The sequence below is a fragment of the Bifidobacterium callitrichidarum genome, from assembly GCF_003129905.1.
In the GTDB taxonomy this organism is placed as follows: Bacteria; Actinomycetota; Actinomycetes; order Actinomycetales; family Bifidobacteriaceae; genus Bifidobacterium; species Bifidobacterium callitrichidarum.
Genome location: NZ_QFFM01000008.1, coordinates 1 through 57671, shown reverse-complemented (window position 1 = coordinate 57671; position 57671 = coordinate 1). Strand labels below are relative to the sequence as shown.

Annotated in this window: 38 protein-coding genes (1 of these 38 running past the window's edge); 15 read left to right on the top strand and 23 right to left on the bottom strand. The window is 62.8% G+C overall.

Translation table 11 applies throughout. The features are described 5' to 3' along the window. A protein-coding gene (locus tag DF196_RS04900) for an IclR family transcriptional regulator (RefSeq protein WP_109056770.1) crosses the window boundary here: on the top strand, positions 1–461 show its 3' portion. The gene continues 340 nt to the left of window position 1, outside the view; 461 of the gene's 801 nt are visible here — the last part of the coding sequence; its start codon lies off the left edge, out of view; it ends in the stop codon at positions 459–461. Between the two features lie 297 nt (positions 462–758). Here DF196_RS04900 and DF196_RS04895 read toward each other — a convergent pair whose 3' ends face one another. Next, positions 759–2231: a metallophosphoesterase gene (locus DF196_RS04895; protein ID WP_109056769.1), complete on the bottom strand. Its 1473-nt coding sequence runs from the start codon at positions 2229–2231 to the stop codon at positions 759–761. A 496-nt stretch (positions 2232–2727) separates the two neighbouring features. Between DF196_RS04895 and DF196_RS04890 the strand changes: the two genes are divergently transcribed. The 3 genes from DF196_RS04890 (at position 2728) to DF196_RS04880 (ending at position 7169) form a co-directional block, all read left to right on the top strand. Further along, positions 2728–4965, top strand: coding sequence for an RNA degradosome polyphosphate kinase (locus DF196_RS04890; protein ID WP_109056768.1), 2238 nt, complete (start codon positions 2728–2730; stop codon positions 4963–4965). Between the two features lie 160 nt (positions 4966–5125). Then, the gene (locus tag DF196_RS04885; protein WP_421728445.1) at positions 5126–6367 is read left to right on the top strand and encodes an NUDIX hydrolase; all 1242 of its coding nucleotides are present in this window, start codon (positions 5126–5128) and stop codon (positions 6365–6367) included. Next, complete coding sequence (locus DF196_RS04880; RefSeq protein WP_109056766.1) at positions 6357–7169, top strand: hypothetical protein; 813 nt, start codon at positions 6357–6359, stop codon at positions 7167–7169. The genes DF196_RS04885 and DF196_RS04880 overlap by 11 nt, the downstream gene beginning before the upstream one ends. 199 nt (positions 7170–7368) lie before the next feature. On the opposite strand, the gene DF196_RS04875 is transcribed toward DF196_RS04880, so the two are convergent. From DF196_RS04875 to DF196_RS04860, 4 genes are all read right to left on the bottom strand, one after another. Continuing rightward, on the bottom strand, positions 7369–9411 hold the full coding sequence (locus DF196_RS04875; protein WP_109056765.1) for a glycogen debranching N-terminal domain-containing protein: 2043 nt from the start codon (positions 9409–9411) through the stop codon (positions 7369–7371). A 48-nt stretch (positions 9412–9459) separates the two neighbouring features. Further along, complete coding sequence (locus DF196_RS04870; RefSeq protein ID WP_109056764.1) at positions 9460–10317, bottom strand: carbohydrate ABC transporter permease; 858 nt, start codon at positions 10315–10317, stop codon at positions 9460–9462. Between the two features lie 5 nt (positions 10318–10322). Beyond that, positions 10323–11537 carry a carbohydrate ABC transporter permease gene (locus DF196_RS04865; RefSeq protein WP_109056763.1) on the bottom strand — a complete coding sequence of 405 codons (1215 nt, stop codon included), beginning with the start codon at positions 11535–11537 and terminating at the stop codon, positions 10323–10325. Positions 11538–11715: 178 nt separating this feature from the next. Beyond that, positions 11716–12966 (bottom strand): sugar ABC transporter substrate-binding protein, encoded by a 1251-nt coding sequence (locus tag DF196_RS04860; RefSeq protein ID WP_109056762.1) that lies wholly within the window; start codon positions 12964–12966, stop codon positions 11716–11718. A gap of 335 nt (positions 12967–13301) precedes the next feature. Between DF196_RS04860 and DF196_RS04855 the strand changes: the two genes are divergently transcribed. From DF196_RS04855 to rlmH, 3 genes are all read left to right on the top strand, one after another. Next, positions 13302–14381, top strand: coding sequence for a LacI family DNA-binding transcriptional regulator (locus DF196_RS04855; protein WP_109056761.1), 1080 nt, complete (start codon positions 13302–13304; stop codon positions 14379–14381). 166 nt (positions 14382–14547) lie between these two features. Further along, complete coding sequence (gene upp, locus DF196_RS04850) at positions 14548–15189, top strand: uracil phosphoribosyltransferase (RefSeq protein WP_109056760.1); 642 nt, start codon at positions 14548–14550, stop codon at positions 15187–15189. A 162-nt stretch (positions 15190–15351) separates the two neighbouring features. After that, positions 15352–15831, top strand: a complete 480-nt coding sequence (gene rlmH, locus DF196_RS04845; RefSeq protein ID WP_109056759.1) for a 23S rRNA (pseudouridine(1915)-N(3))-methyltransferase RlmH — start codon at positions 15352–15354, stop codon at positions 15829–15831. Positions 15832–16013: 182 nt separating this feature from the next. On the opposite strand, the gene DF196_RS04840 is transcribed toward rlmH, so the two are convergent. From DF196_RS04840 to clpB, 3 genes are all read right to left on the bottom strand, one after another. Continuing rightward, positions 16014–17120: a glycerophosphodiester phosphodiesterase family protein gene (locus tag DF196_RS04840; protein ID WP_109056758.1), complete on the bottom strand. Its 1107-nt coding sequence runs from the start codon at positions 17118–17120 to the stop codon at positions 16014–16016. A gap of 170 nt (positions 17121–17290) precedes the next feature. Then, positions 17291–18499: a glutamyl-Q tRNA(Asp) synthetase gene (locus DF196_RS04835; RefSeq protein WP_109056757.1), complete on the bottom strand. Its 1209-nt coding sequence runs from the start codon at positions 18497–18499 to the stop codon at positions 17291–17293. A 438-nt stretch (positions 18500–18937) separates the two neighbouring features. Continuing rightward, a complete protein-coding gene (clpB, locus tag DF196_RS04830; protein ID WP_109056756.1) occupies positions 18938–21607 on the bottom strand; it encodes an ATP-dependent chaperone ClpB in 2670 nt (889 codons plus the stop codon). A gap of 416 nt (positions 21608–22023) precedes the next feature. Here clpB and DF196_RS04825 point away from each other — a divergent pair, with 416 nt between their 5' ends. Further along, entirely contained in the window at positions 22024–22950 is a 927-nt protein-coding gene (locus DF196_RS04825; RefSeq protein ID WP_109056755.1) for an AEC family transporter, read from the top strand. Between the two features lie 41 nt (positions 22951–22991). Here DF196_RS04825 and DF196_RS04820 read toward each other — a convergent pair whose 3' ends face one another. Beyond that, positions 22992–24674: a thiamine pyrophosphate-dependent enzyme gene (locus DF196_RS04820; protein ID WP_109056754.1), complete on the bottom strand. Its 1683-nt coding sequence runs from the start codon at positions 24672–24674 to the stop codon at positions 22992–22994. A gap of 195 nt (positions 24675–24869) precedes the next feature. On the opposite strand from DF196_RS04820, the gene DF196_RS04815 reads away from it, so the two are divergent. Then, positions 24870–25547 carry a FadR/GntR family transcriptional regulator gene (locus tag DF196_RS04815; RefSeq protein WP_109056753.1) on the top strand — a complete coding sequence of 226 codons (678 nt, stop codon included), beginning with the start codon at positions 24870–24872 and terminating at the stop codon, positions 25545–25547. A gap of 23 nt (positions 25548–25570) precedes the next feature. On the opposite strand, the gene DF196_RS04810 is transcribed toward DF196_RS04815, so the two are convergent. The 11 genes from DF196_RS04810 to DF196_RS04760 form a co-directional block, all read right to left on the bottom strand. Next, positions 25571–27121 carry a S10 family peptidase gene (locus tag DF196_RS04810; RefSeq protein ID WP_146194704.1) on the bottom strand — a complete coding sequence of 517 codons (1551 nt, stop codon included), beginning with the start codon at positions 27119–27121 and terminating at the stop codon, positions 25571–25573. A gap of 92 nt (positions 27122–27213) precedes the next feature. Continuing rightward, positions 27214–28335, bottom strand: coding sequence for a histidinol-phosphate transaminase (gene hisC, locus DF196_RS04805; protein WP_109056751.1), 1122 nt, complete (start codon positions 28333–28335; stop codon positions 27214–27216). Between the two features lie 16 nt (positions 28336–28351). Further along, on the bottom strand, positions 28352–29839 hold the full coding sequence (locus DF196_RS04800; RefSeq protein WP_109056750.1) for a S10 family serine carboxypeptidase-like protein: 1488 nt from the start codon (positions 29837–29839) through the stop codon (positions 28352–28354). Between the two features lie 159 nt (positions 29840–29998). Further along, complete coding sequence (locus tag DF196_RS04795; RefSeq protein WP_109056749.1) at positions 29999–31822, bottom strand: M20/M25/M40 family metallo-hydrolase; 1824 nt, start codon at positions 31820–31822, stop codon at positions 29999–30001. Further along, the gene (locus DF196_RS04790) at positions 31819–32655 is read right to left on the bottom strand and encodes an ABC transporter ATP-binding protein (protein WP_109056748.1); all 837 of its coding nucleotides are present in this window, start codon (positions 32653–32655) and stop codon (positions 31819–31821) included. The genes DF196_RS04795 and DF196_RS04790 overlap by 4 nt, the downstream gene beginning before the upstream one ends. Beyond that, positions 32652–34676, bottom strand: a complete 2025-nt coding sequence (locus DF196_RS04785) for a dipeptide/oligopeptide/nickel ABC transporter permease/ATP-binding protein (RefSeq protein WP_109056747.1) — start codon at positions 34674–34676, stop codon at positions 32652–32654. The genes DF196_RS04790 and DF196_RS04785 overlap by 4 nt, the downstream gene beginning before the upstream one ends. A gap of 36 nt (positions 34677–34712) precedes the next feature. Further along, a complete protein-coding gene (locus DF196_RS04780; RefSeq protein ID WP_109056746.1) occupies positions 34713–35762 on the bottom strand; it encodes an ABC transporter permease in 1050 nt (349 codons plus the stop codon). Between the two features lie 297 nt (positions 35763–36059). Next, positions 36060–37646: an ABC transporter substrate-binding protein gene (locus DF196_RS04775; protein ID WP_109056745.1), complete on the bottom strand. Its 1587-nt coding sequence runs from the start codon at positions 37644–37646 to the stop codon at positions 36060–36062. 481 nt (positions 37647–38127) lie between these two features. Next, entirely contained in the window at positions 38128–38949 is an 822-nt protein-coding gene (locus tag DF196_RS04770) for a fumarylacetoacetate hydrolase family protein (protein WP_109056744.1), read from the bottom strand. A gap of 237 nt (positions 38950–39186) precedes the next feature. Further along, positions 39187–40608 (bottom strand): DUF4854 domain-containing protein, encoded by a 1422-nt coding sequence (locus DF196_RS04765; protein ID WP_241519589.1) that lies wholly within the window; start codon positions 40606–40608, stop codon positions 39187–39189. 238 nt (positions 40609–40846) lie between these two features. Beyond that, positions 40847–42052: an S-layer homology domain-containing protein gene (locus DF196_RS04760; protein ID WP_109056742.1), complete on the bottom strand. Its 1206-nt coding sequence runs from the start codon at positions 42050–42052 to the stop codon at positions 40847–40849. A 245-nt stretch (positions 42053–42297) separates the two neighbouring features. Here DF196_RS04760 and rfbB point away from each other — a divergent pair, with 245 nt between their 5' ends. Further along, on the top strand, positions 42298–43368 hold the full coding sequence (gene rfbB, locus DF196_RS04755; RefSeq protein ID WP_109056741.1) for a dTDP-glucose 4,6-dehydratase: 1071 nt from the start codon (positions 42298–42300) through the stop codon (positions 43366–43368). A 252-nt stretch (positions 43369–43620) separates the two neighbouring features. Here the strand turns inward: rfbB and DF196_RS04750 are convergent, their stop codons facing one another. Together DF196_RS04750 and DF196_RS04745 are read right to left on the bottom strand one after the other, a co-directional pair. Further along, entirely contained in the window at positions 43621–44853 is a 1233-nt protein-coding gene (locus DF196_RS04750; RefSeq protein ID WP_109056740.1) for an S-layer homology domain-containing protein, read from the bottom strand. A gap of 138 nt (positions 44854–44991) precedes the next feature. Continuing rightward, the gene (locus tag DF196_RS04745) at positions 44992–46644 is read right to left on the bottom strand and encodes an S-layer homology domain-containing protein (protein ID WP_158276267.1); all 1653 of its coding nucleotides are present in this window, start codon (positions 46642–46644) and stop codon (positions 44992–44994) included. A 317-nt stretch (positions 46645–46961) separates the two neighbouring features. Between DF196_RS04745 and DF196_RS04740 the strand changes: the two genes are divergently transcribed. Then, positions 46962–48101, top strand: a complete 1140-nt coding sequence (locus DF196_RS04740) for an S-layer homology domain-containing protein (RefSeq protein ID WP_109056738.1) — start codon at positions 46962–46964, stop codon at positions 48099–48101. Positions 48102–48315: 214 nt separating this feature from the next. Further along, positions 48316–49494, top strand: coding sequence for a UDP-galactopyranose mutase (gene glf, locus DF196_RS04735; protein WP_109056737.1), 1179 nt, complete (start codon positions 48316–48318; stop codon positions 49492–49494). A 44-nt stretch (positions 49495–49538) separates the two neighbouring features. On the opposite strand, the gene DF196_RS04730 is transcribed toward glf, so the two are convergent. Continuing rightward, positions 49539–51569, bottom strand: coding sequence for a glycosyltransferase (locus DF196_RS04730; protein ID WP_241519588.1), 2031 nt, complete (start codon positions 51567–51569; stop codon positions 49539–49541). A gap of 191 nt (positions 51570–51760) precedes the next feature. Here DF196_RS04730 and DF196_RS04725 point away from each other — a divergent pair, with 191 nt between their 5' ends. From DF196_RS04725 to DF196_RS04715, 3 genes are all read left to right on the top strand, one after another. Continuing rightward, positions 51761–54028 carry an LTA synthase family protein gene (locus DF196_RS04725; protein WP_158276266.1) on the top strand — a complete coding sequence of 756 codons (2268 nt, stop codon included), beginning with the start codon at positions 51761–51763 and terminating at the stop codon, positions 54026–54028. A 134-nt stretch (positions 54029–54162) separates the two neighbouring features. Further along, positions 54163–55437, top strand: a complete 1275-nt coding sequence (locus tag DF196_RS04720; RefSeq protein WP_241519587.1) for a tyrosine-type recombinase/integrase — start codon at positions 54163–54165, stop codon at positions 55435–55437. 125 nt (positions 55438–55562) lie between these two features. Beyond that, positions 55563–57188 (top strand): InlB B-repeat-containing protein, encoded by a 1626-nt coding sequence (locus DF196_RS04715; RefSeq protein ID WP_109056734.1) that lies wholly within the window; start codon positions 55563–55565, stop codon positions 57186–57188. Positions 57189–57671 lie beyond the last annotated feature (483 nt).

Below are 57671 nucleotides of genomic sequence, written 5' to 3'. Positions count from 1 at the left end.
TCCTGCGCACCCTGCTCGACCGCACCGGCGAGTCCGCGCAGATCTACCGTCGTCAGGGCGATCAGCGCGTGTGCATCGCGGCCGTGGAGCGCGCCTCCGGCCTGCGCGATTCCATCCCGGTGGGTGCCATGCTCTCCATGGAAGCCGGTTCCGCCGCCCAGATCCTGCTGGCCTGGGAGGATTCCGACCGTCTGCACCAGGGCCTGCGCCACGCCAAGTTCACCGCTACCAAGCTGGCCGCCGTGCGCAAGCGCGGCTGGGCCGAATCCGTGAACGAGCGCGAGGACGGCGTGTGCTCGATCTCCGCGCCGATCCGCAACGCTTCCGGCCAGGTCATCGCCGCCATCTCCATCTCCGGCCCGACCGGCCGTATGGGCGCCGCCCCCGGCCGCCGCTACGCACCGCTGGTCATGGCAGCCGGCAAGTACCTGACCGAGGCTCTGGTCAAAGCCGTGCGCTGAGGGGATAGCGGGTTACTCAATACATAAGGAATCGGCCTTTGGCCGATGCGATATTTTCCGCAGCTGACGCTGCTTCTCTTCTCTCCCTCACCCGCTTCGCGGGAGCTCCCTCGTCAGAGGGAGCCGAGACCTATATATGTAGACTTGGATCCCTCTGACGAGGGAGCTGTCGAACGAAGTGAGACTGAGGGAGAGAAGGAGCGCAGGCGCAAAGCCTGCAGGAAACACTGCATCGGCCAAAGGCCGATTCCTTTTTTGTCAAAGGTTTGCCAAAGGCCGATCCCTTTGCCTATCCCTTCACTTAAACAACCCAGTCAGCTGACTCCACAGCGACGGCTTGCGCAACAAATCGTCGCCTTCGCCTTCACCGGGAGTCTGCTGGTTCACCGCATAGGTGTACGCCCGCTTGGAGCTGGGCTTACCCACCAGTTCACCGAATTCCAACAACTGCGTACGCGGCTCGTACGGGTGGCGGATGTCGAATTCGATGAGTCGCGTGGCGCGCTTGGCCGGTGCCGGCCCGTACGTGTTGAAGCCACAGGTGGGCGTGGCCATGAGCAGCAGTCCCTCGGTCTCGCCCACGAATCCATTGCGATGGTCATGCCCGGCCACGACTCCGATGTATCCCTCACTGTCACGCAACACCGCGAACTCCTCCGAGCGGTCCGGGCAGGAGATGCCCTCTCCCAGATAGCCGCCGAGCTGGGTTTTGTCCTCGTCCAGCACGTAATAGGTGCTGGCGTGTTCGCGGTAGCCCTGCATGGCGAAGGCCGCGGTGGCCGCCACCGGGCGCAGCACCTGGTAGTACTCCGGCAGCGGCATGTGCTGGAACACCATCGATTTGGCATCGATATGCTCCGGCAGCACACGCAGGAAGGCCATCGCCGCATCGGACGGCGTGCCGAAGCCACCGCCGCGCGCGTAATCGCCGGAGTTGACCAGCACCAGGCCCAGCACATCGCGCGTGCAATCCACATCCATCACCGGCAGCGCGAACGTGCCCGGTTCGCAGGGCACGGCATCCGCCGCCGCACCGCCGACAGCCGGGGCCGGTCCTCCATCGTCGGCAGGCTCGGACTCACCGATGACGCCGACGGTGCCATCAGGCCCACAAGTATATATGGTCTGCTTCGACAGCAGCCCGTTCGCCGGTACAACCGGAGTCGCCGCCCCTCCGGACTCCCGCACCGCCGCATCACCGTCGACGTTGCTCTCACCGGACGCCCCCACGAACGACCCCGGATTCACGCATCCGGGAAACTCACGGTAGATGGCATCCAGTTCGGCATCGCTTAATCCGCATTGAAAATCATGATTGCCGTACGTCACCGCCCACGGGATGCCGCGCTTGACCAACGGCTCGACGCTATGCCAGACGGCCTTGCGCACCAACTGGCGCGTATCCTCCAGAGCAGCGGCGCGGGCGGCCTCGCTTTCGTCGGCCGCGGACCCCTCGCCCTCCACACGCCACCGGCGCTTGCGGAACGTGGCCGCGAACGCGGGATCATAGCCGGCGATCTGGTTGCCGGAGAAAATCACCAAATCCGGGCGTGAAGCGTCAAGGCTGGCCTCGATGAGGGCCATCGTGTCCTTGGCGATCTTCGGACCGTCCTGGATGTCCGCGATCTGCAGCACGCGGAACTTGCCGGAATGGTGGAACTGCAGGCGCCCAAGGCGCGCGGAGATAGAAACCGGACGGTCGTCTTCGGCGTCGGCCGGCTTGATGCGGGGCTTCGTCATGCCCTCAGGCGCACGCTGTGTTTCCGTCATGCCCTCCACTGTACAGTTTCTGCAGGCAACAAACGAAAAGGCCCGCCGGAGCGGGCCTTTTCTTCTCAAGAGCAACTACTGGAGCAGAATCTCTGCACAACATCATCGTTGTAACGGTAAGTCTTTCCAATGCCCGTCCAACGTAACAGTCCTCGTGACCATACACTACTTGTGGGCTCTGCTCTGTTCAGTTGTTCTTGTACCTCATAATCTATTCACCCCTCGCGCCGCTCGCAACCCGCGTCCGGCCATTGTTCGGTTTTTATCGCAAATGTGCAATCGGACACGACTTTCCACGGCAATCGAGCTGAACCGTTCATATCGAACCCGACCGATGTTCGCTTCTGTGCGTTTCACCATTGCCAACGGCGTGTCGCACGCCCGGCGAAACGAAGCCCGCACGGACTCCGCACGCACCCCACACCAATATGAACGGCCGTTGAATTCTGGCGCGTTAGCCCGTTCACCGACCACGCCAAAGCATACGATATAAGCTATGGCACAGATATTTGACGCACCATCGAAGGCAATTCTGCGAAGCCAAATCGCAGAGCACATTGCCGAAACAGACAAGAACGACCGCCGCGTCGATCAGGAGGGCGAGGCCCCGCTGCCGCAGGACCGCTTCTTCGACCGCGAACTGAGCTGGCTGAAGTTCAACCAGCGCGTGCTGGAGTGCGCGGAGAACGAGGATACCCCGCTGCTTGAGCGCGCCAACTTCGCCGCGATCTTCGCCTCGAACCTGGACGAGTTCTTCATGGTCCGCGTCGCCGGCCTGAAGCGCCGCATCGACTCCGGCATCGCGGTGCCGTCCGCCGCCGGCCTGAGCCCGCGCCAGCAGCTGCGCGCCATCAGCGAGACCGCGCACCGTCTGCAGGACGAGCACGCCCACTACGTGATCAACACGATCCTGCCGGAACTGGAGAAGGAGCACATCGTCCTGCTGCCGTGGGACAAGCTCACCTCCGCCGAGCAGGAGCGTCTCTCCCGCTACTACCGCCAGCAGGTCTTCCCGGTCCTGACCCCGCTCGCCGTGGATCCGGCCCACCCGTTCCCCTACATCTCCGGCGGCTCCATCAACCTGGCCGTGATCGTGGAGAACCCGTCCTCCGGCAAGTCCCACTTCGCCCGCGTCAAGATCCCGGGCAACCTGCCACGTCTGGTGCCCGTGGACGACATGACCGACGAGGAGTCCAAGGACGAGCGTTACGGCTTCATCACCATGGAGAAGCTGATCGCCGCGCACCTCGAATCCCTGTTCCCGGGCATGATCATCAAGGAGGCCCGCTCCTTCCGCGTGACCCGTAACGAGGACATCGACGTGGAAGAGGACGACGCCGAGAACCTGCTCAACGCCATGGAGAAGGAGCTCCTGCGCCGTCGCTTCGGACCGCCGATCCGTCTGGAGATCACCGATTCCACCAGCCCGTTCCTCTCCCAGCTGCTCGCCGACCAGCTCGGCGTGAGCCAGGACGAGGTCTACCGCCTGCCGAGCCCGCTGGACATGACCGTGCTCTTCGAGCTGGGCGGCGTGGATCGTCCGGACCTGAAGTTCCGCCCGTTCGTGCCCACCACGAACCGCCAGATCGCCGAGGTCGAGTCCTCCCGCGCACAGGACATCTTCGCCGCCATCCGCGAGCGCGACATCCTGCTGCACCACCCTTACGACTCGTTCTCCACGTCCGTCCAGGCCTTTCTGGCGCAGGCTGCTGCGGATCCTAAGGTCCTGGCTATCAAGCAGACGCTCTACCGAACCAGCTCCAACTCCCCGATCATCGACGCGCTGATCGACGCCGCGCATGCGGGCAAGCAGGTGCTGGCCCTGGTGGAGATCAAGGCCCGCTTCGACGAGGACGCCAACATCGCCTGGGCCCGCAAGCTCGAACGCGCCGGCGTGCACGTGGTGTACGGCATCGTGGGCCTGAAGACCCACTGCAAGCTCATCGAGGTGGTGCGTCAGGAGGCCGACGGCCTGCGTCGTTACTGCCACGTGGGCACCGGTAACTACAACCCGAAGACCGCGCGTCTGTACACCGATCTGGGCCTGCTGACCTGCGATCCGGTGGTGGGCCAGGATCTCACCCGCCTGTTCAACCAGCTCTCCGGCTACGCGCCGAAGTCCAGCTTCCACCGTCTGCTAGTGGCCCCGCGTACCGTGCGTTCCGGCATCATCCAGCGCATCCGCCGCGAGGAGGACGCCGCCCGCGCCGGCAAGGAGGCCTGGATCAAGATCAAGGTCAACTCCATCGTGGACGAGAAGACCATCGACGCCCTGTACCGCGCCTCGCAGGCCGGCGTGAAGATCGACATCGTCGAACGCGGTATCTGCGCCCTGAAGCCCGGCGTGCCGGGTCTCTCGGAGAACATCCGCGTGCGTTCCATCCTCGGCCGCTTCCTGGAGCACTCCCGCATCTACGCCTTCTGCAACGCGGACGGCCCGCAGATCGGCGAGGGCCCGGCTTCCGGCCCCGAGGTGTACATCGGTTCCGCCGACCTCATGCACCGCAACCTCGACCGTCGTGTGGAGGCCCTGGTGCGCGTGACCGCGCCGGAGCAGGTGGATGAGCTCATCAAGTACGTGGACCTGCAGATGGCCGACTCCACCGTGAGCTGGCACATGCAGCCCGATGGCACCTATGTGCTGCACACCAAGGACGACGAGGGCCGTCCGCTGGTGGACAGCCAGGAGTACCTGATCCGCAAGCACACCCGTCGTCGCGCTTCGCACAACTGAGCGGCCCGGCCTGCGTGAACGTTCACGCGGAAGACTGCTACAGTGGTTCATGGACAGAACGTAACGTTGCCCGGTTTCCCGCATACCAGCGGGGACCGGGCTTCGTCGTTTTATAACGGAAAACTACGTAGCGGCAGTGGGTTTTGCCCTACAATGACCAGTGATGGGTACCAGCAAAATGAGACATATCGTGGAAGCCGCCGGCGGCATTCTGTACCGGTGGAAGGCCGGTTGCGGCCCGGCTTCGGAAACCATCGACTTCACCGACCATCGATCCCCGGACGATTCCGGCACACCCCTTGGCGGGAGCGCTTCGGCGAACCCCGCAAACCATACGGACGGCACCGACGCCGCTCCTTCGTCGACCGGCAAGACATCCCCGAACGATGCGGTTTCGGGGGGTAAGGGCGGTATTTCCCCCGACGGCAACGTACTGGACCGCATCGAGCTATGCATCGTGCACCGGCCGAAGTATGACGACTGGAGCTGGCCCAAGGGCAAGCTCGACCCGAACGAATCGGCGCGACACGCCGCCGTGCGCGAAATCGGCGAGGAAACCGGACTGCCGGTGGCGCTCGGCCCGTATCTGGGCGACGTCTCCTACCCGATGTCCGAGGAGGGCAGCAAACACCGCCACACCAAGGACCTGTCCTCGGATACCAAACACGTGCAGTTCTGGATGGTCTCGGCCATCAGCCCCATCGACAACCTCAAGCGCACCAAGGCGTTCGGACCGGTGCATCGCGCGGATGTGGGCGAAATCGACGAAATGGTCTGGCTCACGCCCATGGAGGCACGCAAGAAGCTCACCCATTCCACGGACAAGGACATGCTGGCCTTGTTCGTCGACCGCGTGCAGGAAGGGGCGCTGGAGGCGCTGCCATTCCTTATCGTGCGGCACGGCAAGGCCGAGGCGCGCAAGCTATGGAAGGGCACGGACGCCAACAGGCCCATCACGCCGCGCGGCGCGGCGGCCGCCTACGCGCTCAATTACGAGCTCGCCTGCTTCAACCCCGTGCGACTGACCACCTCGCCGTGGATCCGCTGCATGGAGACGCTGCAGACGTTCTCATGGCAGACCGGACGGCCCATGGTCACGCTCGACGCACTCACCGAGGACGCCTACGCGCGGGATCCGGCCGCTGCATGGGACTGCCTGCTCAGCGAAATCGAATACATGCTCGCCCGCCGCGAACCCACCGCCATCTGCATGCATCGGCCGGTAATCGGTGGTATGTTCGAGCATCTGCGCGAACTGTGCGCCTCCCCCACGTTGGGCAAACGACTGATCGCCAAAACCCCGTACATGCCGACCGGCACGGCGATGGCCCTGTTCGTCATCCCCGGACCGGACGGCCCGAAGATCATCGACATCCAGAAGGTTCATCCACTTGTCTACTAGACCCGCGTTCCCCGACTCCTCCAATTCCTCGGCCGCCGCTGCCGCCGCCCATGCCGCGCATGGCAGCGGACTCGGACCGGGCTTCGGCTCCCTGCGCTCGGCGGGGGCGGCGTTCAGTCCGGCCCGCATGGGCTCGCTGCGCCCCTCGCGTCCGGCTCAGCTCGACCCGAACGTGGCCGACGGGCTGGCCGGCGGCATGGATCCGCAGGCCATCAGCGAGATGAGTCACCTTTCGGCGGCCGCGCTGCTCGACCGCGTGCGGCACAGCGAGGATCCGGAGGTGGTGCGTCGCGTGCTCACCTTGGTGGAGACGGTGGGCGTGGATGAAATCGCGGAACTGTGGAGCGACGCCGAGCCGGATTCGCTGCCCGGCGTGCTGTGGCGGCTGTATATGCTGCGCACGTGGATGCGCACGCACCGCGACTCCATCGCTCGACTGTGGCGCGTGGGCGAACCGGTGGCCACCACGGCCTCCGCCATCGCCGGCGTGGATCAAGCGCCCACCGAGGACGACATCGCGCGTTTGGCCGATTCGATTCTGTCCGGCGCGTTCGTGGGCGATTTCGCCGTGGCATTGGAACGCGCGGCGGCGTTCACCGACGTGGTGGCGCTGGGATTGCGTGTGGAGGCCAAGCGAATGGTGCAGAGGGCCACCGCCAATGGCGGCATGTCCTCGGTCGATGAGGAGAAAGCCGTGCGTGCACGTGCCGCGAAGCTGCTGCACACCAGCGGCAATCTCATGGCCACCGCGCGTGATTTCGCGCATGGTGCGAATCTGTGGCGTCGAGGACGGTTGGAGTAGGCCCGTAGTCGGCGTTGGATGGCCCGACCACAGGCCTGCAAGGTCGGCGTGCCACCTGCCGGCGGCACGCTATACTGGTGAGTCGCGTCGGACCGTGCTTAAGCCCCGGGCTCCATTTATTGCCGCTGCGAGCGGCCCTTGCGCCGACAGGCGCTTTCGCGGTTCGGCGCTTTTCCATGCTCTTTTTAATTAGGCGGTCTCACTCCCGTTCGAGGCGCAACCCCTGCGCGAGCGGCGAATCGGCCGGCGCGGCGGCATCGAACGCAACCCCCGGCTCAAGGCCGAGCAGCAACGACAGCACGGCGACGGACGAGGCTGCGGACCAGGCCTGCGGATGGCAGGCGGCCGGGTAGGGTGCCGGGCCGCTCTCCCCTGCGTCGCCGGAGTAGAGTTCAGGGATTTGGAAGTCGAACGCGGCGGCCGCGCGCACCAGCCCTTCGGCCACCTGCAACGCTTCGGCAGTGTACCCCTCCGCGCGCAGACCGTTCATCACGATGGCGCTGTCGTGGGCCCAGACCGAGCCGCAGTGGTAGCTTTCAGGCCAATAGCCGCCGGCGAGCGTGCTCATCGTGCGCACGCCGTAGCCGGAAAGCATGTCCTCGCCGGCCAGCCGCCTGACCACGTCGGCCACGCCATCCTCGTCCAGGATGCCGGTGCCGAGCAGGTGCCCGATGTTGCTGGTGAGCGAGTCGACCGGACGCTTGTCCTTGTCCAACGCGATGGCCGGGTATCGGCCGCGGCCGTCGTCCACCCAGAACTGCTCGTTGAAGCGGGTCTTGAGTTGCGCGCCCCATGCGCGCCATTCATCGGCGCCGGGCCGACCGAGACGCTCGAGCACGTCCGCGCCCAGCATGGCGGCCTGGTAGGCGTACCCTTGCACCTCGCACAAGGCGATGGGACCGTCCGCGATGCGGCCGTCGTTCCAGCGCACGGAGTCGCCGGAATCCTTCCAGCCCTGATTGCTCAGACCATGGCCGGTGCGGTCGATGTACTCCAGGAAGCCGTCGCTGTCGCAATCGCCCCAGTCGCGCAGCCAGGCGAGCGCCGCCTCGAGGTTGGGCAGCAGCGCGCGCACCTCGTCCTCGGGGGCTCCCCAGCGCAGCGCCTCGCCGAGCAGGATGATCCACAGCGGGGTGGCGTCGATGGTGCCGTAGTAGAGCGGGGGCAGGCGCATGCCGTCGTCGAACGCGCCGGTCTGCACCAGCGTCTCCGCGCGCAATTCGTGCATGATCTTGCCGGGGTCGGCGTTAGTCTCAGCATTCGATTCGGTGGCTTGGAAGTGCGCGAGCGTGCGCAGGGTGCCCATGGCGGTGCGGGTGGTCAGCGGCAGCATGAGCCGTGCGGCCCACAGGGAGTCGCGGCCGAAGAGCGTGAAGAACCAGGGTGCACCGGCGGCCAGGAATTCGTCGTCCGGCAGGGCGGGAATGGCCATGCGCAGGCCGGCGAGGTCACGCAGGGAGGTGTTGGCCCAGTCGGCCACGCGACTGTCCGCGGCATGGACGGTGATACCGGCCCATGGGCTTGCGGAGGCGGCCGCCGTCACGGCGTTGGCCTTGGCGTCCACGGCGACGGTCAATCCCACGCTTACGTTGCCACGGGCGGGCACAGTCAGGTGCCAAGCGAACGTGCAGTTGAGGCCGTCCACGGTGATGGTAGGAGCGACGGTTTCGCCAGTAACGTTCGCAGTGTCCGGCGTCACGTCGACGGCGATGCTGCCGTACGTCACGTGCGCGGCGGGTTCCTGGTCGTCATGCGGTACGGCGATGACGACCTGTCCGCTTTCGGCCGCGGCGGACGGGGTGCCGCCCTTGATCTCCTGCATCGTGGCCATATCGAATCGCAGGGTCACAGCGAAGTCCAGTTCCACCGGTTCGGTGAGCACGCTGGCGATTTCGAAACGTTCGGCGAGCGCGGCGGGCGTAAGTTCGCGGGTTTCGGTGACGCACACGGACGGGTCCACGGTGGGTCCGTCGATGTTGCGGGCCACGAGCGAGGTGACGCTGCGGCCGGTGGCTGCCGAATTCCATGCAATCGGCGTGGGGGCCTCGCCGTTGATGGCGGCGACGATGCGCGAGAGGATGCGGGTGTCACCCACGTAGTAGCCGGCGAGGTTGGCCGCGCCCGCGTGCGGAACGGAGGCGTCGACCGTGCCGTCCGCTTCGGCCCACAGCTGGGCGGGGGCCGTGATGATCGGGCGCATGTCGTGCATCCACGGCTGGCGGATCTGCTGGGATGTGGTCATAGTTGGTTTCTCCAAGGATTGAAAAGTGTTACGGATATTGGCCCGGCGCTACTCCTTGACGGAGCCTTCGGAGCTGTTCATGATCTGCTTCTGGAAGACGAAGAACAGCACGGCCACGGGGATGGTCATGACCACAGCCGCCGCGAGCTTGACCGGGTACTGGTTGCCCTGCGAGAGCTGGCCGCTGGCGAGCGAGGCCACACCCTTGGTCAGGGTGGTCAGCGACGAGGACTGCGTGGAGACGATGAAGTGCGAGAGCTCGTTCCACGATCCCTGGAAGGACAGGATCGAGATGGTCACGAGCGCAGGACGGGCCATCGGCAGCACGATCGACCAGAAGATGCGGAAGGTGCCCGCACGGTCGATCATCGCCTGCTCCTCCACGGACCTGGGGATGGACTCGAAGAAGTTCTTCATGATGAACACGCCGGCCGCGTCGATGAGCAGCGGCAGGATCATGCCCGCGTAGCTGTCGTAGATGCCCAGGGACTTGATGATGAGGAACTTGGGGATGAGCAGCACCACCATCGGCACGCTCATCACCGCCAGCAGCAGGTTGAAGATGAGGTTGCGGCCGCGGAATTCGATGCGGGCGAGCGCGTAGCCGGCCAGCGAGTCGAAGAAGACTCGGCCGAGGGTCACCACGATCGTCACGATGAACGAGTTCTTGAACCAGACCGGGAAGTCGGAGTTGAGGAACAGCTTTTTGTACGCGGCGGTCGTCCAGATTTCGGGGACCAGGGCCACCGGGTTGGCCGTGGCGTCCGCATCGGTCTTGAAGGAGGTGGCCACCTGCGTGACGAACGGCATGATGTAGATCAGTGCCAGCACAATCAGGATGAGGTACAGGATGACGCCGCTGTCTCGGAATCGTTTGAACCAGGAGACGTTGGTGGTCTTGTTCATCGTCGTCACTCCTTTCCTGCGACTGTTGCGGTGGCGGTCGCGGCTGCCGCGTGCTTGCCCGAACGGCTCGCACCCAGCGACATCACTTCGCTCTTGGTCATGGACCGGGCCTCGGCCTTCATGGCCTCGTACTCGGCGCGCTTACGACGGGACATCTTCTTGTCCTTCATGACCCAGCGCTGGATCCAGGTCATCACGATGATGATGACGAACAGGATGAAGGAGATCGCGGCGCCACGGCCCCACTCCTGGCTGTTGAACGCGGCGCTGTAGGAGAGGTACGCGGTGGTGAGCGTGGTCTTGGCCGGACCGCCCTGCGTACCGGTGTAGATCTGGTCGAACACCTGCCAGGTGCCGATGATGCCGAGCGTCACGACGGTGAAGATCGTGGGCTTGAGCTGCGGGACGGTGACCTTCCACATGCGCTGCCACGGAGTGGCGCCGTCCATGATGGCCGCCTCCTCGGTGGCCTCGCCGATGCTCTGCAGCGCGGCGATGAACATGAGCATGTACGTGCCGGAGGTGGTGAAGATCACCATGAGGATGATGGCGAACATGGCCACGGACGGGCCGGCCAGCCAGTCCCAGGCGCTTACGCCGAGGAAGCTGTGTTCGGTGAGCACGGCCGGGCCGTTCTTGACGCCAAGCGCGCCGAGGAAGATGTGGATGATGCCCTGCGGGTCGTTGAACCAGTTCGGGCCGTTGACGCCGAACCACTTGAGCATGGCGTTGATCGGGCCGGCCGCGTTGAACAGGAACAGCCACAGCACGGTGATAGCCACGGAGCTGGTGACCGAGGGGAAGTAGAAGGCGGTACGGAAGAAGCCGCGGGCCTTCAGGATCTTGCGGTTGAGCATCACCGCGAGCGCCAAGGAGAGGAGCGTCTGCAACGGGACCACGATGAGCGTGTACCAGGCGTTGTTGCGCAGGGCCGTGCCGAAATCGCTCTGGGCCAGGCCCGGCTTGGCGAGCACGTCGGTGTAGTTCTCGGCGCCCACGAAGCTCACGTTGCCGCCGAACGGGGTGCCGCGGCCGGTCCAGTCGGACACGCTCACCCACAGGGCCATGAGGATGGGGACGAACATGAACACGCCGAGGATCACGATCATTGGCAGGCAGAACAGCCAGCCGGAGATCTCCTGACCCCTGCGGTCGATGTGCTGGCGCGGGATCTTCCGTGCCCGCCCCTTGCGCGGGGTTGCCGCCTGTGTTGCAGACATGCTTCAACTCCTTTGTTGATTGGGGTTTCCGTGTGTGGCTTGGCTCCCCTGCAATTGCGGACGAACTTCGTTCGCGTTTTGCCGGCTCGACCGTCGTCTCGCACATTGCCTGCAAACAGTCCTGCTGTTTGCTTCACGGTAATGTCCTCAGAGAGGGGAGCCAAGCCGCCAGCGGAAACTACTTGAGGATGGCTTCGAGGTTGGTCTGGGTCTTGTCCAGGATCGTCTTGGGATCGCCGGTCTTCAGACCCTCGAGCTGGGCGTTGAAGTCGGTGACCACGTCGGCGGCGCCCTTGGCGGTCGGCACGGTCACGGAGTAGTCAAGGCCGTCCATGAAGGCGGAGAGGTCCGGGAACTCGCCCTTCCAGGTGTCGGCGAGGGTCTTGGTGGCGGGCATGATGCCGAACGCCTTGGCGAAGCCCATCACCACGTCGTCGCTGGTGAGGTACTCGACGAGGTCGATGGCGCCCTGCTGGTTCTTGCTGTCGGCCGCGATGCCCCAGCCGTTGGTGAAGTGCATGGTGCCCTTGCCGGCCGGGCCCTCGGGCAGGGCCACCACCTTGTACTTGACGTCCGGGTAATCGGCGGACAGGCCGCCGGTGATCCAGTTGCCTTCGATGGTCATGGCGGCCTTCTTGGAGCCAAAGGCCTCGCCGCCCCAGCCGGTGCCGAGGTCGGAGGCGTACTTCACGGTGCCGGTGTCAAGCAGGTCCTTGACCTCGGTGAGGCCCTTGAGGGATTCGTCCGTGTTGGCGATGGCCTTGGAGCCGTCGTCGCTGACCAGGCCGCCGCCGGCCTGCTTGAGGAACACGCCGATGCGGGCGTACTCGCCGTTGAAGGCCAGACCCACGTGGTCGTCGTTGGTGAGCTTCTTGGCCACGTCGGCCAGCTCGTCCCAGGTGGTCGGGTAGTCGGCGTCGGTCAGGCCGGCCTCGGACCACATGTCGGTGTTGATGACCAGCTGCAGGGTGGAGACGTCCTTCGGGGCGGCGTAGAGCTTGCCGTCGTAGGTGAAGGTCTGCAGGAGGTTGTCATAGAAGTCGCTCTTGTTCTTGAGCTGGTCGCCGTAGGCCAGGAGGGAACCGTTGGAGGCGTGGCCGGCGAGCTGCTCGGGGGCCAGGTAGAACACGTCGGCCGGGTCGCCGCCGGCGAAGCCCTGGGAGAGCTGCTGGGCCAGGTCGTTGGCTACCTGCACGGTGGCCTTGGTGCCGGACTTCTCGGACCAGGCGGCCACGGCGTCCTTGACGGCCTTGGTCTCGGTGTCGCCGGAGGAGCCGATCAGCACGGTGAGCTCCTGCGAGCTGTCGCTGGTGGGCTTGTCGGAGCTGGCGTTGTCATCGAAGCCGCTTCCGCCACCGCATCCGGCCAGCAGGGTCAGCACGGCCACCGAGGCCGCGGTGATCATCGTGAGCTTGTTCCTGTTCCTCATCTTGGGGTCCTTTCCTTCCGAGCGTCGCGCCCGTCCATGTCTTCATCGCCATTGTTCGGTTGTAGCGCCCATTAGAACGTTCAAAATCTTTTCCACAACATCACCGCAGACCCTTCGGCCACACACGGCGATACTTGGAGGCTCCGGCGATCAACATCGACCTTGCTTGCCAACCACCAGAATTGTTACGTTCTAATAAGTGGTTATATAATAAACTCCAACACCGAAATCTGTCAAATCCGGTACGCTTGTTGGAACGAACCAACGACGGAACCGCACGGCAGGCACCGACGCCCCCGGCTTGCAACCGAGCCGATCTCATGAAGGGACACACCATGGTCAGCATCAAGGACGTTGCCAAGGACGCCGGCGTTTCGCCGCAGACCGTATCCAACTGCATCAACAACCCCTCCATCGTCAAACCGGCCACGCGCAAACTGGTCGAAGCCTCCATCGAACGGCTCAACTACACCCCCAACGCCTCGGCCCGCCGCCTGCGCACCCAACGCAGCAACACCATCGGCATCGGCATCGCGCCGGTCAGCTACTCGCAGGTCTACGACCGGTTCCTGCACGCGCTCGTCACCGAGGCCGACGCCAACGGCATTCGCGTGATCCTGTACAAAACCGACTCCCAGCAGGACGAGATCCGCCAGTTCGACGCCCTGCGCGCCCGCGGCGACGTGGACTCCTTCGTGCTCACGGACACCACGCACGACGATCCGCGACTCGCCTGGCTGCACGAGCACCACCAGCCGTTCGTGTTGTTCGGCCGCCCGTGGGGTGCCGACGACATGAACGACCCGGCCACGCCGTGGGTGGATGTGGACGGCCATTACGGCATCGCGGAGATGACCCAGCACCTCATTCTGCATGGGCGCAAGCACATCGGATTCATCGGCTGGCCGGGCGTGTCCGGCACCGGCATGGACCGATACGCCGGCTGGCGGGACGCCATGCTGGGAGCCCGTATGGCCGGGCCCGACGAACTCGAGCAGCTCTACGAGGAGGCCAAAAACGATATCCTCTCCGGCCAGACCGCTTGCATCGCACTGCTGGACCGGCGGCCGGACCTGGACGCGATCGTCTGCGTAAGCGATACGCTCGCCATCGGCGCGGCCACCGTGCTGCCGAGCGACACGGACATCATCATCACCGGTTTCGACGATACGGTCTCCGCACGTTCGATGGGACTGTCCAGCATCGCGCAGCCGCTCATCGAAAGCGCGCGGCACATCGTGCGTATTACACAGGAGCAGTTCGTCGCTCCAGCCGCGGGCCGCGCGGGAAACGGCACGGGTGGGGCGACGGGCAGCGGCGGAACGTCCGTCAATCGGAAGCCCGACGCTATAGTCTCCGCCCCGCCGACCGACGACCGGCACGTGCTGCTCAAGCCGACCCTCGTCATTCGCTGACCGTTCGGCCGCGGACGGCCACGGCTTCCCGGCGCGCCTTGCCGGGCACGGGCCGTTTCCCGCAGTGTTCCGCCGCCCCGGTCATGTATGCATGCCCCTTATCCGCCCGGCTGCCGGGTCGGCTTCCGTTCGGCGGTTCGGGATTCATGGACTACGCTTAGGAGCTATGGAACTTCACGTTTTGAACCACCCGCTGGTCGAGCACAAGCTCACCGTGCTGCGCGACAAGAACACCCACTCCTCCACCTTCCGCGAGCTCATCTCCGAACTCGTGATGCTTGAGGCCTACGAGGCCACCCGCGACCTGTCGGTCGTGTCCACGCCGATTGAAACTCCAGTCGCCCCGATGACCGGCAAGAAGCTGGCCGAACCGCGCCCGATCATCGTGCCGGTGCTGCGCGCAGGCCTGGGCATGCTCGACGGCATGACCCGCCTGCTGCCGACCGCCGAAGTGGGCTTCCTTGGCATGAAGCGCGACGAGGAGCACCCCACCCAGCAGATCACCTACGCGAACCGTCTGCCCGATGACCTCACCGGCCGTCAGTGCTTCCTCATCGACCCGATGCTCGCCACCGGCGGCACACTGGTTGCCGCCACGCATTATCTGGCCGAGCGCGGCGCCAAGGACGTCACCGCCATCAACATCATCGCCGCCCCCGAAGGCATCAAGTACGTCGAGGAGCACATCGATCCGTCCATCGACTTCAAGGTCGTGGTGTGCGCGGTCGATGAGAAGCTCAACGACAAGTGCTACATCGTGCCGGGACTCGGCGACGCCGGCGACCGCCTCTACGGCGTCATTGATTAACGGAGCGTATACCGCTTTTCTTCAGCACTCGACGCACCGCAGTGCGTCTTCGGCTTCAGACAGCGGTCTCCGCACACGTTAATCAATGCCGCACGATTATCGACTGACACCTTATTCTTGGCTCCCCTCTCTGAGAGGAGCCAATGTAATGGAAAACACCACATGCAAATCGACATCATTGCGCCTGGGCGCGTGAAGGAGCGCTACCTGCGCGACGCCATCGACGAATATTCCAAGCGACTCTCGCGCTACTGCAAGCTCAACATCATCGAGGTGGCCGACGAGAAGACACCCGAGCACGCCTCCGAAGGCGTGGAACGGCAAATCAAGGCCAAGGAGGGCGAGCGTATCGCCAAGCACCTGCGCGACAACGCCTTCGTCATCGCGCTGGCCATCGACGGCAAGCAACTGTCCAGCGAGGAGCTGGCCGCGAAAATCAACGACTTGGGCTTGCGCGGCATCAGCCATATCCAGCTGGTGATCGGCGGATCCATCGGACTTGACGACGCGATCCTGCGCCGGGCCGACTTCAAGCTGAGCTTTTCGAAGATGACCTTCCCGCACCAGCTCATGCGCGTGATTCTGCTCGAGCAGGTCTACCGCGCGTACAAGATCAACGCCGGCGAGCCGTACCACAAGTAGCGGATACACATCAGTGGGTCAGCCATCACATGGCTGGCACTGTTAATTAAATCAAGGGCGGTATGAGTTCGGCTGGACTACCCCTCAGTCAGCTTCGCTGACAGCTCCCCTGACAAGGGGAGCCGAAAATGAGGGCGGCCCATGGTGTAGGAAAAGTCCTCTACACCATGGGGACGTTCGCGTCACTGCGCGTCGGGCACGAACGCCTCGAAGATGTGGCGGTCGAAGTACCGGTCGCACTTGGCGAGCTCGTCGGAGCTGCGCACGGTCCACGAGACCGCGGTTGCACCCATCGAACGGGCCAGACGGACCTGCGGTGAGGCACCGCCCGTCCAGTCGTAGGCCACGAAATCGGGGCGTGACAGCCAGTCGAAGGCCAGCAGACCGGCGGCCCATTCGGCGGGACCGTTCTCCTGCAGCTTGGCCGGCCAGCTCAGCTGACCGCGGCACACTTCGGGGTGGTGTTCCTTGTACCAGTTCACCGCGCCCGGGTGGAAGGATTCGATGACGTACGGGCCGTCATAATCGGCGAGCAGCGCATGGCCCTTCTCCATCAGCTCCTCAGTGCGCGCGTTCCATGCGGCGTTGTCGCTGAACTTGTACTCCACGATGAGCGGCGCGCGGCCGGCCACCACGGCCAGCACATCGGAGAACAGCGGCACGTGCTGGTAGTAGCCTTCGGGCGCGGCGGACGGCGTGACCACCAACGGCGGGTTCTGCTCGGCACCCGGCAGCGGCGCGGCCTTGAGATCGCCGGGTTTGCCGTTCGGGAAGAGCGGGATGCGGGTCAGCTCGTCGTAGGTCAGGTCCTCGATGCGGCGCGGATCGCCGGCCACACGCATCAGGTCGGCGTCATGGACCACGACCACCTGGCCGTCGAGCGTGAGCTGCAAATCGAGTTCGATGCCGTAGCCGGCCTCGCAAGCGGCGGCGAAGGCGGCCAGCGAGTTCTCGGGGGCGAGCGGGCCGGTCACGTCGGCCGAACCGTAGCCGGCCTTGAGCGCCATCTCGCGGGCGAGCGCCACGTATTCCTTGTTCTCGGCCATGGAGAGGGCGGTGGAGTCGGCCTGTGCGCTGACCGGGTTGTCGCCGCCGTACGACTCCAGATCGTCGGCGCTGACCAGACCGGAACCGGCGTCGTGCAGGCCACGGTGCGCGTACCAGACGTCCGGGATGGAGGGCACAAAGTTGCGACGCTTGTCATTGAACGTGCGCGGGGCCAGCGCCCACACGGCGGCACCTGCGGCGGCAACGCCGGCCAGCGCCGCATTCCTCAAGAATTTCGACATAACGATCCTTCCGTTGCGGTGGTATCAGATTACCGCCGCTCCCCCATTTTTCGGCGCGCGGAGTCCATGAATATCTGATGAATTCGAACGCCAGCCGGGGATGCGATGGACGTGACTCGTTGACTTCCGTCGGCATCGCATGCCCGGCGCGATGGACGAATTCCTCCGTGCTACAACGCGGATGCCAACCAGTCCGGAGTAGTGGGGGCAGCCGGGTCGAGCGCACGGTCGGGGTGATCGGCACGCAGCGGCGCCCAGCTGAAATCGTCCAGCAGTTCGTCGGCATGGCATGGTTCCGGCGTGGGCTTGGCACGCAACAGCCAGGCGCAGTAACCGATGATCTGTTCGGGGGTGACGCCGCGGCCGCGCAGGGCGCCCATGTCCAGCGAACGTTCGCGTTTGGCGAGGCGACGGCCGGCCGCGTTGTCGATAAGCGGCAGGTGCGCATAGACGGGACTCATCGGGGACTGTTGATGAGTCGGCGCATCGACCGCGGCGGCAGCAACGCCATCGTATTCCGGCTTGAATCCGCCGGCCAGCAGACAGCGGCGAATCCACATCTGCAAGGCGGTGGAGCGCAGCAGGTCGCGGCCGCGAACGATGTCATCGACGCCCATGTCCAGGTCGTCCACCACCACGACCAACTGGTATCCGAACAGCCCGTCGGCCCGGCGGATCACCGAATCGCCCACCTCGCGCGGCAAATCGTAGCGCTGCGGACCGTAGACGCAATCGTCGAATCGGGCGACCGTTCCGGCGATTCCCTCATCGGCCGCATTCCCATCATTTCCGGAGGCACCGGCGTCGTCACCCGCAGAACGCCCGCCGAACGGTCCGGCGGCCGCATTCCGGCTGGAACCGTCAGGGATTCCGACGCCACCCCGTCCGGGGACGGCGGCGGGCTCGCCTGTCTCCTCCCCCACCTCCGGCATGGCGATGCGCAGGGAGTGTTGGTCGCCGCGGGCCAGTCGCGCGCGGACCTCCTCGGGGCGGTCGCGCAGCAGGCGGCGGCAGGCGCCGGGATAGACCATGAACCCGTCGCCCTCATTGGGAGCGGAGGCGGCGCGGATGTCCGCGCGCGAGCAGAAGCACGGATAGACCACGCCGGCCGAACGCAGACATTCGAGCGCGTATTCGTAGCGTTCGGTGCGGCGGGATTGGAACATGGGCTCGGCGTTGTCCCAATCGAGGCCGAGCCAACGCAGGTCGTCCATCATAAGCCGGTCGGCACCGGCAATCACGCGCGGCTTGTCCACATCCTCGATGCGCAACAGCATACGTTCGCCGCGCGCTCGGGCGGACAGCCATGCGGCCAGCATGGCATACACGTTGCCAATGTGCATGCGCCCCGACGGCGTGGGCGCGAATCGTCCGGTCATGGCCCTTCCTCCTCGTGTGTAACGTTCGCAGCTTCCTGACACAGTATTCACCGACATGTACCCGACCCGCGCTGACGCTCGCAACTCTTCAGCATCGAACGCTTTGCCCACTATCTCGCTTACGAGGGGCTGATTGAGGGCTTTCGGAACATCTATCTGTGTTACAAGGGGCTGCCCCGACGAGCAAGAACAAGTAGAAATGGCATACCGCAACGTCATTCCGCCATTTCTAGGCGGTATCTACTTCAGCAAGAGCCCCTCGTAACGCAGATAGGTCTTTCAGGGACCAGAAATCAGCCCCTTGTAAGCGAGATAGCATATCCGGCAACAAAAAATGGTGGCTGCGGGAATCCGCAACCACCATTTGCAACAATCCGGATGACGTGGGGCAGGGCAATCATGCCACTACCGGCACCAATCAGGCCGGCGCCATCACCGTCACTTGTCGGCGGTGACGTCGTCCACGTTCACGTCCGGGTCATCACCGACGATCTGGTCGCTCGCCCAGGCGGAGAGCTCCAGATGTTCGCCGCCGGTTTGGTCGACCAGCACGGTGTCGCCGTCGTGGACCTTGCCGGCCAGCAGCATGCGGGCCAGCTGGTCACCCACCTCGGTCTGCACCAGACGGCGCAGCGGACGGGCGCCGTATGCCGGGTCGTAGCCGGTGTTGGCCAGCCACTCGCGGGCGGAATCGGTCACGTCGAGCGTGATGCGACGGTCAGTCAGACGCTGGGCCACGGACTTGACCTGGATGTCCACGATGCCGCCCAGCTCCTCGCGGGTGAGCGGGTGGAACATCACGATGTCGTCCAGACGGTTCAGGAACTCCGGCTTGAAGTTCATGTGGACCGCGTCCATCACGGCCTTCTTCTTGGCGTCCGGGTCCATGTCCTCGTTCACCAGGAACTGCGAGCCGAGGTTGGAGGTCATGATCAGAATCGTGTTCTTGAAGTCCACGGTCCTGCCCTGGCCATCGGTCAGACGGCCGTCGTCGAGCACCTGCAGCAGCACGTCGAAGATCTCGGGGTTGGCCTTCTCGACCTCGTCGAACAGCACCACGGAGTACGGGCGACGACGCACGGCCTCGGTCAGCTGACCACCCTGCTCGTAGCCCACGTAGCCGGGGGCCGCACCGATCAGGCGGGACACGGACGCCTTCTCCATGTATTCGGACATATCGATGCGCACCATGGCCTTCTCGTCGTCGAACAGGAAGTCCGCGAGCGCCTTGGCAAGCTCGGTCTTGCCCACGCCGGTGGGGCCGAGGAACAGGAACGAGCCGGTCGGGCGGTTCGGGTCGGAGATACCGGCACGCGAGCGACGCACGGCGTCGGATACGGCCTGGATGGCTTCCTTCTGGCCGATCACGCGCTTGCCGAGGTAGTCCTCCATGTGCAGGAGCTTCTCGTTCTCGCCCTGCATCAGGCGGCCGACGGGGATGCCGGTCCAGTCGGAGACGATCTCGGCCACGGAGTCGGCGTCCACGCGGTCCGGGACCATCGGCTCGTTGGCCGGGTCGGTGGAACCGGTGTCCTTGGCTTCGGCGTCCGCGTTCTCGGCGGCGGAGAGTTCCTTCTGGATGGCCGGAATCTCGCCGTAGAGGATCTTCGATGCCTCGGCCAGGTTGCCCTCACGGGTGAACTTGTCCGCCTGCACGCGCAGGTCATCGAGCTTGGCGCGCAGTTCGCCGACCTTGTTGTGGCCGGCCTGCTCCGCATCCCAACGCGCCTTGAGGCCGCTGAGCTTCTCACGGGTGTCCGCGAGTTCGGCCTGCAGCTTGCCCAAGCGCTCCTTGGATGCCGGATCCTCGGCCTTCTTGAGCTGCATCTCCTCCATCTCGAGGCGGGTCACCTTGCGCTGCAGCTCATCGATCTCCTCCGGGGAGGAATCGAGCTCCATACGTAGGTGTGCGGCGGCCTCATCGACCAAATCGATGGCCTTGTCGGGCAGCTGACGACCGGAGATGTACCGGTTGGACAGGGTGGCGGCGGCCACCAGCGCGTCGTCGCCGATCGTGACCTTGTGGTGCGCCTCGTAACGCTGCTTCAGGCCACGCAGGATGGCGATGGTGTCCTCCACGGACGGCTCGCCCACGTACACCTGCTGGAAACGACGCTCCAGAGCCGGGTCCTTCTCGATGTTCTCGCGGTACTCGTCCAGGGTGGTCGCGCCGATCAGGCGCAGCTCGCCACGGGCCAGCATCGGCTTCAACATGTTGCCGGCGTCCATGGAGCCCTCGGCGGCACCAGCGCCCACGATGGTGTGGATCTCATCGATGAACGTGATGATCTGGCCGTTGGCGTTCTTGATCTCGTTGAGGACTGCCTTCAGGCGCTCCTCGAACTCGCCACGGTACTTCGAACCGGCCACCATCGAGCCCAAGTCAAGGCTGATGAGCTTCTTGCCCTGCAGGGTGGTGGGCACGTCGCCCGCCACGATACGCTGGGCCAGGCCCTCCACGACTGCGGTCTTGCCCACGCCGGGCTCGCCGATCAGCACCGGGTTGTTCTTGGTACGACGGCTCAGGATCTGGATCACACGACGAATCTCCTGGTCACGGCCGATCACCGGGTCCAGCTTGCCTTCCTTGGCGGCGGCCGTCAGGTCGGTGGAGTACTTCTCCAGGGCCTTGTACGAGCCTTCCGCGTCCGGGCTGGTCACCTTGGCACCGCCGCGCACGCCGGGTACGGCCTTGCGCAGAGCCGCTGCGGTGACGCCGTTCTTCTCCAAAATCTCGGCCGACTGGTTCGGCTTGCTGGCCGCGATGCCGATGAGCAGGTGCTCGGTGGAGACGTATTCGTCGCCCATGGCCTGCATTTCCTTCTCGGCCTGCGCGATGGCGGCGGTCAGCTGACGGCTGGCCTGCGGCTGCGAGGTGGTGGAGCCGGAGGCGCTGGGCAACGCAACCAGGGCGTTGCGCACGGCGGCGCCAATGGCCTGCGCGTTGCCGCCCGCGGCCTCGATGAGCGAGCGCGTCACGCCGTTCTCCTGGCGCAGCAGCGCATCCATCACATGCAGGGTCTCGACCTGCGCGTTTCCTGCGGCGGACGCACTCTGAATGGCGTCGCCGACGGCCTCTTGGGCCATGGTGGTGAACTTCTGTTCCATGATGTGTTCCTCCAAAGTCTTCTTGTATGCCTGTTCGCGGTGTGGCGCCCGGTCCGCCGGACCCGTGGCCCGGTCGAACCCGATCGCCCGCCCGCGCAGGCATTCGTGTCATGTTCTGATTCGTTCAACCCGTCTGCCGCCCATTCTATTCCCAAAAGTTGAGCGAAGGTGACTCAAGTTTTGAATTCACTGCGGGATAACCCAGTCGAAACCGGCCCACGCCTAAGCTGCGTCCGCCCGTACCCGAGCCGCACCCGGCCTGCGCGAAAATGTCCACGATATGCCCGGCGCCGCGAATCCCGCATCAGGGGTTCCTATGCTGACTCTTATCTGTCATGCGCCCGCCGCGCACGATTCGGGCCCAGCCCGCCCGGATTCCACGGCCTGGCGCCATCCGAGGGATAAGAAGAAGCTCCATGATTTTCCAATCCGGCGCGCTGCTGCTGGCCATCATCGGCCCCTACGCGCTCAAGCACCTGCATATCTTCGGCGAGCGCGACTACAAGGTGGCGCAGGGTCTGGTGTTCAACCTCACGCTGCCGTGCGCGATCATCCTCTCGTTCGCCACGAATAAGCACGACATGCGCATGCTGTGGATCGTGCTGTTCGGCTTCTTCGCGTGCGCGATCCCGCTGTTCATCGTCTATCTCGGCTCGCGCGGCGACGAGAAGAACTACCGCGCCTTCCAGATGCTCAACGCCTCGGGCCTCAACCTCGGCGCGTTCTGCCTGCCGGTGGTGCAGACGTTCATGGGCGCCTCGGCCGGCCTGCCCATCATCATGCTGGATATCGGCAACGCCACGGTGGCCACGGCGGGCTCCCTGACCATCACGCGCACGCTGCTCAGGATGGACGAGAATTTCAAGTCACTGCCGCTTTCGCTGCGACTGCGGAACATCGCCCGTGATTTCCTGGGGTCGATCTCGTTCGACATCTACATGCTGATGCTGGTGTTCATGTTCCTGCACATCACGATTCCGCAGCCCATCGTGACGCTCATCACCCCGTTCGCCAACGCGAACGCCTTCTGCGCGATGGCCATGATCGGACTCATGATGGAGATTCCGGACAATCGCAAGGACCGCATGGAACTGCTCAAGGTGATCGGCTGGCGCGCGGTGTTCGGCGTGATCATCGCGGTGGCCGCATGGTTCCTGCTGCCGTTCGACATGCGTATCAGGGAGATCATCGTGCTGGGCGCCTTCGCCCCGATCACGATCTTCTCCACCAAGTTCACCGATTCGCTCACCGGCAACGCCAAGCTCGCCGGCTTCTCCCTGACCGTGACGGCGATCATCTCGCTGGCGGTGATGACCGCACTGCACGCCATTCTGCCGGCCTAGCTTTGGTTCCCCTCAGTGAGGGGAACCAAAAAGGCAGCCTGTTACTCGCGCGGGACGCGGTCGGCGCGCGGCGGCAGCGCCGGCGGGGTCGGGATGCCCTCGTGCACGAGGTTCCACGGCGAGGGGAAGTTCGCCACCGGCACCTCAATCAAGGTAGGCGTGCGGCTGGCGAGCGCCTTCTCCAGTTCGCGGCCCAACTCCTCCGGGTCGAAGACGCGGGCGTGGGCGATGCCGAACGCCTCGGCGAGCTTCATATAATCCGGGTCCGTGAGGTCGGAGGAGAACACGCGGCCGCCGTAGTTGCCGTTCTGGATGCGGCGCACGTTGCCGTAGTAGCCATCGTTGAACACCACGGTCGCCACGGCCAGACCGAAGCGACGCATGGTGGAGAGCTCCTGCATGGTCCAGGAGAAGCCGCCGTCGCCGTTCACGGAGACCACGCGACGGTCCGGGGCCGCGGCCTGCACGCCGAGCGAGGTGGCGAAACCGAAGCCGAGCGTGCCCTCGTAGCCGGGGCCGATGTAGGTCTCGGGGCTGTGACGCGGCATACAGATGGCGGCCGCATAGCCGATCTGCGTGTATTCGCTGACGAACACGCCGTCCTTGCCGAGCACACGTCCGATAACGTCGAGGTATTCGCGCTGCGGGTCGAGCTGGGCGAGGGTCTTATCACTCCATTCGCGCGCGGCAGCGATTTCCGCGGTTCGGTCGCCCGGCTGGTAGGCGAAGCCGTCCGGGCCGAGCAGGGCGACCAGTCCGGCCAGCGCGGGCTTGGCGTCCGCGTACACGGCGATTTCGGGGTGACGCGGGCCGGTCAGGTCCGCCTCGTCCGCATTGATGCAGATGTACGGCACATCGTTCACGTTGAGTTCGCCGCCGAAGCTGCCCACGAAGCGCGAGCCGACCGCGATGATGAGGTCGGCGGTCTCGCGCAGCTTGCGGAAGACCACCTGGTCGAAGGCCAGCGGGTCGTCGGAGTCGATGTCGCCGCGACCGTTCTCGGTGACCACCACGGGGGCGCCCAACAGGTGCGCCAGCGCGGTCAGTTCCTCGGAGGCTCCGGCCGCACGCACGCCGCCGCCCGCGTAGATCAGCGGACGCTCGGCCTTGGCGATGCGCTCGGCGGCCTGCCTGAGCACGTCCGCATCCGGCTGCACCGGCTCGGGCTCGACGTACGACGGAATCGCAAGGTCGGCCGGAATCGGCGCGGCGAGCACATCCGGCGGAATCTCCAGCACCACCGGGCGCGGACGGCCGCTGCGCAGCTGCCGGAATGCCTCGGCCACGAGCGCAGGGATGTCCTCGGCGTTCTCGGCCAGCGCATGCCACTTGCACAGGCGGGCGATGATGCCGGTCTGGTCGGGCAGCTCGTGGAGCACACCGTCGCCCTTGCCGATCTGGCACTTGTCCACCTGGCCGCAGATGAGCAGCACACGCGAGTTGGTGGAGTATGCGGTGGCCAGGCCGGCGAGCGCGTTGAGCACACCCGGTCCGGGCACCACCATGCCCACACCCTCGCGGCCGGAGCTGCGGGCGTAGCCATCCGCCATGTAGGTCACGGCCTGCTCGTTGCGGGCGCAGATGTAGTGGATCCGGCTCTTGCGGTAGTAGAGCGCGTCGCAGGCGGCGTCCAGCTGCACGCCGGGGATGCCGAAGATGGTGTCCACGCCTTGGGCGATCAGGGATTCGGCGAGGGCGTCGCCGCCGGTGGTGAATCTGGTCATCGATCCTCCTCAATCAGGTGTTTCGGACGATGCGATCGTCCGGTAACATACACCGAGTAACTATAATAATGATTATTACGAATAAGGTTACGGGCCGGTCGGGCTATCCAGCATGTGACGCACACGCGCGGAAGGCGGAAGGCGGTACGCTGGGAAGGCCGTCATGTCATCGACGCCCGGCCAAGGAGGGGAACAATGACCGTCACGCAATCGGTATCCGGCACCGTGGCCGACGCCATCGAGGAGGACATCCGCGCGCGCCATCTGCCGGCGGGCTGCCGCATCGGCACCAAAACCGAGCTGCTGCAGCAGTTCAACGTGGCCCCCGCCACCCTGAACGAGGCGCTGCGCATCCTGCGCGAACGGCGTATCGTCATCGTCAAGCCGGGCCCCAAGGGCGGCATTTTCGTGGCCGACCAGCCGCCGCTGGCCCGGCTCGCTCTGGAAATCGTGGACCTGAAATCACAGCGCAAGATCGACGTGAACAATGCGGTGGAGGTGCTGGACGGCCTGGATACGCAGGTCATGCACGACGCGGTCCGCTGCCGCACCGACCAGGACGTGGCTGACTTGAACGCCATGCGCGAACCGCTCATCAGCCAGTGGCATACGCCGGCCAGTGAGGAGCTGAACTGGCAGCTGCACCGGCGCATCGCGGACATCACGCCGAACCTGATGCTGCGCAGTTTCTATCAGAACCTCGTGGATTACATCCTGGCCGAGGGATCCGATCCCACGCTGGGCGTCAACGGCTTCGTGCCGGACAGCGACGACCGTCTGAAGATCCATCTGGCGCTCATCGACGTCATCGCCGACCGTGCGGATGACCGTGTGGACGCCGTCCTGCACGATCACCGCATGGTCAAGGCGTGACGATCCGCTAGCTCGCTAGCCCGCTAGAACCGTCCGTCGCGGTAGAAGGCGGTCAGGTCGGCGTCCATCGCGGCGAGCGCTGCGGCATCCACGTAGGCCATGTGGCCGGTGGCGTACAGGCCGTAGGAGATGTTCGCCTTGAGTCGCGGGGCCAGGAACAGGTGGGCGATGTCGTTGCGGGCGGACAGGTACGGGCAGTCGAGGTCGTACTTGCCGCCCATCACCGCCACCTTGAGCAGCGGGTTGCGCCGCATGGCCGCGGAGAGGTCCAGGGCCGTGTTCGGGCAGTTCATCGGCTCGTCCACCGCGGGTGCCCGGTGCATCCAGTTCCAGTTCGGCTCCACCTGCATGTTGTTGAGCACCAGGTACGGGCGGTTCCACTCGTATCCGATCTCGCGCACGGCGGCGCGGAAGGCGCAGGTCTCCGCGGAGTTCACGCCGGCGGTGGCCGCGTCGTTGGTGGCCGGGTCGGCGCCGCCGGAGCCCACCACGTAGTCGTTGTCCGCCACAAACCGGGCGTCGAACCGGCCGATCATCTTGCCTTCGTCCGCACGCAGCGCTGCACGGAAGTCCTCCATGTCAAGTCGCAGGTGACGGCGCAGCAGCACGCCGGCGTCCACGCCGATCAGCGCGGACAGGAGCTCGGCCACCTCGCGTTCGCGGTCGGCAGGCAGACGATCGCCCTGGACCAGCGCGACGGCGTAGTCGCCCAGCGCGAAGTCCTCGGCACGCTGCATAAGCTCGTCGGTCACGGCGGCGTTGGCCTCCGCCGCGTCCGCACCGCCCGCGAGCGCCTTGTGGTAGGCCGCGGCTGCTGCGTACGAGGGGATGAGGTTGATGTATCCGGCGTCCGAACCGGCCTGGTCGCCCGCCCAGTCGAGCAGGTTGGAGAGCATGACCACGCCGTTCAGGTCGATGCAGCGGTTCTGAATCATGTTGGCCATAACCGCCACGCGAGTGGTGGCGTACGATTCGCCGAACAGGTACTTCGGCGCGTTCCAGCGGCCGTTCGCGGCAATCCAGTCCACCACGGCGCGGCAGAACACGTCCGCGTCCTGGTCCACGCCCCACGCGCGGGAGGTGGGCACACCGGGAGCCATGGTCGACCAGCCGGTCTCCGGGGCGTCGATGAACACCAGATCGGAGCGGCGCAGCAGCGTGTACGGGTTGTCCTCGATGGGATACGGCGCGGCGCCGGAGGGCAGCGGGGCCATCGACGGGGCCTTCTTCGGGCCGAAGCCGCCGGTGTTGAGCCAAACGCTGGAGGAGCCGGGGCCGCCGTTGAACAGGAACGTCACCGGGCGGTCCGGTCCGGCCGGGGTCGCATCGCCGGAGACGGCATCGGCCACGTACGAGATGACGAACAGTGAGGCGATCGGACTGCCATCGTTCTCACGAATGTCGAGGTGGCCGGCGGTGGCGGTGTAGTTGATGGCCGACTGGCCGTCTGTCCAGGTGAGGGCGCGCGAGGCCGGGGCCGGATGCGCGACGAAGCCTTCCGGGGCGACGTTCTGCGCGGGGTCGGTCGCGACATTAGCCGCAGCGTTCGGCGTCGCGTCAGCGGTTGCCGGCACGGGCGTCACCGGAGCGACGGCAGCCGAATCGGTCGCACGGCCCGCATCACAGGCGCACCCGCAGACAGCGCGGGATTCCTCCCCCACCCCGCTCACTGGGCACCCCACTGTTCCGCGGCGGCCGGCAGCTCCTTGATAACGTTCGCGCAGGTCTCGATGACCAGGTCGTTGGCCTCGTGCGTGCCGATGGAGATGCGGATGCCGCAGCCGGAGAACACGCGGGCGATGACGCCGGCTTCGGTAAGCTTCTCGGCCACGGCGTCGGTGAGGTCGCCCAGCTGCAGCCAGAAGTAGTTCGCGCCCGAGGTCGGCACGTGCCAGCCCTGTGCCTCAAGCGCCTCGATGATGCGGGAGCGCTCGGCGATGAGGTCCTTGACACGCATGTCAAGCTCGTCCTGGGCGTCCAGGGAGGCGATCGCGGCGGTCTGGGCCACGTCGGAGACGGCGAACGGCAGGGCCACCTTGCTCATCTCGTTGATGACCGGCACCGGGCCGATGCCGAAGCCGATCCTGAGGCCCGCCAAGCCGTACGCCTTGGAGAAGGTGTGGGCCACCACGACGTTCGGGTACTTGCGGAAGAGGTCCATGGCCACTTCGGTGTCCGGATCGGTGTTGAACTGGTAGTAGGCCTCGTCGAAGAGCACCACCACGTCCTTCGGCACGGCTTCCATGAGCTGTTCGGCCTCCTCGCGCGAGACCGTGGTGCTGGTGGGGTTGTTCGGGTTGTTCACGATGATCAGTCGCGTGCGGTCGGTGACGGCGGCGATCATCGCGGGGATGTCGTGCCTGAGGTCGGCGGTCAGCGGCACTTCGACCGGGGTGGCGCCGGCGCCGCGCACGATGATCGGGTACGCTTCGAAGCTGCGCCACGGGTAGATGACTTCGGTGCCGGGGCCGGTCAGGGCGTCCACGAGCTCGGTGATGATCTCGGAAGAGCCGGCGCCCAGGATGATGGAGGCCGGGTCGACGTCATAGCGCTTGGCGAGGCGTTCGACCACCTTCCAGCCGTGCATGTCCGGGTAGCGGTTCATCGAGGTCAGGGCGGACTTGTCGATCGCCTCGATCACGGACGGCAGCGGGCCGTACGGGTTCTCGTTGCTGGAGAGCTTGAACGCGCGACGATCGGTCGGCGCGGGCTTGCCCTGACGGTAGACCGGGATGGACGCGAGGTCCTCCCTGTGACGGAAAGCGGCGATGCCTTCAGTATTGGTCATGATGATTCCTTTCTATTCAGCGAGGGGAGCCAGAAGAGGTAACGAACGCGGCGAGGTCGTGGTTCAGCGCCACGCCGGATTCGCGGTCGGTGTACGTCATGTGGCCGGCCGGGTAGATGCGCTGCGTCATGCTTCCTTCCGGCGCGTCCATCGAGGCGATGAGCGCGTCCGAGGCGCCGACCGTGGTGATGGTGTCGTAGCAGCCGTTGGCCACCATGAGACGGAAGCCGGCGACCTGCTGCAGGCAGTATTCCAGCGCGCCCGCGTAGTCGAACTCGTCGAACGGCGACTTCTTCGCGCCTTCCGGCACCGAATCGGAGGGGCCGCCCACGCTCCAGTCCCAGGAGGACCAGACGTCGCCGGGGGCCTCCACGCGCGTGAGCGCACGGTCCACGCCGAGCAGGTCGTTGTAGAAGCGGTGCGCGCAGACGGCCAGCACCGGGCCCACGCGACTGTCGGACGGGTCGACCTGGTAGATCGGCGAGGCGGGCGCGGCGTATCGAGCGTCGTACACGCCCACGACCTTGCCCTCGTCCTCCAAGAGCATCGAACGGAATCGGTCCTTGGAGATGTTGAGGCGGTTCTTGAGCCATGCGGCGGCCTTGACGCCGGTGAATCGTTCGAGTTCGGCGGCCACGGCCTCGCGCTGCTCCTGCGGGAGGCGGGAGCCGGCGTACAGGGCGCTCAGGTACGGCCCGTAGGCGTATTCGCGCGCCTTGTCCACCGCCTCGCGCCAGTCCTTGGCGTCCAGCGAGCCGCGCTTGTGGTACCAGGCGACCGCGGCCATCAGCGGCAGCGAGCTGACCGGTCCCACCACCGAGCGCAGGCGGTCGTGGACCTCCTGGATGTTTGTGGTGGTGCCCATGAGCACCACGCCGGCGGGCGCGATCTGCGTGTCCGCAAGCTCCAGCATGGCCTTGGCCATGAGCGGGGCGCGCACGGTGCCGTAGCTTTCGCCGAGGATGTACAGCGGCGAGGCCTCACGCCCCTCCAGCACCATCCAGCGGGCGGCCGCCTCGGCGAACTGACGGGCGTCCTCGCGGGCCGTGTACTTGGATTCCACATCCACGTCCGCCTCGTAACGGCCGTAGCCGCAGCCGATGGCGTCCATGACGATGAGGTCGCAGTCCGTCAACAGCGAGGACGGGCTGTCCACGAGATGATAGGAGTCGCGCAGCGGCGCATCGAGATCGTCGCTGAACGCGGCGCGCTTCGGGCCGATGCCGGACAGCAGCAGGGCGGTGCTGGCCACGATCGGGCCACCGTTGAACAGCACCATCACCGGGCGCGCGGGGTCGGGCGAGCCGTCGAAGAGTCGCACGAACGACGTGACGGACATGCGGCCCACCGGCCTGCGGTCCTCGTCCGAACGCGGCACGTCGATCAGACGTACGCGGGCCTCGTAGTCCACCTGTTCGCCGGCTTCGTTGGTGAATGCCAACGTTTTCGCCTGGTCCACGTCGGGCATGGCCGGGCCCGGCTGGTGGCGGGAATCGTCGCTCATCGTTACCTCATTTCCGTTGATTCCGTTGTTCGTTTCGTTGGTCGGCCCATGTCGTCGTAGGCGTCCGCGTCTCTCCTGCTTCGCTGCATGGCGATGGGCCTCGCTGCGGCCGCTTCCGCCATCGTACGCAGAGTTACGCTTTCGGGCGACCGACGCCGCTCACTCCAGCATGCCGTCCAATCGCGTGAGAGCGAGCAGGTAGAGCTTGGCGGCGGTGAGCAGGTTGGCGATGTTCACGCATTCGTCCGCACTGTGGGCGCCACCCTCGTCCTCGCCCATGCCTTCAGGTTTGGCGGGATGGCCGGCCTTGCGGGCGATGTCGTCCATGTACCAGAAGTCGGCGCCGAAAGTGACCGACCGTGGCAAGAGGCGCGAGTGCGTGCCGCCGCCCATGGTGAAGGGCTGTTTGTCCGCGTCGAAGAAGTCGTTGAACGCGCGGGTGAGCGTCCTGCACTCCACGCCGTCCGGGTCGATGCGATAGGCCGGTTCGTCGTGGACCTGTTCGACCCGCACGTCCCGGTCGGCGGGCATGGCCGCGACGGCCGCACGTAGCCTGCGTTCGATGTCCGGGCCGTTGCCGGAGACCGGGTAGCGGCTGTCGCATTGGAGTTGCAATCGTTCGCCGGCTTCCGTGATTCGTCCGAGGTTGAAGCTGAGCGGTCCGGATTCGTCCTCGCAAGCGATGCCGAGGCCTTTACCGTCCTTCGACTGGGCGATGGCGAACAGTGCCCGGGCGGTCGCCAGTTCCGCGGCATGGTCAGGGCCGGCAAGCAATCCGGATTCGCTGAGGAACCCGGTCAGCAGCATGATGGCGCTCACCGTGCCGTCCTGGAAGGCCGCGTGGCCGGCGATGCCCTGGGCGTGGAGCGTATGCGTGGCGGCGTCCCAGCGGATCGTCTTGCGATACCGTTCGGACGCTCCGGCAATGGTGGCCTCCACGGCAGCGTCCGCGATTCCGGACAGTTCAATCGCTGCCTCGCCAGGCACGGCGTTGGCGGCTGAACCGGCGGCGAAATGTCGCCAGATGCCGGGAGCGGGCACGCTCATCACGATCTGCAGGATGCCCTTCTGACCGTAGTTCACAGGGAACGGGCCGTCGGTGACCAGACTGAATCCCGCGGCTTTTTCACGTTTCAGGTATCCGCGCAGGTCGTTCATCCGGGTTTCCTCGCCGCCGCCCATGAGCGCGCGCACGCGGTGGCGCATCGGCACGTCGAGGTCGCGCAGCATGCACAGCACGAACAGGTTGACCAGTGAGGGGCCCTTGCAGTCGTGCACGCCGCGGCCGAATACGAACTCGCCTTCGCGGGTCAGCGTGAATGGCGGGCGCGTCCAGCCGTCGCCGGCCGGGACCACGTCCAGGTGACCGACCAGGGCGATCTCGTTCGCGCCACCAACTTCCAGATCGGGCCGGGACTCGCCGACCTCCACCGCGGCGGACAGCGCGTAACCACCGTGATTGCAGGGCGCGAGGCCCATTGCGCAAATGTCTTCGGAGGCCACGTCGAACATATCCGCAACGGCCGGGCCAAGCGGGGTCGGACGGCCAGCGTTCGCACCGGATTTGGCGGTCATATCGGCATTGCGGGAAGCACCGTTCGTAGCACAGCCGGCATCATGTTCCGCATCGCCATGTCCGGGCACACGGCCAGCGCCATCACCGCCATCGTTAGCAGCCTCTTCCTCGGCATACCCGTCGTCGCAGATGGACGGCACCGCGACCCATCGTGCCAACGTTCGCTCGAATTCGTCGGCGTGCGCGGCCAGCCAACGGTCGGCGCGAACCATCAACGCGCGTTCGGCATCGGTCAGACGGCTCGTATCCATAGCGTCCGGGCCGCTGACTTCAGCAGGCCCGGAAGCCCCGGCAATCCCCGCAACTCCGTCATCGTCACGGCCAACGCCGTCAGACAGACAATCCCCCACGGCAGCCGCCGCCAGCGTATCCTCGGCGACGGCCTCCACCACCCCGGCATCGCTCATCGGACGGCCCCGGCAAAGCTCGAATCGAGGCTCGGCTCCAGCAGCACGTCGCGGCCGGCATCCTCCAACGAGGGAATCGCGCTGACCAGCGAGCGCGTGTACGGATCGGTCGGCGCCTTGACGATCTGCTCGGCGGGCCCGCACTCCACGATGCGGCCATGGTGCATCACGGCGATGTCATCGCAGATGTACCGCACGGCGGCCAGGTTGTGGCTGATGAACAGCATCGACAGGCCCAACTGCTCGTGCAGCGATCGAATGAGGTTGAGCACCACGGCCTGCACGGATACGTCGAGGGCACTGGTGATCTCGTCGGTCACGATGAGCTTCGGACGCACGGCCAGACACTTGGCCACGGCGATGCGCTGGCGCATGCCGCCGGAAAGCTGGTCGGGCATCTTGGGCGCCACGTCGGCCGGCAGGTGCACGAGCCGCAGCAGTTCGGCCACGGATTCCTCGCGTTCGGCGGCACTCAGATGCTCATAGGTGTCGAGCACCTCGCCGATCGCGTCGCCCACGCTCATGCGCGGGTTGAGCGAGGAGTACGGATCCTGGAAGACCATCTGCACGATTTCGGCCTTGGCATGGCCCTTGAGCTTGGCACGGTCGTGCTGGCTCAGGCCGTCGATGAGGATCTGGCCGGAATCGAGCTGCTGCATGCCCACGATGGCCTTGGCGAGCGTGGACTTGCCGGAACCGGATTCGCCCACGAGGCCCAGCATGGCGCCGCGCTTCATGGTCAGCGAGATGTGGTCCACGGCGTGCACCACGGAATCGCGCTTTTCGAAGGTCACGCAAGCGTCACGGACCTCAAGAATCGTATCGTCGCTCATCGTTCCTCCTTCGTGTCCTGCTGATTGGGTTGCTGGCCTTCCTGCAGTTCCGCCGCATCCTCCGCGGCTTCGTCCTTGACGACGCTGTCCGCGGCGATATCGGCGGCCTCGGCAGCATCCCCGTCGATCACAGTGCCTTCCTCCGCACGTTCGGCGGCCTCCCGATTGGCGAGGTCGGCGGACTGGTGCGAGACCAGCTCGTCGTCGATGGTGACCAGCGGGCGGCTCTTGTCCGTGGCAAGGGTCGGGATGGAGCTGACCAGCGCGCGGGTGTACGGGTGCTTGAGTTTTTCGGGCGTGCGCAGCAGCGCGGTGTCGAAGATCTCCACGATCGCGCCGTGGTACATGACCATGATTCGGCTGCAGATCTCGCCGAGCACGGCGATGTCGTGGGAGACGATGACGGCGGCCTGCTTGTTGCGGGCGCATTCGTTGCGCAGCAGCGCGAGCACCTGCTTCTGCACCGTGACGTCCAGTGCAGTGGTCGGTTCGTCCGCGATGATGAGCTTGGGATGGTTGATCTCGGCCATGGCAATCATCGCGCGCTGGCGCATGCCGCCGGACAGTTCGTACGGGAACTTGCGTTCCGCGTGCTGGGCCGGGTCGATGCCCACGTGCTCCAGCATCTCGACGGCCTGCTTCATGGCCTCCTCATGCGGAGTGCCGTTCTGACATTCGAGCACTTCGGCCAGCTGCTTGCCCACGCGCATGGCGGGATTCAGGGCGGTCAGCGAGTCCTGGAAGACCACGCCGATGCCGGAGAGCAGCTTGCGCTTGTCCTTGGGCAGCATGCCCACGATGTCGGTGCCGTCGAATCGGATGGAGTCGGCGGCCACGTATGAGCCGGGCGCGGCCAGGTCGGCCACGGACATCATCGTGAGGGACTTGCCGGAACCGGATTCGCCCACAAGGCCCACGATCTCGCCGGCCTCGACGTCGAAGCTGATGCCCTTGACCGGCGTGTTCCAATGCTTGCCTTCGGGGAAGGAGACGGTCAGGCCGCGCACGGAGAGCACCGGGGCCGGACGGGGCACGGAGACCACGGCGGCGTCCGGATCCTTGGCGCGCAGGGCCTCGACCCTCTCGCGGTGCTGTGCGGTCTGCTCGGCGGCGGCCTCCACCACGAGTTCCATGTTGGTCTTGTCCAGCATCTTGGGCGGGTTGTCGAGTTCGCGCTTGGACAGGGCGGAGGGTAGCGGCTTGTACGCACGGCGGATCTGGTTGGAGATGCCCTCGCCGAACAGGTTGAACGCCAGGCCGGCGAACACGATGGCGATGCCGGGGCCCACCGCGGCCATCGGCGAGACGTACACCTGGGCGAAGCCCTCGTTGATCAGGCGGCCCCAATCGTAGACGGGCGGCTGCACGCCCAGGCCCAGGAAGCTCAGCGAGCTCATGGCCAGAATCGCGCCTCCGATGGACTGCGTGACGTTCGCTACGAACGGCTCGGCCACCTCGGGCAGGATGTAGTAGAAGACCTGACGGCTGCCGGAGACGCCGAACATGCGGGCCGCGGCCATGTAGTCCGCACCGGCCACCGTGGCGGACAGCGTCTGCGCGAGTCGCGCGAAGGTCGGGGTCATGGTGATGGTCAGGGCGATGGTGGTGGCCGTGGCGCCGGTGCCGAGCGCGATGACGGTCAGCATGGCGAGCAGGATCACCGGGAAGGCGAGCCAGACGTTGATGATGGACGAGGTCCAGCGCTGGGCGCGCTTGCCGAACACCACCGGCACCGCGCCGACGATGATGCCGAGCACCGCGGAGATGACGGTGCAGATCAGGGCGGTGACCAGCGAGAGTCGCGTGGCGACCATCGTGCGCGCGAAGATGTCGCGGCCGAGCTGGTCGGTGCCGAACCAGTGCTCACCGGACGGCTTGTGCAGCAGGATCGCCGGGTTCTCGGTGTTGGCGGCCACGCCCCAGACGGCCGGCGCGATGACGGCCAGCACAATGAGCACGACGATCATCACGCCGGAGACCACCACCAGCGGTGAGGACAGGAACTGCTTGGTACGTTTCATTTCCTTGACTCCTTGACTTCCGCGCCGAGCCGGGGCTCAGGCCGTCTCCAGCATGGTCGAGCGACGTTCGAGCAGCGCCACCACCACATCGACCAGGAAGGTGATGAGCAGCACCAGGAAACCGTAGACGAGGGCCAGGCCCTGCACGATGCCGTAGTCGCGGGAGGTGATGGCGGTGGTGAACGCGGTGCCCATGCCCGGCCAGTTGAACACCTGCTCGATAAGCACCGTGCCGGTCATGATCTGGGCCAGCGTGTTGCCGGCGAGCACCATGATGGTGGAGACCATGTTCGGCATGACGTGACGCCAGTAGATGCGCATGGGGCTCAGTCGCTTGCCGCGGGCCGTGCGCACGTAGTCGTCGTTGAGGGTGTGGAAGGTCTGGATGCGGGCGATGCGCGAGAGCATGCAGATCGAGGATATCGATAGTGCGGTGACCGGCAGCACGAACGACGCCGCGCTGTTCGCGCCGGCCACCGGGAAGAGCTTCAGGTTGACGGCGAGCACGCTCACCAGGATCACGGCCACCAGGTAGTCCGGGATGTTGCCGAAGAAGCCGGTAATGCCGGTGAACACCAGTTCGCTGCCACGGTGACGGTCGCCCTGGGTGTGCACGGCCATAGCCATGCCGATCGGGATGGAGAAGACCAGAATCACCACGAAGGCGGCCAAGGCGAGCGCCACGGTCCACGGCAGTCGCGTGGCCACGATCTCGGAGACCGAACGGCCGGAGATGATGGAGATACCGAGGTCGCCGTGGAACAGGCCGGCGATGTACTGTGCGTACTGCACCGGCAGCGGCTTGTTGAGGCCGAGCGTGGCACGACGCTGCGCCACCAGTTCGGGGGACGCGGTGGCGCCGAGCGCGTTGCGCACCGGATCGCCGCCGGAGAAGCGCAGCACCACGAACGCCACGGTGACGATGACCCACAGGGCCACGACCGTGCGCACCAGTCGCCTTCCGACGAAACTCACCCACGGATTCATGCGACGGTGCGTGCGCTGCTGCGGTGCGGCTGCGGTGGTTGCCGTCGCGTCCGCACTCGCATCCGCGTTCGCGTTCGCCGCGTTGCTGCTCTCGCTCACGATGTGCTCCTTATTTATTGCGTGTTATCGGAATTAGGTTCAGCTTCTTCGCTATCTCGGCTTCGGTGAGGGGAGGAGGTTCTCCTTGGCTCCCCTCTCTGAGGACGATGCCGTGAAGCGGGTCCCTTTCCTTGGCTCCCCTTGTCAGGGGAGCTGGCGGCGAAGCCGACTGAGGGGTAGTCCAACGACGGTGAAGGCCAAAGACCGCATTCACATCAACGGGCATACCTCCCAACCGGCTTCCCTCACAGAAAGCCAGCCAGGAGGTCCCCGCTACTTACTGTCGTCAGCCCCTACTCAGGCCGCCTTGAAGGTGGTCGGCAGGAAGTTGCCGGTCGGGTCGGTGCCCACGGTGAAGCCCTTGGAGTAGTACATGTCCCAGGACTGGGCGAGCGGCAGGACGGTCACGTTCTTCATGAGCTGGTCCTCGGCCTTCTGCCAGGCGGGGCAGGAGTCCTCGCCGGCTTGGGAGGCGGCCTCATCCGCGAGACGGAAGTAGGTCTTGTCGGCGTTGTAGGTCCAGTTGCCGCCGTCCGGCACCACGTCGCCGGAGAAGATGCCGTACCACTCGGCAGGGGTGGTGGCGGAGATGCTGCTGATGAGCAGATCCCAGTCGCCGCCGGAGAAGATCACGTTGGTGTACTGGTCGGACGGGGTGATCTGCGCGTCGAAGCCGACGGCCTTGAGCTCCTTCTGCACCAGTTCCACGCCCGCGGCCACGGCCGAACCGGCGGTGGAGTTGTACAGGATCTTGACGGTGAGCTTCTTGCCGTCCTTGCTGCGCACACCGTCGGAACCGGCCTTCCAACCGGCATCATCGAGCAGCTTCTTGGCGTCCTTGACGTTGGTCTTGGCCATGGAGGCGGAGGAATCGGAGTCGGAGCAGATCGAAGAGCCGGCGGGCATGATGGACTTCATCAGCTCGCCCTTGCCGGACGTGATGGCCGGGCCCACCTTGCTGCGGTCGATGGCCTCGGCGATGGCCTGGCGCACCTCAAGCGTGCCGGTCGGGCGCGCGGTGTTCTGGTTGAAGAACAGGGACATCGGCATCGAACCGCCCTTGGTGCCCTTGTAGGTGGAGGTGTCGATGCGATCCTGGTCGGAGCCGCTCAGCTTGACCAAGTTGAGGTCGCCGGAGCCCAGCATGTTGGTCTGGGTGGACTGGTCGGTCACCACGGTGGCCACGATGGTCTTGGGCAGGTCCGTGATCTTGGTGCCCTCGGGCAGGCCGGACTTGTAGGAGTCGTTGCGCACGTACGTGTACTTCTGGCCGGCGGAGGCGCTTTCCAGCGAGTACGGGCCGGTGCCGAAGGTCTTGGAATCCATGGCCGACGGATCCTTCAGGCCTGCCGGGCAGACGATGGGCAGCTGGCCGACCTCCTCGGCGAGGAAGCTTTGCGGGGTGGAGGTCTTGAAGGTCACGGTCTTGGCGGAGTCGTCCGCGGTGATCTCCACGCCTTCCGGCACGTAGACGCCGTTGTACTGGGAATCGGAGGCGTCCTTGATCACGTAGTCGAACGTGGCCTTGACGTCGCTGGCCTTGAGGGCGGTGCCGTCGGAGCAGACCACGTCGTCCTTCAGGGTGAACGTGGCCTCGGTGGTGGTGGCCTTCCATTCCTTGGCGATGTTGCCGGTCGGCTCGGAGCCGGCGGGCATGCTCAGCAGGGATTCGTAGGCGAGGGTGGACAGCTGCACGCCGTCGCCGGTGGCGTTGGTGATCGGGTTCAGCTTGCCCGGGTCGGACTGGATAGCGTAGTTCACGGTTTCGGGCACGCCGGTTGCCGTGACGTCGCCTCCCTGACCGCCGCCGCAGCCCGCCAGGGCCATCGCCATTGCACAGATACCGGCCGTCGCTGCGGTCGCAGTAACCATCTTGCGTTGCATGTCGTACCTTCCTCTCGGTCCGTTTCCATTGACCGTCCGCTCGGACTGCCGCCGACGTATTCAATAGAATGAATATAATGTTATGAATCAATGTGGCGGCTATGTTTCTGCTGTGCAACAAAGACGAAACAGAAGCTCGGGCGCGACGGTGCGTCGGGTACCGATTGGCGGAATGACGCCGTTTTTGACAGGTGTTCGCCTGGCAATAAGGCCTGTCCCACTATGTGAGACTGGCGGCGGGTGCGCGGTATGGGCAGGGACAAACCCTCACTATGTATGCGACTGAACGAAGGGCCCGCATACATAGTGACGGTTCGGGGCGCAAAATCCTCACTATGTATGCGTCATGCTGGTTCGGCCGCATACTTAGCGACGGTTGAAAGAACAAAAAAGGCGTTATGCCATGCAACCCTTTCGTTGAGCTGCATACATAACGCCTTTGAAAGTCTCTACGCAGAACCGCAATGCAGTTCGCGAGGGCTCACGCACGCACGATCACGTTGCGCAGCGAGCCGATGCCCTCCACATGCACGATGGCCTCGTCGCCGGGGTCGAGATGACCGGAGGCGTTCGGCGTGCCGGTCATGATCACGTCGCCGGGCAGCAGCGTGGAGAAGCTGGAGATGGCGGCGATCTGCTCCGGGATGCCGTGGATGAGGTTGGCGGTGGTGCCGGATGCCATCGGCACGTCCTCGCCGTTGAGCGTGAAGGAGATCTTGGCGTCGCGCCAGTTGAGGTCGTCGCGCATCACGATCCACGGGCCGAGTGGGCAGGAGGTGTCGAAGCCCTTGGCACGGGTCCAGGTGGGGTCGAGGCCCTGCAGGTCGCGCAGGGTCACGTCGTTGACGCAGGTGAAGCCGAGCACGTAGTCCATCGCGTTCTCGACGGATACGTTCTTGGCGATGCGGCCCATCACCACGGCCACCTCCGGCTCGAAGTTCATGTCCTTGGAGCAGGCGGGGTACACGATCGGGTCGTCCGGGCCGATCACCGAGGTGGACGGCTTGGTGAAGATCACCATGTTCTCCGGTGCGTGGGCGATCTCGGAGTGGCCGGCCTCGTGCATGAACTGCGCGTGGGCCTCGTAGTTCTTGGCCAGACCGTAGACCTTGGAGGGGATGACCGGGGAGAGCAGACGGATGCCGTCGGCGTCGAGCGGGTAACGGTTGCCGGTGGGCGTGACCTGGCCGCCGGACAGCGGGTGGCCGTCGAGTTCGACGAGGTAGTCCTTGCCGTCGGCCTCGTCGGTCTGGACGAAGGCGTAGCGCGGCGAATCATTGAGCGAAAAACGTGCAAGTCTCATGGTGCCTAGCGTACACCGTCAATCGAGGCTTTTTCTGTCCTTTCGCTCATGCGGAGAAGTCAGAAAATCGGCTCCCCTCTCTGAGGACGATGACGTTAAACGGACAGTCCAGTGGACTGTCCGTAGCCATCGTGCGAGACGCAGTCGAGCCGATAGACGCGGGCATCGCCCGCCCGCAATTGCTGCGAGCTGTCGTCGGAGAGACGACCGAGGGGAGCCGCCGGAACAACTAGTGAGCTACTTTTCCGTCCAGGTCTGGTCGAAGAGTGACTGACCGCTGGTGGTGTGCATGTACACGCGCAGCGACGCCTTGCCGCTCTGCGTCTTGCACATGGTGCCCAGGATGTTTGCGGTGGACTGGTACGTGTCGCTCATCGCGGAGACCGAGGACGCGATCGCGTCGCCCGCCGCGGCGTAGTCGTCACTCACCGTGTACTCGTAGACCAACGTGTCACCCTCGACGTGGTACGCGAAGTTGATGCCGGAACCGGACAGCGAATCAGCCTCGGACTGGATGGACTTCTGGAACTCGGAAGAGTCCACGAAGGCCTGCACCGAGTCGTAAACGCCGGTGTCACTCTTGGCGAGGTCGTCGAAGGTGTCGTTGAGCGTGTCGTCCAGGCTATCATCAAGGTTGTCGAGATTCTCTCCACTGGCGGAATCGCTGGAACCGTCCGAGCCGGATTTGCCGGAGTCACTGTACGAGTAGTCCGACTTCGCATCGTTCAGGTCGTTCTGCAGTTCGTTCTTCGCGTACGACCAACCGCCCGCGATGACGGCGATGACCAGGATGGCTGACAGCACCAGGCTCGCGGCGCTGATGACGATACCGGCGATGGCAAAGCCCTTGCCCTTGCCACCCTGCTTCTTGATCTGATTCAGGCCGATGATGCTCAGAATCAGGCCGACAAGCGAGACGAAGAACGAGCAGATGAAGCCTGCGATGGCAAGGCCGTTGTAACGCTGGTTCGCGGCCGGCGGGACCGGGGTGCCGTAGTTGTACTGACCATAAGGGCCGGGCTGGGCGTATGGATTGGGTTGGCCATACGGCGGCACGCCCTGAGGCGGAACCGTCCCATACGGCGGAATACCCTGCGCAGGTGCCTCACCATATGCCGCACTTTGAGGAACACCATCCTGCAACGGGCCTGTCTGCGCAGAAGCATCGCCCTGCGGAAGCACTTCACCGTACTGCGGCACGCCATTCTGAGCCGACGCATCGCTCGTCAGCGGTGCCCCCTGCATGGACGTCCCATTGTGAAGAGGAGCACCCTGCGCCCAGTTCTGCGTCGGCGCCTCCCCCGCGCCTTGCGAAGAAACATTATTCACGAACGGCGTCTCCGACGGCTCTCCAGTCTGAAGCGGCGTCCCATTCTGCAACGACTGGGCAATCGGCGGCAGCGCCTCAGTGGGTTGTCCAGAGCCGTATGCCCCCGCTTCCGGCAACGCCTTCGTCTGCTGCAGAGGCTGCTCGAACGACGGCAACGCCTGCGTTGGCCTCTCCGTCGCGTCTGACACCGGCAAGGTCTGCGTAGGCTGCTCCACGCTCGATGCGACCGGCATCGCCTCGGCCGGAGCCTCCCCCGACCCGATTCCCGAAGCCGAAGCCGGCTCATCCCAAGGCACCTGCCCATTCTGCTCACTATTTAGACCACTCATCACGACTCCTTCTCATCGCATGCCCTCAGGTAGGACATCCCCCAACGCGCGCAACGCTGTGCGTCAATTCCAAGCGTACTCGCTCCCCGTACGCGACAAAAGACAACGGCAGCACAAGGCCGATAAGTACATCAAAAAAACAATTGGCGGTTTGGTTCGCGTACACAAACCAAACCGCCAATTACAGTCAAGTCACTTCATCGGAAAACGAACAGGCGCTCTCCGCATCCGATTCGATTCACTTGAGCACGTTGACCTTCAACCTATGAAGGAACGCGGCCATATCCTGACGCACCACCGGACGAAGTCCGCCAAACGAACCGTCCGAATAACCATTCGTCACGCCTGTCTTGGACAGCCACGCAATATCCTGCGCATGAGCCGTGGAACTGGTCACATCGGTGAATGTCTTGCCACTGCCCGTAGGCTCACTGGCCTTCAGATATGTAGCGAGCCTGTGCAGGAACGCGGCCATATCCTGGCGAGTCACCTGCTTTGTTCCACCGAACGTGCCATCGGCAAAGCCCTTGGCGATTCCGGTGGAGTACAGCCACATAACCTCCTTGGCGTGACCGGTATTCGCGTTTACATCCGAGAACGGATTCTTGGACCAGTCAGGCGTAAAGTTCGGCGATCCGGCCAAACGGTAGAGGAACGCGGCCATATCCTGACGCACCACCGCGCGACCGCCTCCAAACGTGCCGTCCGCATAGCCGGACGTAATCTTCTGATTAGCGAGCCACAGAATATCGTCATAGTGCGGCGTCTGGCCCTTCACCACATCAGGGAATGGCGATTCGCTGGGCGAGGGAGACGGCGACGGATCAGGAGACGGCGCAGGCGACGAGCTGAACTGCACTCTGACGCTGTCCGACCCGTTGGCGTTGCCGTCGCCGATTCCGACAGTCAGCCAGAAATCAACGCCGGTAACATGCGGGGTCTTCAGTCCGCGCGTGATAATCGATTTCAGCGACGCAGGCAATGCCGTGGGACCTACAGTGAATGGGGCCTTGTTCCCATCAGTCGGCACCTCAATCTTGAACATTGAATACAAATTATCCGCGGTCACATTATTAGGATCGTTAACGTATGAAACACCATCGGCAGGCACGCAGAACGAAGGCTGCGCGGTCAAATCCTTACCCCAATTGATGCAGGATTTGCCATCGACGACCAAAGCCATAATCAGGGATGCATCGGTGGCTTGCACCTTATCCGGAGTCGGGTTGTTCGGCGGCAATTCGGCGTCCAGATTACGGCTATACGAATACTGCATCTGATCCACATTCTGCGTGGACACAGTCGTAGGCGTGACGGACAAATCGTACAGAGGCTTGCCCTCCCACCTCGTGGCAGCGACAGCCGACTCCGCAACCGCGGCGGTACCGAACAATATGCCGCCAGCTGAAATCAATGCGATGAACGCCTTACCAAAACGTTTCATGGCAATGTTCCTTTCATCCCCTCAACGAGGCGATACGAGTAAAGGCAAACCCGCCCGCCATCGCACCGGTTCTTTTCTCTCTTCGCCCACCGGCGAGACGAGGCTGAAAGACAATTCCCAGCCTATTCTCAGGATACACCGCCTCAACAAACGAAAAGCAGGAATTATCGCAATGAAAACGCCACATCCGCAAGGAATTACGCCACTTCGACCCCCCAGTCCCCCTCATCGGTACGATGGTTCGCATGAGTCATGCCGCATCATCGCCATCGTCCGCAACGGTTCCGCAGCATATCCTAGTGACCGGTGGAGCCGGATTCATCGGCGCGAACTTCGCGCACTGGGTGGCCCGCAATCATCCAGAAACCCACATCACCGTACTGGACGCCCTGACCTACGCCGGCAAACGGGAGAACCTCGACGGTATCTCCCCCGACCAGCTCACCTTTGTGCATGGCGATATCTGCGACGCGGCGTTGGTCGAATCGCTGCTCGACCGCGCACCGTCGCCGACATCAGCGCAGCCGCCAATCGACGCCATCGTGCATTTCGCCGCGGAATCCCACAACGACAATTCGATTCTGGACGCCTCGCCGTTCCTGAAGACGAACGCGACCGGCACCTACGTGCTGCTGGAGGCCGCCCGCCGGCACGATCTGCGCTTCCACCACATCAGCACCGACGAGGTGTATGGCGACCTGGCGCTGGACGACCCACACAAGTTCACCGAGCACAGCCCGTACAACCCCTCCAGCCCGTACTCGGCATCCAAGGCCGCCAGCGACCATCTGGTCCGCGCATGGCACCGCACATACGGGCTCAGGGCCACCATCAGCAATTGCAGCAACAATTACGGCCCGTATCAGCACGTGGAGAAGTTCATTCCGCGTCAGATCACCAATATTCTGGCCGGCATCCGGCCGAAACTGTACGGTCAGGGGCTGGCCGTACGCGATTGGATCAACGTCGAGGACCATTGCAGCGCCATCTGGACGATTCTGGTGCGCGGCCGCATCGGTGAGACCTATCTGGTGGGCGCGAACGGGGAACACAGCAACATCGATGTGCTCCGCATGATTCTGGAACGCATGGGCAGGAGCCCGGACGACTTCGACCATGTCAATGACCGTCCGGGCGGTGACGTGCGGTACGCCATCGATGCCACGAAAATCGAGACCGAACTCGGCTGGCACCCGCGATTCACCGATTTCGAGACCGGTCTTGACCGGACCATCGACTGGTACCGCGCACATCAGGACTGGTGGATGCCAGACAAGGCCGCTACCGAGGAGAAGTATCGCGAACAGGGGCACTGATCCAGTAAAAGCCTGGAACCAGATGGCTTCAACTCCAACGTCACAATGTACATTTGTCAATGCACTTGTGCCCCTACAAACTTGGGCAACAAATGCTTTCGGCCACATTACCTTTCCCGTACCTGGTAACAGCACGACTAAGGAAATATGGGTGGTTGGAAACCAAACTTTCCAACCACCCATTATGGCTCTTGAATCCATCAGAATCTTGAGTCCGGCAGCACAAGGCCATGCCTCAGGATTCCGGATTACTCACTTCTTGAGGACGTTGTCGTTCATACGATGCAGGAATGCCGCCATATCCTGACGCAGGACCGTACCGCCCACGCCGAACGAACCGTTCCCGTAACCTTCGGACACGCCCGTCTTCGCCAGCCACGCGATGTCCTCCGCATGCGGAGTATCCGCATTCACATCTGTGAACTGCTTGCCTTCACCCGATGGGGAAGCCGCCTGCTCCAAATCGGCAAGACGCTTCAGGAACGCCGCCATATCTTGACGCTGCACACCTGCCGTACCGTCGAATGTGGTCACACCATTGTTCACATAACCTTTCGAAATGCCCGACTGAGCCAGCCACAGCACCTCCTTGGCATGATCGGAGCCCTCGCTCACATCAGCGAACGGATTCTTCGACCAATCTGGCGTGAAATCGGGCGAACCGGCCAGACGGTACAGAAACGCCGCCATGTCCTGACGATTCACTGTGCCCGACGGAGCAAACGTACCATCTTTGTAGCCCTCCGCAATCTTCTTCTCGGCCAACCACTTGATATCCGCCGCATGCGGCGTCTTGTCAGTCACATCAGAAAACGAACCCGGAGTCGACTCAGAACCAGAACCCTGGGAACTCCGATCGAACAACACATCATCCGACCAATACTCAATAACGTCGGACTCATTATTAATGTAGAATTTAACGCCTTTGATGCTGCTGTCCGCGAACCACTTTGTGAGAGCCGGGACAAGCTGCTGGAATACCGGACCGTCGTATTTTTGATTATCGCGCCCTTTGAACTTCACACCATACGAGTCACATGCCGTTGGATTGTCCAACGCATTCGGGGCGGGAGTCCACCAACTCGAAGGAGAGTCAGGGTAACTATGCTCCATATGCCAACCGTCATCAAAATAGGCGTAATGCGAACCGGAAATACCATCAACCGTCGGGCACTCAGGCGTCGTTTGACTGATTGGAACCACAGTCAGGATGGCATCACCATTAAAGAGCGGGTTGTCACCTCCGAATAAAGGTTCCACTGAGTATTTGAGGTTCAGATTTCCGATTGTGCTCGCCGTCACCGTTCCCGGCGTCACGGAAATATAGCCTTCCGAAAAATCAGCCGCATTCGCCGTGACGGCACCCGCCATCATCATGCCCAATGCCACCAAACCGGCGACCAGGGCCTTCCCTATATGCTTCATTGCCTTGCTTCTCCCTTCGGAAGCCCAGACGGACTCCCCGTCGGTGATGGGACCGCTCATGTTCCCACCACTTCAAAAATCGCCCCCCCCGAGACAAAACAGCCTTAGAAAAACCAGAAAGCGGTAGGGACGAACTGCCATATGACAAGTCCGCCCCTACCCGCAAACGCAGGAGCCAGTCCCGCGTACTGACCTAACTTACTTGAGTACGTTGGTCTTCAAGCGCTGCAGGAACGCGGCCATGTCCTGACGGATGACGACCCTCCCAACGCCGAACGAGCCATCCTCGTAACCGGTGGAGACGCCGGTCTTGACGAGCCAAGCGATATCCTCGGCATGTGGGGTCTTGTCATCCACATCGGTGAACGCCTTGTCCTGGCCAGTGGGAGCCGGGGCCTTCTCGACGTCGGCGAGCCTATGCAGGAATGCGGCCATGTCCTGACGCTGCACGCCCGCCAGACCGTCGAACGTCACGCTGCCATCGGTCTGCGTGTAGCCGGCGGCGATGCCCTTGGAGGCCAGCCACAGGATCTCCTTGTAATGCGGCGTGTCCTTGTTCACGTCCTTGAACGGGTTCTTAGCCGCGGACTCGTCGAACGTGGGGCTGCCGGCCAGACGGTACAGGAATGCAGCCATGTCCTGACGGTTGACGTCGCCGGCGGGGCCGAACGTGCCGTCCTTGTAGCCGGTCGTGATCTTCTGGTCGGCCAGCCACAGAATCTCGTCGTAATGCGGGGTCTTGTCCTTGACCACATCAGAGAACGGGCTCGTGCTGCCACGATCCACCGTCACATCGGTCCAACCCTGAACCACACCGGACTCATCAACCAACGCAATTTTATGATCACCAGACAAACCGTTCGGAATGAAGGCATCGACATAGAACTTGCCGGCATCATCCTTCTCGATGCTCAGCTCCTCGCCGCCGAGGCCAATCAGCTTCTGTGGGGTGGAGTAGATGTAACCGGTCCAGAAGCAGGCAACGCCATCGGCCTTGCAGGACTCCTTCAGGTTGTTGATGTAGATGCGCACGGACTTGCCGGCTTCGACCTTGCCGCCGTTGTCCACCGTGACGTTGTCCTTCGTCTCCGGGGTCAGCTTATCCTCCGTAGTCGCGGCAGGCTCCGCAGTCGTCGTGAAATCAGGAACATCGGCGTTCTGACCATCATAGAGGTGGATGGCCGAGCCATCCTTCAGGTGGACATATATGCCGACGTGCATGTCGCGGTAATCGATCGGAGTCGCAGTGCGAACGCCCTGTTCCCAGAGCGATTCGAAGGTCTGGGCGAGCCAGGAATGGGTGTTGCCGTAGGTGGAATTCGGTTCAAGGCCGAGGACAGGTACGGTCTGGGTGCCACTAAGCGAGCTGCCGTCCCAAGCCTCCCCATTGGAGTAGCGGTAGAAGTTCTGTCCGTGAATCGTCGCCGCGGTGTACTGGTTGCTGTCCCAATTGGGCAAGGTGAAATCCTTGTCGCTCGGCTTATACACGCTGTTGTACATGGCCTGCGCTTGCTCAACGGTCATCTTGGAGAGATCGGTGTCCTTGACTCCGTTCTCGCAGTTGTAGTCGTCGGGGCCCGAGGCGTACGGGATATGACGGTTTTCAATCGGGGTCATGGACGTGTACTTCTGCACGCTCACCACGAAGCAGACATCCTTGATCTGGTCGGCCGTGACGCCGGTAATGTTCCAATCAAACGTCACGTTCGCCGTGTGCGCACCAATCTCCGACACGCTCACGTTGCTGACCGAATAGCTGGGAGTCTCGTCGGCCTGTGCCACGCTGACAGCGCCGGACATGGCCATCGCCACACCGGCGATGAGCGCCAGGGCTTTCTTTAAGCGCTTCATTGCCTTGCCTTCCTTCTTCTCAGAAGATCTCATGAGTGTTGCTTATGCATCACCACTGTAAGGACAGGTTTGCAACTGTTACTTCCATATGTTTCTCACCGCATGTCGGGCAATCATTCATACTTTGTTCAGCTCCTATTCATGAATGGTCTGCAGACCCCTCAATCGGCATATAATTGAGGAAAGCTGTGAATCATGGACACTGATTCTGGTTTGCTTGGCTATGGGTAGGTGCCCAGCGTCGCGGCTGGAGGCTGTCTCGTTGTGGGTCTTGAGTCGCCTCCGACTTGTAAAAAACCATAGAAACCGAGAAGAGCATGGTGATAAACGTAAGCAAGAAGCTCATGCAGACTCTAGGAGGAGCCCTCGCAGCAGCGATGATATCGTTCGCCGTAACGCCAGTTGCAGTTGCCGCCTCATTCACGGATGTCAATAATGACACACCTCATCACGACGACATTATCTGGTTGGCGGACAACGGCATTACTACCGGCTATGAGGATGGTACGTTTGGCGGTTCGCGCACCGTTGTACGGCAGGACATGGCGGCTTTTCTGTACCGGTTGGCCGGTAGCCCGTCCTATGCACCATCGCAGACTGATATGAGCACATTCGTTGATGTGAACACGTCCACTCCCCACTACAAGGAAATACTTTGGCTCGCCTCCACCGGTATATCCACAGGATGGGATACGCCGGCGGGAAAGGAATTCCGTGGCGCTCAACCGGTGGTTCGTCAGGATATGGCAGCGTTCCTGCATCGGTATGCCGCCAAATTCCCTGACCACGTGAAAGCCGAAATCAATCGAAATGTCTCTTTCGCCGATGTCGACAGTCATACAGGACACTCTGAGGACGTCATATGGCTTGCCCGAACCGGTGTGTCTCAGGGTTATTCCGATGGTTCTTTCCAAGGATTGCGTCCTGTAGTCCGTCAGGACATGGCTGCATTCCTGAACCGTATCACTACAGGAAATGTTCCTGCCCCTATCGATACGAGTCGTCGGTTCGCTTCGGTGGCCGGAAGCTACTGGTGGCCTTCCGCGGGTGTCAGTCAGTCCCTCCTCGTCCTCAATGCGGATGGAACCTTCACCGGTAAATACCAAGAAGTGAAAAACCAGATGGATAACATCCAATCGGTTCCACCCGAGAAAATCAATACGACGACATTTTCCGGCCGGTTCTCTTCCATCCAGAAAACAGACTACGGCTACGACATCGAATGCGACGCCGAATCGTTGTCATTTGAACAGGGCACCAGCTCTCAGGTTACGCAGAGTAGCGGAATGATACCCTGCGGCACATTCAAGTACTATGTTCCCGGCATCACCACAGTCAAAGAAATACGGAACCAGACCGGAGCATGGGCTGTAGGAGGACTTAATCCCAATTCCACGGCCGGCAATATTCTGGCCAGCGCCGACGGCAGCGGCGCTTTCTTCATAAAGCAGATGTGACACTGGCTTCATGAGACAGGTGCGACATTGGGGGGCGCGACCACATGGCCGCAACCCCCAGTAGTTAGTGGATGCTCTGGTACGGATAAGTGATGTCATTGAGCGATAATTGTGGATACTACGTCCTGATTGGGAAGCGTGCGAGGTGATTCAGGACGGCTCTGCCGCTAGAATAGACCCGAATCGAACACAGGGATTGAAAGGTTTACTGCACATGGCAGATGCTGTTGAATATCCGGACCTGGTAATCGTCGGCGCGGGCCTGTTCGGCCTGACCATCGCCCAGCAGGCGGTGGAGCACACCGGCGCCCGCGTGCACATCATCGACGTGCGCGACCACATCGGCGGCAACGCTTACTCCTACATCGACGAGGAGACCGGCGCCGAGATCCACAAGTACGGCGCCCACCTGTTCCACACCTCCAACAAGCGCGTGTGGGACTACGTCAACCGCTTCACCACCTTCACCAACTACGTGCACCGCGTCTACGCCACGCACGACGGCGAGGTCTACCCGCTGCCGATCAACCTCGGCACCATCAACCAGTTCTTCCACGCGCACTGCACGCCCGCCCAGGCCAAAGCCCTCATCGAAGAGCAGGCCGGCGAGCTGGCCGGCACCGACCCGCAGAACCTCAACGACAAGGGCATCCAGCTCATCGGCCGCCCGCTGTACGAGGCGTTCATCAAGAACTACACCGGCAAGCAGTGGCAGACCGACCCCTCCGAGCTGCCGGCCGCCATCATCAAGCGACTGCCCGTGCGCTTCAACTACGACAACCGCTACTTCAAGGACACCTGGGAAGGCCTGCCCACGGACGGCTACACCAAGTGGATGGAGCGCATGATCGACGACCCGCGCATCACCGTCTCCCTCAAGACCGACTTCTTCGACGAGTCCCAGCCGTACAACAAGAAGGCCCTGCTCGCCGCCGGCGTGCCCGTGGTGTACACCGGTCCGGTCGACCGCTACTTCGACTATGAGCTCGGCGACCTCAAGTGGCGCACCGTGGACTTCAAGGAGGTCCGTTACGACGAGGGCGACCACTTCGGCTGCCCGGTGATGAACTTCTCCGACGCCGACGTGCCGTACACCCGCGCCATCGAGTTCAAGAACTTCAACCCGGAGCGCGCCGCCCGGCAGAACCCGGACAAGACCGTAGTCTGGGAGGAGTACTCCCGTTTCGCCGAGCGCGGCGACGAGCCGTACTACCCGGTCAACACCGACGCCGACAAGGCCCTGTACGCCCAGTACGAGGCCAAGGCCGCAGCCGAGACGAAGGTCGTCTTCGGCGGTCGTCTCGGCACGTACAAGTACTACGACATGCACAACGTGATCGACACCGCCCTCACCGCCTACGAGGAGCAGGTCGCGCCGCTGCTGGCTAAGTAAGCATCGTATGTCTCTGGCTTCCCTCTTTGAGGGAAGCCAGTATTTTAGTGCTTCTTATCCACGGCGAAGATCTTGTCCCACGTCTCCAACGAGGGCAGGTCATACGCGCGGTATTCGGCAGACAGTCGCTTCCAGTCGCGCAGAATGCGCTTCACCAAGCGGTAGCACTCCAGCATACTGCGGCGGAACAACGGATCGTTCCGCTTGAGCCAAGACACGGAATTGCCATCCGGCGAAGTGACCAACGCCGAACGCACATGGCCGTTCGCCAGCCACGTCCACCAATACGAATCCTGCGCGGGAATCGCCACATCCGGGCGCTCCGCCCCGGACGCATCCTCACGGGAGAAGAAGCTGGACGCCGCCGCCTTCATGGCGTTCTTGGCCTGGAACTTCTTCGATCGCGGGTGGCGGCGTGCGGAAACGTACTCGCGTTCCGCTTCCGGGAAGTCCTCGAAACTCGACTTGCCCTGCGCATCCGGGAAGGAAGCGCGGAGTTCGCGGATCTCCCCCAAGCGCGTCGGGAAGGAATCCACGATGTACTGCGGGCCGCGCAGAATGTCCCGCAACGCCTCGTGACGCAGTCGCATGGCAGAGTAGATGAACCGCATGCCCAGTACGGCATCGCCGTACATGCTTTCGAACATCATCCTCTTGAACGGACGGTTCGGCTGCATGAGCAGTGCGGCGATCCAACGGTTCCGCACAAAGAAGTACTCCTCCCACGTGCGGGAAGGATCCTTGCTGTGCCATGCCTGATGCCACACGGCAACGCCGGGCAGTCCCACCGTGGGGAAGCCGGCCTTCTTGGCCCGCATGCCGTATTCGATATCGTCGAACTTGATGAACACCGGCAGCGAAAGGCCGATGGTCTTCAGCGCTTTGACCGGAATCAGGCACATCCACCAACCGTTGAAGTCTTCATCGATGCGCTGATGACGTTCGGAGGCATCGCGCAAGGGTTCGGCCGCGAAATCGTGGTTGTATCCCAGTTCAAGCGAGGGCTTCATCCACATGCGCTGCCAGTCGAACCGCTCACCCTGCGTATACAGCATGGTGCGGTTGTCCAGATGGAGCATGCCGCCGCCCACGAGCACCGGCTTGAAGGCGTAATCGGCGAACTGCACCGCACGCAGAATCGCTTCTGGCTCACTAATGGCGTCATCGTCCAACAGCAGGCAGTACGAGCTGGTTCCGGCTTCCACGGTCTCGTACATACCGCGGGAGAAACCACCGGAACCGCCGAGGTTGCGCTGCTGCAAGTAGGTCAGCTGGCTACCGAGCTCCTCGGCTACCGCGTTGAAGTCCGGCTGGTCGCAGACATGATCGGCGCCCTGATCGGTGCAATATATGGTATCGAGCCGCTCACGCAGGGCGGCCGCCTTGCTGATGGCCTTCAGCTGGTTCAGACAGTACGGCGCACGATTGAACGTGGCGATGGCGATGGACAATGTGGTCTTGGTCTTGGTAGTACGGCGGGCGACCGGGGCCTGCCATTCGGCGGCACGGACCTCCACGCCCGAGCCGTTCCGCGCGGCCTCGACATCGAACCAGAAGAAACCGCCGTCCATCAGATCGGTCATAGGAATCTCCGCGGAGACCGACTGCCACTCATCGGCTCCGCTGACGGCGATCACCCCGGCCGGGAAGAACAGCCCACGACCATTCGAGCGATACAGTAGAATCCGACCTTCACCGCGCACCTCCGCGGCGAATCGTACGATATCCACGTTCGTCCAGCGGCGCCAGTAGCCCGCAGGGAAGGCATTGAAGTACGTGCACAGGGACGTACGGGCCCCCGCGTTCACCTGAATACATTCGCGGTCGACGAACGTGAACGATGCATTCGTGGCTCCGGATGCCTTGCCACCGGTAAGGCCACGGCGCACCAATCGTTGGAATGAGGACTGGTTCAGCCCGCCCAAATCGAGCTGCTGCATATCGACGCGCGGGTCCAGGAGCGCTTCGGAGAGCATCGGTTGGGTCCAGTCCAATGCATACAGAGGCCAGACCTGATCAATGTCCTGAGTCGGGTAGACAACACGGACGACACTCTCCCATTCCACACCGCTCATAGCATCTCCTATTCCTATATGAGGCTCCATATGAGACATACGAACACTGTACGGTCGATGCCCAACAAAGCAAGGCGAATAGGGCACGCGATTCGGACGGGTATTTTTCAGGGAATATTCAGGGACATGTCAGGGGGAGGCGTCCTCCTACTATGGCTACGTACGTGAACAGTGGGTTAATAGGCGGTGTCATGAACAAGAAGCGGACGGCAGGGCGCAAGCAGGACGGCAAAGTCCAATCAACCAAACCCCAATCCGCAGCATCACAGGCATCAGCTTCGTTCCCTGCATCGACAGCGCCACGAATGTCTTCAGACCAGAAGGCATCGTTTGATTGGGCGAATGAATTCCGGAAAATCAAGGACAACTATGTACCCGGAGATCTATCGACGCTACTTGCGGACTGGCGCAATAGGGCCTCCCGACCCTTCCGAGCCATCGGCAAAGCGCTCCGCTGGATCTGGCAAGGCTGGCAGCCGTTCGCGCATGTACTGCTCTATGTTCTGGTGTTCGTCACACTGACGGCGTCTTCCGTGTTTGTACTCCATTTGGGTGTGCACACGGTGGATAACTTCAAATACGCAGCCGAATTCGTTTCGCAGATGTGGGAACAGCAGCATTATCAATACCTGCTCAACTGCATCATCGCCGGCCTGATCTATGCATTTTTGGTGTTCCTCATCAACCGTTTCTGGTTGGCGACAGCGGTGTACGTCATCTTCATCGCCGTCTTCACCGCGGCAAACTACTTTAAAATCCTGATGAGGAACGAGCCCGTAATCCCTGCAGACCTGACCTTCTTGAAAGGCAATGCCGCGGAAATCGCATCCTTCCTACCCAATGGCTCGGAAGGACTCGTGCGGAACATCGTAATCACGCTGGTCATCGTAACCGGTGTGCTGGTGCTGTTCTATATTCTCGACAGCCGCAAAGCAATCATCAAAGCCACCAAGCATAAAGGCCTCGCCTGGTCTGCGCGCATCCTATTGACACTGACGCCCGCCCTATGCATCGGCTTCCTTGGCGGTACGCTTGGCGCGCAAAATTCCTGGACCTACGCCACCGCGCAGAAGGTTTTCTCCGATACGCCGTTCCTGTGGAACAGCTTCGCCGATGCCTATACCAACGGCCCACTGGTCAATTTCGTTCGACTGATGTACAACAAGGCGATGAACGAGCCTGCCGGATACAGCAAGGATGCGATGCAGGCCATTGCAGAGAAATACACAGCCGAAGCGGACACCATCAACGACAATCGCTCACAGAACATGACGGACAGCACCGTCATCATGCTGCTTTCGGAAAGCTTCTCCGACCCGACGCGAGTGCCCGGCGTCACCTTCGACAATGATCCAATGCCCAACATCCGCTCGTTGAAGGACACGACGACCTCCGGCCTCATGCTCTCCCCCGGCTATGGCGGCGGCACCGCGAACATCGAATACCAGTCACTCACCGGTATGAGCTTGGTCAATTTCAACCCTTCGATGGCTGTGCCATACCAACAGCTCGTGCCAAGCCAAAAGTGGGCTCCTACATTCAACCAAATCTGGAACGATGCATACGGCGAAGACGGCTCCGAGGCTATACATCCGTACTACAAGGGCATGTATTTGCGCGATACGAACTACAAAAAGTTCGGATTCTCCAAGTTCTGGACACTGCAGGAGCCCAATGTGGTCGAACATCAAGATATGCTCGGCACTTCACCGTACGTCAGCGATGAGCAGACCTATCAGAACATCCTCGATAGGGTAAACAATGAGGATGGTAAACATCCGCAATTCCTGCAGGTGGTGACAATGCAGAACCACATGCCATATACGGACTGGTATCCGGATAACGAGTTCTTCTCCACCGATACCTCCGGCCTGCCTGATAGCGAACGCTACCTCATCGACACCTACGCCAAGGGCGTGAACATCACGGATCAGGCGACCGCGGACTTCCTCGAACAGCTCGATCAGATTGACCGGCCGATCACCGTCATCTTCTACGGCGATCATCTACCCGGCATCTACGAGACCGCCAATTCGGATACCAACAATGCCGTAAAGCTACACGAGACCGACTACTTCATCTGGTCGAATCAGGCGTCCTCCTCGGCCGGCACGAAACTGTCGAGCGACGAAACTGCTTATACCTCATCCAATTACTTCATGTCGCTGGCCGCGGAACACATGAACGCGAAGGTCTCCCCCTTCCTTGCCATGCTCACCGACCTGCGCAGCGAAGTGCCGGCCATGAACACGCTGATTGCAGAGGCCGGCGGCATCGGAACGGGACAGGCAACGTATTTGGATTCCAATGGCAATCAGATCAACGTCTCCTCGCTGTCCAAGAAAGCGCAGCAATTGCTCGACGATTATCGGCTGGTGCAGTACGACATGACCGTGGGCAAGGGGTATCTCAAGAATCTCGGATTCGTGGAAATTTCCTCCGCTTCCGACAAATCCTGAGATCGATCGTGGCCGAGGTTCTTGTCCAAAATCTCAACCGAAGTTTGGTCGAAAGCCTTCGGGGCTTTTGCCGGCCATCGCTCCATTCACATCAATACCCCAACGCGAGGCATGCACACAACTAATGTGGTTGAATGGCTCGCGTTTGGATTGATGACCTATGGCTGAAAAACGATAACGGAGTTCCCCCTTCCTCGACCGCGAAACGATCGCTCTCCGCAGTCAGCGACCCCTTCAACGCTCAGGTTCCCGACCGATGGCGTTCCTCTCGATATGGTCGAGGAAAACGCTGGCGTTGTCGCTGGTACACCTTTGAACAGGGTTTACGCAAGCAGCATTCCAAGTCGTTTGAGAAACTCTCCGACGCCGAGACATTCCAAGCGGCCATGGAAGATGACGTGCGCAGCGGCAGATATGCAGACCCCAATGACGCGCGCAAGCCATTCCAAGAGGTCGCGGAGATGTGGCTACGTTCCAAAAACCAAGTCAGCGAAGGGGTTCGTGCACGGTACGAATGCGAGTTGCGCGTATATGTCAATCCAAAATGGGCGGATGTGCCCATTGGGTCAATCATTCTCGATGATATAGCCTCATGGGTCAGTGAGCTTTCCACGGGAGACTATCCCGTGGCATTATCGGCCGGCCGGTCACCGCGCGCCTTATCTCCCAGATCGGTGAAGAGCATTGTAAAAGTGGTGTTCGCAGGCATTCTGGATTATGCGGTGAAGACCCACTATCTGGCCAACAATCCCGCGCGAGACGTGGAAATACCGAAATCGGAATACCGAGATCTGGTGTTCTTGGACATCCACGAAATCGAGGCACTGGCGAGCGCGGCCGAGTCTATAGGACGCCCCGTGGACGGACTTATCATTCGATTCCAAAGTTACGTAGGGACTCGCATCAACGAATCATTCGCGCTGCAGGTGGGAGATCTGGATTTGGATCATCGCAAGGCACGTATCCGCCGCACGTGGAAAAACAGTGCGAAAGCACAGCAACTGGGCCCGCCGAAATCAGGCAAACCACGAACCGTCGCCATACCCAAATTCTTGATTCAAGCCCTGAAAGCGCAAATCAAAGGTCAACCGGACACGGCATATGTGTTCAGGGCGGTGCGAGGTGGCCACATCAACGACCATAACTGGCGTAGAAAAATATGGCATAAAGCCGTGGAGCTGGCCGGATTGCAGGACGTGCAAGGGCTTACCCCACACAGTCTGCGTCATTCGTATGCGGCAATCGCCATCAAGGCAGGAGCGGACGTGAAAATCCTGCAACGTCAGATGGGCCACGCCTCAGCGAGTCTCACTCTTGACGTGTATGGATTCCTGTTCCCCGAGCGTCTCGAGCAAGTGGCCGACGCCATAGATGCGGAACGGAAGGTCACGCTGCTGGCCAAGAAATGACGGCAACGCGCCATGTGACCGCACCGCACAACCAAGCGGACGATGTCCATTGTGCATTGGTCCGAGTCTGAGGATAATCGAATATTGGCATTTGTAACCGAAATAACGTAACGAAAGTAGGCATTATGGGCGGAAAGCACATACTGCGTGCCGCGTCAGGCGTCATCGCAGCAACAGCCATGATGTTCGTGGGCGTCCCAGCATCATATGCTGCGGACGGAAACGACTCCATCCATAGCATCGAGACGGCAACCAGCGTAAAACCAAACACCACGGTTTCCGGCAAGTCCGGCCTGACTCCACAGTACTACAAGGTCACATTGCCCGGCGCCGGCTACGTGCAGTTGAAGATGACGAATGATCAGGGCGTCGAACTGAGCAAATGGAACGTGCAGATTCAGGATTCCACGGCCAAGACCATCGCCGCGGAATTGTGGGACGCCAAGGTACTTTCCCACGAAGGCAGTCTGCTGGGATTAGCGGCTGGTGATTACTACATAAGCATCGATCCGACGCTCGCTTCGGGCCTCAAGTACTCGCTGAGTATCAATTACACCCTTTCCGATGCTTGGGAAAGCGAACCGAACAACGGTCTCGCCAGCGCCGATGACATCACTGTCGGCAAGGCCGTCAACGGCACGTTCACCCGGACGCTCCTGAGCAACGAAGACCCCAATTTCGTTGATGACGACTGGTACAAACTCACTCTGCCCGCGGACGGACGAGTGGCCATCTCTATGACCAACGATCAGCGTGACTTGGCCTTACTGAATGTGGCGCTGCTCAACAACAAGGGCGAACAGATCATGCTCTACCCGTGGAACGCCTCCACCACCCAGCACGAAGCCGATTCCGTCGGCCTTGCGAAGGACACCTATTACATCAAGGTCTCCGGCGCTGCAGAGGGCCTGAAGTACTCGCTGGCGGTGGACAACGCCTCGGTCTCCACCGCTACCGTCACCTTCGACACGCAGGGCGGCAACAAGGTTGACGCCCAGACCGTGGTGAAGGGCTCCACGGTAAGCCGTCCCAATAATCCGACGCGAGAGGGCTACGAATTCACTGGTTGGTACACCGAAGCAACCGGCGGCGAACCGTTCAACTTCGATTCCCCCGTCAAGCGTGATATCACCGTGTATGCGCACTGGAACAAGACCAAAACCACGTACACGTTCATCGACGTGAATGACCTCACCCCGCATCATGAGGATATCCAGTGGCTGGCCGACACCGGCATCTCCACCGGCTGGGACACAGATAAGGGCAAGGAATTCCGAGGCATGAGCCCGGTGGTGCGTCAGGATATGGCAGCGTTCCTCTATCGCCTTGCCGGCAGTCCTGATTTCGACGCGGCAAAAGCCAAGAACCCGTTCGCCGACGTGACCGAAAAGACCGACCACTACAAGGAAATCCTTTGGCTGGCCAGCACCGGCATAGCCAAGGGCTACACCGCGCAGGATGGAACAGTGACCTTCGGAGGCATGAGCCCGGTGGCACGTCAGGATATGGCAGCGTTCCTGCACCGTCTCGCTGATTACCAGCAGGCCAATCCCAAACTGGGCGAGAGCGTCAGTTTTGTGGATGTGAATGATGAAACGCCTCATCATGAGGACATCGATTGGTTGGCACGAACCGGGGTAACCACTGGCTGGAATGATGATGACGGCGCGAAGTTCCATGGCAATTGGACTGTGGTGCGTCAGGATATGGCCGCGTTCCTGCACCGCATGTACGTCAACGTGCTGAACTAGTCGGATGCCGCGTCATGATTCGCGATATGCGATGTAGCCGTTGGCAGAAGATGCTCACGACACGAACAGTGTGATTCGTGACGTGGAGTTTTCAGAGGACCCTTCGGGGTCCTCTTTTTTATTCCGTCGAATCACTTGAATTGATTGAATAAACCGGGCCGTATTCCACGAAAACTCGTCCGATAAGGACATTCCGAAAAGCATCTAGCCATCGTGTCCGTATCGTGTCCATATGGTCTAAGACATGCAACTCGGCAATTCATGTCATTGCTTTTATCTGATATCCAGTTGCACAAGAGGACTGACGGACATCGTGTCCTGTCGTGTCCCAACCCCGCTACGGAATAGCACGATTCCGCAAAACAATTGTTTTCTAGGCGTTGTGAAAAATCACAATCAGCTCGAACCCGTGTCCCTAGAAGAAAGGTTCCAGAACATGACTGGAAACACTAAGGTTTGGCGCGCGCCGCTCGCGGGCCTCGC

Bases quoted from the DNA above. Each gene is read 5' to 3' on its own strand.
- DF196_RS04890 (WP_109056768.1), top strand. From the start codon at position 2,728: ATGGCACAGATATTTGACGCACCATCGAAGGCAATTCTGCGAAGCCAA.
- DF196_RS04870 (WP_109056764.1), bottom strand. From the start codon at position 10,317: ATGAACAAGACCACCAACGTCTCCTGGTTCAAACGATTCCGAGACAGC.
- upp (WP_109056760.1), top strand. From the start codon at position 14,548: ATGGAACTTCACGTTTTGAACCACCCGCTGGTCGAGCACAAGCTCACC.
- DF196_RS04825 (WP_109056755.1), top strand. From the start codon at position 22,024: ATGATTTTCCAATCCGGCGCGCTGCTGCTGGCCATCATCGGCCCCTAC.
- DF196_RS04875 (WP_109056765.1), bottom strand. From the start codon at position 9,411: ATGACCACATCCCAGCAGATCCGCCAGCCGTGGATGCACGACATGCGC.
- DF196_RS04750 (WP_109056740.1), bottom strand. From the start codon at position 44,853: ATGAGCGGTCCCATCACCGACGGGGAGTCCGTCTGGGCTTCCGAAGGG.
- DF196_RS04740 (WP_109056738.1), top strand. From the start codon at position 46,962: ATGGTGATAAACGTAAGCAAGAAGCTCATGCAGACTCTAGGAGGAGCC.
- DF196_RS04725 (WP_158276266.1), top strand. From the start codon at position 51,761: ATGAACAAGAAGCGGACGGCAGGGCGCAAGCAGGACGGCAAAGTCCAA.
- DF196_RS04760 (WP_109056742.1), bottom strand. From the start codon at position 42,052: ATGAAACGTTTTGGTAAGGCGTTCATCGCATTGATTTCAGCTGGCGGC.
- rlmH (WP_109056759.1), top strand. From the start codon at position 15,352: ATGCAAATCGACATCATTGCGCCTGGGCGCGTGAAGGAGCGCTACCTG.
- clpB (WP_109056756.1), bottom strand. From the start codon at position 21,607: ATGGAACAGAAGTTCACCACCATGGCCCAAGAGGCCGTCGGCGACGCC.
- DF196_RS04770 (WP_109056744.1), bottom strand. From the start codon at position 38,949: ATGAGACTTGCACGTTTTTCGCTCAATGATTCGCCGCGCTACGCCTTC.
- DF196_RS04815 (WP_109056753.1), top strand. From the start codon at position 24,870: ATGACCGTCACGCAATCGGTATCCGGCACCGTGGCCGACGCCATCGAG.
- DF196_RS04860 (WP_109056762.1), bottom strand. From the start codon at position 12,966: ATGAGGAACAGGAACAAGCTCACGATGATCACCGCGGCCTCGGTGGCC.
- DF196_RS04790 (WP_109056748.1), bottom strand. From the start codon at position 32,655: ATGAGCGACGATACGATTCTTGAGGTCCGTGACGCTTGCGTGACCTTC.
- DF196_RS04855 (WP_109056761.1), top strand. From the start codon at position 13,302: ATGGTCAGCATCAAGGACGTTGCCAAGGACGCCGGCGTTTCGCCGCAG.
- DF196_RS04730 (WP_241519588.1), bottom strand. From the start codon at position 51,569: ATGAGCGGTGTGGAATGGGAGAGTGTCGTCCGTGTTGTCTACCCGACT.
- DF196_RS04785 (WP_109056747.1), bottom strand. From the start codon at position 34,676: ATGAAACGTACCAAGCAGTTCCTGTCCTCACCGCTGGTGGTGGTCTCC.
- DF196_RS04745 (WP_158276267.1), bottom strand. From the start codon at position 46,644: ATGAAGCGCTTAAAGAAAGCCCTGGCGCTCATCGCCGGTGTGGCGATG.
- DF196_RS04840 (WP_109056758.1), bottom strand. From the start codon at position 17,120: ATGTCGAAATTCTTGAGGAATGCGGCGCTGGCCGGCGTTGCCGCCGCA.
- DF196_RS04895 (WP_109056769.1), bottom strand. From the start codon at position 2,231: ATGACGGAAACACAGCGTGCGCCTGAGGGCATGACGAAGCCCCGCATC.
- DF196_RS04775 (WP_109056745.1), bottom strand. From the start codon at position 37,646: ATGCAACGCAAGATGGTTACTGCGACCGCAGCGACGGCCGGTATCTGT.
- DF196_RS04820 (WP_109056754.1), bottom strand. From the start codon at position 24,674: ATGACCAGATTCACCACCGGCGGCGACGCCCTCGCCGAATCCCTGATC.
- DF196_RS04720 (WP_241519587.1), top strand. From the start codon at position 54,163: ATGGCTCGCGTTTGGATTGATGACCTATGGCTGAAAAACGATAACGGA.
- DF196_RS04835 (WP_109056757.1), bottom strand. From the start codon at position 18,499: ATGACCGGACGATTCGCGCCCACGCCGTCGGGGCGCATGCACATTGGC.
- hisC (WP_109056751.1), bottom strand. From the start codon at position 28,335: ATGACCAATACTGAAGGCATCGCCGCTTTCCGTCACAGGGAGGACCTC.
- rfbB (WP_109056741.1), top strand. From the start codon at position 42,298: ATGAGTCATGCCGCATCATCGCCATCGTCCGCAACGGTTCCGCAGCAT.
- DF196_RS04765 (WP_241519589.1), bottom strand. From the start codon at position 40,608: ATGAGTGGTCTAAATAGTGAGCAGAATGGGCAGGTGCCTTGGGATGAG.
- DF196_RS04795 (WP_109056749.1), bottom strand. From the start codon at position 31,822: ATGAGCGATGCCGGGGTGGTGGAGGCCGTCGCCGAGGATACGCTGGCG.
- DF196_RS04715 (WP_109056734.1), top strand. From the start codon at position 55,563: ATGGGCGGAAAGCACATACTGCGTGCCGCGTCAGGCGTCATCGCAGCA.
- DF196_RS04865 (WP_109056763.1), bottom strand. From the start codon at position 11,537: ATGTCTGCAACACAGGCGGCAACCCCGCGCAAGGGGCGGGCACGGAAG.
- glf (WP_109056737.1), top strand. From the start codon at position 48,316: ATGGCAGATGCTGTTGAATATCCGGACCTGGTAATCGTCGGCGCGGGC.
- DF196_RS04800 (WP_109056750.1), bottom strand. From the start codon at position 29,839: ATGAGCGACGATTCCCGCCACCAGCCGGGCCCGGCCATGCCCGACGTG.